Below are 55,366 nucleotides of genomic sequence, written 5' to 3'. Positions count from 1 at the left end.
TACGGCTTGACCCCTTTCTATGACGTCCTCTCTGCGCAAGGCGCTTTCGATCTCAAACAAATCCCGAACAACAAGTATAAACTCGCCATGTCGGCAGGCGCGAGCCGCAAATACCGGATCCTCGAAATCGTCGGTCGCCATTTCATCGAGACCGCCCAAGAGGCGGGACTCGGCGCGACGACGATAAGGGCGGTCCTCACGGAAATATTAGAGGTAGCACCCAAAGCCGCGGCGACCGCACTGTCCGAAATGCCCGCTGACTTTCATCCAGCGATCCACGACAGCATCGCAAAAGCGATCGACGCGCGGCTACCACGGCTGGAAACCGCGCTCGCGTCGATCCGATAGAGACCGGGCGCCGAAAAAGGGGACTGTCAGCCGGCGCTCGTCTGAGCGGCCGGCATATAAATGCGTACAATTGACCCGAGCAGCATGTCGCCCGGGCATCCGTTTATATAGGGGACTTGAGGAACGGCATAACGACGCACCCCGCGGATCACTTTGGATTTCAGGGAAATACGTCCAACGACATGTCGGTCTCCCTCCAGGGGAACGATCGACGGCGAAGACCCCGCCTGCTCCGGAACTTGAGATGAGCTCGCCCGTCATCGTTGGCACGCACGGAGAAGCGAGCCGTGCCTCTCTTGCGGCAGGCCCCGCCCAACCTCTTTCTTTCGGCGATCGACCTCACCCACAAAGTCGCTTCGCCGATCCCTGCTAACTGGGGTCCGGTTGGCAGGGTGGCGCGAGCAGGCTCTCTGCGACGCCTGCGCTATGCGCTAGGCCAACGAGATGCCGCTCCCATGCAGCGAACCCCTCGGCGCGCAATTCGAGTTCCTGGTTCCTGTTATAGATACCTTCAATGCCCTTGCGCTTGTGATTGAGCATCAGTTCGGCGTTTTCATTGTCGATACCGACCCGCCGTGCGTGCGATCGGAAGGTGCGCCTTAGATCATGAAAGTGCCACCGTGAGATGATGCGGCCGGCGAAGGCTTCCATCCGCGCATGAATCCGATCGCGCACCTTGAACCATCCCGCGCGCTGCGGACCGTCGATGCACGGCGATGGAAACAGCCATTCATGGTTGGTTTGGGCAAGCCGACGCCCCCATGGCCCGAGCGCCACGACATTCTCCTCATTGTTCTTCGATCGCTCGGGGGGCAGCGTCCAGATACCGGCAACAACCTCCGCCGCAGGAGCCTCAAACAGTTCGCTGCGCCGCGCGGCGGTAAGCAAGAAGAGAATAAAGCCGCGCCGGTAGGTCAGCTCTTCATTCGCGAGAGCGCGAAAAAGCCACTCGATTTCGTCGTCTGAAAGGAAGCGCGTGTTCGCTTTCGGTCCGGTATCGAACCAGTTCGAGTTGAGCGTGGTTGCGGGATGTTCCTTCAGCATAATGCCCGCCATCCGGCCTTCGCGGCCGGCGCACCATTTCAAGAAGCAGCTGAGCTCGCCCGCCATCTTGTTGGCGCGATGCTTCGATGCGTTCGCCTTGTCATAGACCGCGTCCCAGCAGTCGTCTTCCGTAAGCTCGGCCAGAACTCTGCTCCCGAGCCGCGGCGCAATGTCGCGCGTATAGATCGCATCCTTGTCGGCAATTGTTCGCGGCTTCAGCGTCTTGCGGTCGCCGCGGCGCATCGCTTCCATATAAATCGCATGCGCTGCCGCGACCGACATCGCCAGCGCCCGCTCCATCCGTTGGATCTTGCGCGGATCCTCGCCGCGCGCCACTGCCTTGCTGAGCGGCGCTGCCCATTCGCGGGCTTCGTCGATCGAATGGTCGGGAAAACTCCCCAGAATCAGTTCGACGATTGTCCTGGTACCCGCGATGACACGCTTGAAGCGCCACCGCTTTCGATCGGGCGCGGATACGACAATCGACAGTCCCGGCACTTCACGGTCGGGCAGCGCGCCGCCTTTGAGCCGATCGATGTGGGCGGGGGTGAGAATCACACTCTTGGTCATGGTTACCTCGGACTGATCGAGGCCATGAAACACTCGCTAAAATTCTCGCAAAAGTTGTGTCTAGACTGGTCCAAAACTGACGTGTTCTGTCCAGATAGATCACAATAATCCTCGCTAAATTTCGCATGCCTTGGGCCTCGATGAGCGGCAGTAAACTGCCAAAAATGCGAGGTTTTGAAGGGGTTTGCGACTGGTAGCGGAGGAGGGACTCGAACCCCCGACACGCGGATTATGATTCCGCTGCTCTAACCTGCTGAGCTACTCCGCCCCGAAAGGCCGCCCGTGGGCGAGCGGCGCCTATAGGATGCGCCATGCGTCCGGTCAATATCATGTGCGCGGCCCGCGAAAATTCCTCGCAAAGGCGGCCTCCCACGGGCCTCCGCGGTAGTGATGGGCCGCGATTCCGGTGATTTCGACCGGCCGCGGACGAAAGTCGCGTGCGAGCTCGGCGAGCAAGGCGCGCGCCTCGGGCGGCGCAACCTTGTTCTGCACCGTGACATGCAGGCGCGGCGCCGCCTGATCTTGCGGCGTCAACAGTCCCGCAAAACGATCGGCAATGCGCGCCCGGATCGCGATCAGGTCCGGGCTGTCGATCCGAAACGCAACCCCGCGCCCGAGCGAATAGACAGCCGACACGGCCGCGCGCGGCGGCGGCGTATCGGCGGCGATGGCGCGGAACAGAGCCGCAAGCTCCTCAAGCAGCGACGGCGGCAGATGATGGAACAGCGTGATATGCGCCGAGAGGTAATTGCGCTCGGGCGGGAAATGCGCGCGGCGCAGCGCATCGAAGTAGCGCTGATCGGCCGCGCCCATCGTTCCAGTGATGACGATGGGCGCGGCGCCAGCGACGCGAGCGGGAGGGGGGGTGTCCGCGCCGCCGCTTGCGAGATGGGATGGACGGAGAGCTCGGGAGGGGAGTTCGCTGTCGTCCATGGGACGCCCTTTCTCGCTGCCGCAGCCTCTGCGCCCAAGCGCGTCCGGCATCCAATCGATTAATTGGTTCAGAATGATCGCCCGAAACGATCAGGAAAAATCGCGTGCGCTTACAGGCTGTTCCAGAAAGCGTGAAGCGCCGCCGCAACCGCGTGCGGCCGCTGGGCGATCGCCCAATGTCCCGCATCCCCGATGATCGTCAGCGGCATCGCCCGATTCGCCGCGAACCGCTGCGCCACCGAAAGCTCGACATAGGGGTCGCCCGCCCCCCAGACGAGCATCCCCGCGCTCGGCAAGCGGTCGAGGTCGAGCGCCCAGTCGTGCGCGAAGCTGAGCCCGTGCGCCGACCGATAGAGTTTCAGGATTGCGCGCCTTTTGTCCTTGAGCGCCCATTGCGCTGCTTCTTCCTGCGCAATGTCGGCCGGAACGCCCTGGTCGATCAGTCCGCGGGCAAGCGCGCCGGGACGGCTGATCGCCATGAAGGCTTCGCCCAGCAGCGGCGTGTTCCAGATGCGCGCGACCCGGTGACCGCGATAGTCGGGATCGATCACCGCATTGGAAACCGCCCAGCTCCGGATCAGGTCGGGGCGCAGCATCGCGACGCGCTGCGCAATCAGCGCGCCCCAGTCGTGACCGACGATATCGACGGGACCATGCTGCGCCGCCAGCGCCGCGGCCTCGCCGGTCGCCCAATCGGCATAGGCCTCCTTCGTTGCAGCGAAACCGGCGGGAAGCGGCCCGGTGAAGCCGGGAAGCGCAGGAACGGCAATCGGCGTATCACCCAGCGCCAGAGCATCCAGCAGCGGACTCCAGATCGCCGGACTGTCGGGAACGCCGTGCAGGAAAAGCTTTGCGGTCATTCCCCCGGTCATCGCTACATCTCCCCCCTGTCGCGGCGCAGTTCATACCATTTCTGCACATTGGCATTATGCTCGGACAAGGTGCGCGCAAAGACGTGGCCACCGTCGCCTTTCGCAACGAAATAGAGATACTCATTGGGCTCGGGGTCAAGCACTGCGGCGATCGACGCCTTGCCGGGATTGGCGATCGGCCCCTTGGGAAGCCCGGCCATGGCGTAGGTATTATAACCGTTCACCGCCTGGATTTCGGAGCGCAGGATGCGACGGCCGAGCGGCTTGCCCTTGGTGATCGGATAGATGATCGTCGGATCGGCCTGCAGCCGCATCCCGATGGCGAGCCGATTGGTATAGACGCCGGCGACCGTGCGGCGCTCCGCCGCAACGCCGGTTTCCTTTTCGACGATCGACGCCAGCGTGATCGCCTCGTTGCGGTCCTTTGCCGCAGTGCGCGGGCTCCGCTTGGCCCAGAGCGCGTCGAAGGTCCTGGTCATCGCTGCCTGCATCCGCGCGACCACGGCTGCACGGCTCTCGCCGGTGGTAAAGGCATAGGTGTCGGGCAGCACGCTGCCCTCGGCGGGTACGGCGACCGTCCCCGTCAGGCGCGGCTCGGCCATCAGCCGCTCCCACACCATGATCGACGGCATGCCTTCGGGGACGGTCACGAAACGCTGGACGGTTCGGCCCTCCTGCATCATCCGCAGGATGTCGCCGGCGCCCATGCCCTTCTTCACCTCATATTCGCCGGGCTTGATCGGAGCGTCGGAGCCGAAGAGGCGCGCGCGGTTGCGAAAACCGGTGGCCGAGGTTGCGCCCGCCTTTTCCAATATTTCGCCCGCTTTGGCGATGCTGGCACCGGGCGGAATAACGACCACGGTATCGCGCGGCGCGCCGCCGGAGCAGGCCGCAAGCAGTAGCGCGAGAAAGATGGTCAGAAGGGTACGCACCAAAATCCCACCTCGTTCATGCGTCAGCCGGCCTGCTCGGAGAGCAGGCCGGCGCGACAGAGAGATTTAATCGAGTGCCTTGACGATCACGCTCGCATTGGTCCCGCCGAAACCGAAGCTATTGTTGAGCGCGGCCTTCACCGCGCGCTTCTTCGCCTTGTGCGGCACCAGGTCGACGCCCTCTGTCCCCTCGTCGGGATTGTCGAGGTTCAGCGTGGGCGGCACGATCTGGTCGCGGATCGCGAGGATGCAGAAGATCGTCTCGACCGCGCCGGCACCGCCGAGCAGATGGCCGATCGCCGATTTTGTCGAGCTCATCGACACATCGCCGATCGCGTCGCCGAACAGGCGCTTCACCGCGCCGAGTTCGATCGTGTCGGCCATCGTCGACGTGCCATGGGCATTGATATAATCGATGTCGGCGGGCGTCATTCCCGCCTTCTTCAGCGCCATTTCCATCGACCGATAGGCGCCGAAGCCCTCGGGGTGCGGCGCGGTGACATGATAGGCGTCGCCCGAAAGGCCATAGCCAACGACTTCGGCGTAGATCTTGGCACCGCGCGCCTTGGCATGCTCATATTCCTCGAGCACGACGACGCCGGCGCCTTCGCCCATGACGAAGCCGTCGCGATCCTTGTCATAGGGGCGGCTCGCCTGTTCGGGGCGGTCGTTGTAGCTCATGTTGAGCGCGCGCGCCTGTGCAAAGCCTGCAATGCCGATCGGACAGATGGTCGATTCCGATCCGCCGGCGAGCATGATGTCGGCATCGCCATCCTTGATCATCCGCGCCGCGTCGCCGATCGAATGGGCGCCGGTCGAGCAGGCGGTGACGACCGCATGGTTCGGCCCCATCAGGCCGTATTTGATGCTGACCTGACCCGAAATCAGGTTGATGAGGCGGCCGTGGACGAAGTGCGGGCTGACGCGGCCCGGCCCCTTTTCGGCGAGCAGCAGGCTTTCGCTCTCGATCCCCGGCAGGCCGCCGATGCCCGACCCGATCGAGCAGCCGGCGCGCAGCTTTGTCTCGTCGTCCATCTCGGTCAGCCCGGCGTCTTCGAGCGCCTGTCCGGCGGCGTCGATGCCATAGATGATGAAGGGATCGACCTGCCGTTGCACCTTGTGGTCGACGCGCTTGTTGGCGTCGAAGCCATATTCATGGTCGGCCGGCTTGACCTCGCACGCAATCGTGCATTTCTGGTCGGAGGCGTCGAAGCGGGTGATCGTTCCCGCACCCGACTTCCCGGCAAGCAGATTGGCCCAACTGGTTTCGACGTCTCCGCCCAGCGGCGTCACCAATCCCAAACCCGTCACCACAACCCGGCGCATAGACTTTCCTTTCGTCGGTTCCGGCCCTTGCGGAACCCGGCATCATTCTTGTCGGGGCATGCCCATAAAAAAAGCTTCCCGGCCACTGCGCGCGAGCGCTCGGGACCGGGAAGCCGGAAACGCGTGGGCAGCGTCGCCGCCGCGTCCGGCTGTGCCGGACCGGACCGCTTTAGCCCTTGTTCGCTTCGATGTAGTCGATCGCGTCCTTGACGGTGGCGATCTTTTCCGCCGCGTCATCGGGAATTTCGACACCGAATTCTTCTTCGAACGCCATCACCAGTTCGACGATGTCCAGGCTGTCGGCGCCCAGATCGTCGATGAAGCTCGCTTCTTCGGTGACCTTGTCGGCTTCGACGCCCAGATGTTCGACGACGATCTTTTTAACCTTTTCGGCCGAATCGCTCATGCACAGTTCCTTTTTTCTGACTGTCTCGTGAATGTTGGGATTTGCCCTAGTGTCCGTCGGCGGGGCTGGCAAGAGGGCTGGCGCGTTGTGGGCGCCGAAGCTCGCATCAACCCGCCCTTTCCTGCCGCGCGGCGGGTCCAGACGCCTCCCCCTTTCGTCCCCTGGGCAACCACCGCATAAATAGGAAACGGCACCGCGGCCTTCAAGCGCCAGGCGCACCGTTCATCGCGCGACCGGCTGCGGTGCCACCACCCCCGATTCCCGCAGCGCCTTTGACGCGCGGCCGATGACCGCGGGATTTATCATGAACTGGCGCAGCACCTTTTCGGGTGGCGCATCCTGCGGCTGGCGCGTGTAATCGAGCAAATGCCGCCACAGGCCGCGCGCTTCGTCGACCTTGCCCTGCCGCGCAAAAACGATGGCCCGCACCATCGTATATTGCGGCTCCATGGTGCTGGGCGATGGCATATGATCGAGGACAGCCAGCGCGTCGTCCTGCCGCCCCTGCTGCGAATAGACGAAGGCGAGCGTGACCGCCGGGACGCCTGGCGCCGACGCGTCGAGCGCCAACGACCGTTCGAGCAGCGCGATACCTTCTATAGGCTGGTCGCAGGCAATCTTGAACATCCCTTGGAAGCCGGCCGTGTCGGCATCATAGGGGTTGAGCCGTACCGCGGCATCGCCAATGCCAACGCCGCCGCGGCAATTGCCGGCATAATATTGTGCGCGCGCCATCGCGAATGTCGCCGCCGCAGTTTCGGCGCCGCTGTCATAAGCGCGCTGGGCGAGCGAGACGGCTTCGGCATAGGCCTTGTCGCCCGCCGGTGTGCCGCGCAGCGGCTGCCAATCCCCGAAACGCACGAGCGAGAGCGCGGCAAGCGCCGCCGCGTCGCGTGGATTGCGAAAGATCGTCGCGCGCAGGCAGGCATCGACCTTCTTCGCGGTGTCCTTGTCGCGCAGTTGTCGCAACCGGTTGAACTGCGCCAGGCACGGATAGCCGGGCGCAAAATTCTCCGGCTGCCGCGCCAGCTGATCGCGAACGATCACGCCATAATCGCCGGCAATCTGCGCGATCGCCGGATCGATCGCTTCGAATCCGGGCATCTGATCGCGCGCCAGGTGAAATTGCTGCGACCAGATGGTGCGCTGATCGGAAACGCGGTTGAGGACCAGGGTGATATCGGCCGGCCCCGCGAGCGTGCGGACGATCGAAACGTCGAGGCGATAGTCGGCGTGCTGCGTTGTATCGGGTTTGCCCGCCGAGACTGCGCTGCGCAGGTCGACGAGGTCGAAACGGCGCAAGCCGTCGCGCAGTCGCGCATCGAGCGCGCGGGCCAGCGCGCGCGAAACCGGCGTGCTTCCCGATTGCGGAATCGCAACCTCGAGCAGCGGCGGCGGCACGGCCGAAGGCGCGAACATCCGCTGCCAATTGCCGGCAAGCCACCAGCCGCCCGCAAGCATGGCAACCGCGACGATGACCAGCACCGTCCACCAGCGCGCCCGCGACGATGGCGCTCCAACGCCGGGATGACGCGTTGACGTCACACCGGCCCCGCCCGCCTCCGCAGCCACCGCCTCTTCGCCGACGCCGGGGGTTACAGCGGCGCTACGTGCCGGCGGTGCGGTGCGGTGCTGCACCACGATCTCGTAGCTGCCCTGTGGGACGCGCAGGCGATGGACCCACGGCGTTTCGGCATAATAGCGGTCGAGAAGATTGCGCAGGCGGCCCACCATCACGCGTGGATAGCTGTCGACCGCGGGATCGAAATCGGCGTTACGCCCCAGCGCCTCGGTCGCGATCGCATAGGCCTTGGGAGCGCTGCGGCCGCCGCGAAGCCGGTGTTCGACGAGATATTGGAGCAGGCGCGACAAGACCGGCGAGCGCAGGAACAACTGGGACTCGCGGAGCCTCTCGAACTCCTCGGCGATGATCTGGTCGGTTTCGCCGGCCTCGAGTGTCTTGTTCGCTTTCGCGCGGTCCATGCAACCCTCTTATACCCTCTGGCGGGGTGTGTCCGCTAGATACGCAAATCGACGAATGCGGCCAGCCATATTTGTTTCAATGTAACGGTAACAGCCCGGATTGGCCATATTTCACCGGGTTTAACCCCTCTCGGAAGGGTGAAAGAACAGGACGAAAAGATTAAGGAAATCCTAATTTTGGGCGACATGCCGCAACGTGACCCCATGTTACTGTCATCTTCCCCGACGCCATGAGATCGTTCGATTGTCGTGATGCGCGCTTGCGCGGTCACGGCCCGGTTCGGGCTTTGCCTGCCGGGCAATTGAGGTTTCGGGATCGAAGCGCGCGAGCTGGTCCCTGGCGCACTCCGGTATATCCCGAGGCCTCATGAACAAGTGACTTCGCCGGGCGGGATTGTAGCCCCACCTGCACCTCGCCCGGCAAGTCCGCACTTACCCTATTCCGACAGCATGGTCGCTCTCAAGCGTCACGCCAATCCGATCCAGATGGAGCCGTCGGCCGGGGTCTGCGCTCGTCGCGTCAGACGTCGCCGGCCTTGCAGGCGCCGGTACGCTTGGCCGACATCTGCATCTTCATCGACATGCCCGCAGGCCCTTCGCCCTGCCCCGTGCTCGCCATTTCCATCTGGTAGCTGTCGCCGCTGTAGGTGCCCTTCATCGTCATCGTCCGCGGACCGGCTTCGCTGGTGCAGCTCATCTTCGCGTCAATCACGCCATGCGCCATCTCGAAATGATCATAGGTGCATTTGCCGCCCGAGTTTTCCGCCATTCGCGCCTTCGGGTCGCGCGCGTCTTCCGGGGTCAGGCAGTTTTCGAAACTATGCCCCTGTGCCAGCCGCGCCTTCATCTGCTCCTGCATCTGCGGCGGCAGTTTTTCCATGCCCGGCATCGTCATGTCGGTGATCTTCACCGTGCCCGCCCATTGGCCGGGCTTCATGAACTCGCCCGAAGCGACGGCATCGGCGACCTTGTTCTGCACCGATTCGACCGATTCATTCTTGGCCGATACGCCCTTGCCGCTGTCGCATGCAGACAGCGCGAGCAGCGCGCCCGTCACCAACAGAATATTGCGCTTGAACATCATCCGGACTCCCGCCGTTGCCGATGTGCGGCATCCTCACCATATTGGCAGCGATGGCAATTCAGATTCGCACCTCGCTCGACGAAATCGACACGGCGCAGGACTATGTACCGCACCGTCCCGCCCGCCCCGACAAGGTGGAGGGCGGCAAGCGGTTCGAACTGGTCAGCGACTATTCCCCGGCGGGCGATCAGCCGACCGCGATCCGCGAGCTGGTCGATACCGCCAGGGAGGGCGAGCGCGACCAGGTGCTGCTGGGCGTCACGGGATCGGGCAAGACCTTCACCATGGCGAAGGTGATCGAGGAGTTGCAGCGCCCGGCGCTGATCCTCGCGCCCAACAAGATTCTCGCGGCGCAGCTCTACGGCGAGTTCAAGAGCTTCTTTCCGAACAATGCGGTCGAATATTTCGTCAGCTATTACGACTATTACCAGCCCGAGGCCTATGTGCCGCGGTCCGACACCTATATCGAGAAGGAAAGCAGCGTAAACGAGGCGATCGACCGCATGCGCCATTCGGCGACGCGCGCCCTTCTCGAACGCGACGACGTCATCATCGTCGCCTCGGTATCGTGCCTTTACGGCATCGGATCGGTCGAGACCTATTCGGCGATGATCTTCGATTTGAAGAAGGGTCAGGTCGTCGACAGCGGAGAGATCATCCGCAAGCTCGTCGCCCTGCAATACAAGCGCAACGACCAGGCCTTCGCGCGCGGCAATTTCCGCGTCCGCGGCGACAGCCTCGAAATTTTCCCGTCGCACTATGAGGATATGGCGTGGCGTGTCAGCTTCTTCGGTGACGAGATCGAGGAGATCACCGAATTCGACCCGCTGACCGGCAAGAAGATCGCCAGCCTCAACTATGTGCGCGTCTATGCCAACAGCCACTATGTCACGCCCGGCCCGACGCTGAAGCAGGCGACCGAAGCGATCCGCCACGAACTCGCCGAGCGCCTGAAGGAACTCGAAACCGAAGGCCGGCTGCTCGAAGCGCAGCGGCTCGAACAGCGGACCAATTTCGACCTCGAAATGATCGCCGCCACCGGAAGCTGCGCGGGAATCGAGAATTACAGCCGCTTCCTGACCGGCCGCCTGCCGGGCGAGCCGCCGCCGACCTTGTTCGAATATCTCCCCGACAATGCCTTGCTGTTCGTCGATGAAAGCCATCAGACGATCCCGCAGATCGGCGCGATGTCGAAGGGCGACCATCGCCGCAAGATCACCCTCGCCGAATATGGCTTTCGCCTGCCCTCCTGCATCGACAACCGGCCGTTGCGTTTCGCCGAATGGGACATGATGCGCCCCCAGACGGTCAGCGTGTCGGCAACCCCGGGGCCGTGGGAAATGGACCGCACCCAGGGCGTTTTCGCCGAGCAGGTCATCCGCCCGACCGGGCTGATCGACCCGCCGGTCGAGATCAAGCCGGTCGAGGAGCAGGTCGACGATCTGATCGCCGAGGCGAAGAAGACCGCCGCGGCGGGTTATCGCACCCTCGTCACCACGCTCACCAAGCGCATGGCCGAGGATCTGACCGAGTTCCTGCACGAAGCGGGGCTCAAGGTCCGTTACATGCACAGCGACGTCGAAACGCTCGAGCGCATCGAGATCATTCGCGACCTCAGGCTCGGCGTGTTCGACGTGCTCGTCGGTATCAACCTGCTGCGCGAGGGCCTCGACATTCCCGAATGCGGGCTCGTCGCGATCCTCGACGCCGACAAGGAAGGCTTTCTGCGCAGCGAAACCAGCCTCGTCCAGACGATCGGCCGTGCCGCGCGCAACGTCGATGGCCGCGTCATCCTCTACGCCGACCGCATCACCGGCAGCATGGAACGCGCGCTGCGCGAAACCGACCGCCGCCGCGCCAAGCAACAAGCGTATAACGAAGAACATGGCATCACGCCGACGACGATCAAGCGCAACATCGGCGACATCATCGCGCATGTCGCGTCGAAGGATCAGGTCACCATCGACCTCGGCGACGATAAGCCCGACCATATGGTCGGCCACAATCTGCGCGCCTATATCGCCGACCTCGAAAAGCGGATGCGCGACGCCGCCGCCGACCTGGAATTCGAGGAAGCCGGCCGCCTGCGCGACGAAATCCGCCGCCTCGAAGCCGACGAACTCGGCCTGCCCGCAGACGAACAGGTCGCCCCGCGCGTCGGCCGCTCGAACGAAGGCAAGCCGGGTACGCGCAAGGGCCGCTTCGGGAAGCAGAGCAAGACGAAGTGGGGGCGGTAACGCCCCCTTCGACCAAAGCCCGATTGTAACCGACAAGTAGCCTTGTCTCCCCTTTACGCGCGGCCTAGCGTCCGCGCCACAAACGGGGAGAATATCTATGAAAACGGGTCTGTCGCTGATCGCGCTGGCGCTTGCCGCTGCGGTTCCTGCCACGCTTGCCGCGCAGGACGCGCCGGCCGAAAAAGCCAAGCCGGAAAAAGCCGAGGACGTCGTGCCGCAGGTGCGCACGACGCGCCTTTCGGGGACGTTTGGCGGGCAGAAGATCGGCTATGCCGCGACGATCGGCGAGACGATCCTGAAGAACAAGGATGGCGTGCCCGAAGCGGCGATCGTCACCACCTCCTATATCAAGGAGCCGCGCGATCCGGGCCGCCCGGTGACTTTTCTGTTCAACGGCGGGCCCGGGTCGGGCACCGTCTGGTTGATGATGGGTGCGTTCGGGCCGAAGCGCGTCGCGATCCCCAGTGATGCCAAGGATGACGGCGCCCCGCCTTACCCCATCGTCGACAACCCCGATTCGCTGCTCGACGTGACCGACATCGTCTTCATCGACCCGCCCGGCACCGGCTTCTCGCACCTGATCGGCAAGGCCGACCCCAAGGATTATTATGGCGTGACGCAGGACGCGAAAGCCGTCGCCGAAGTCATCCGCCGCTGGCTCAACGACAATGGCCGCTGGAACAGCCCCAAATTCCTGGGCGGGGAAAGCTATGGCACCACGCGCTCGGCGGCGGTCGCGAACCAGTTGATGAATGTCACCTTCAACGATGTCGGCCTCAACGGCATCATCCTCATCTCGACGGTGCTCGATTTCGCGGCCGGGTCCGATACACCGGGCAACGAGCTCAGCTATATCACCAACCTCCCTTCGATGGCGACGACCGCCCTCTATCACGGCAAGGCAAGCGCGCCGTCGGTCGAACAATTCGCCGAAGAGGCGCGCCAGTGGGCGATCGGGCCCTATGCCGCGGCGCTGCTCAAGGGGCAGAAGCTGCAGGGCGAGGAACGCGCCGCGATCCGCCGCGAGCTTGCCCGCTTCACCGGCCTGTCCGAAACCTATCTCGAACAGGCGGATCTGCGCGTCACGCCCGGCCGCTTCTACAAGGAATTGCTGCGCGACCGCGGCCTGACCGTCGGCCGGCTCGACAGCCGCTACACGGGCAAGGACTATGACAATGCCGGCGAAGAGCCCGACAATGATCCCAGCTTCTATGGCATCGACGCGGGCTACACCGCCGCGATCAACAGCTGGGCGCGCGATACGCTGGGGTTCAAGACCGACCGCGAATATCAATCGATCAGCGGCATCGGCGGCCAGTGGGACTGGCGCATCGGAGGCCGCGACACCAACGCCTATCTCAACGTCGCGCCCTATATCGGGCAGGCGCTGCGCGAAAACAGCGGACTGCGCGTCTTTGTCGGTCAGGGCTATTATGATTTCGCGACGCCCTTTTTCGCCGCCGAATATTCGCTGTCGCGCACCGGCATCCCGCAGGATCGGATCGAGTATAAATATTATGACGCCGGCCACATGATGTATATCCGCGACGAGGATCGCCACAAATTGTCCGAGGACGTTCGGGCATTCATTCGCGCGCGGTAGGTGAAAAACCGTCGCCCCCGCGAAGGCGGGGGCCGCCGTCGGCTTACGCAGCGCCCAAGGAAAAGGCCGATAGCGGCCCCCGCCTTCGCGGGGGCGACGGTTCTCAGCTTATCCGCACTACCTAACGCAGCACCCCGGCCGCGGCCTGTTTGCGTGCGTAGACGAACAGCGCGATCAGGATGACCCAGATGACCGCGGTGAAGACCATCGGGAAGGTTCCGAACATCCGCATCAGGTCGCCATAATGCATACCGAACTGGTAGATACAGCTGACGGCCAGCCCGACGAGCGATACCAGGAACGCTGTGACCGCATGGCGGCTGCGGACGAGCAGCAGAAGCGATCCGAGCACCGATCCCCAAACGCCGAGCGCCCATCCCGCGTTCGCCCAGACCGGAAAGCCCGTAAACCACGCCTGCTGCTCGGGCGTGAAAGCGGCCAGATAATCGGGATTCTGGATCTTGGTCATCACATAGTCCATCGCGCCGAAGGCGTTCCAGACGAGCGATACGGCCCCGACGACCCACAGGTGCCACGGCGTTTTGACGGCTACATTCATGTTGATCTCCCCCTCCAGAAAGATGGGGGCAGACTATCATCCATTCGCGCGCTGGACAATTGGTGATGTAGGCGCGCAACACACCGTAAACGCTTGGCAAATCCGCCGCGCTCTCCGATAGGCAGCGCATGTGTGTCGTCGCCCTTGCTCGCCGCGTCCATCCCGACTGGCCGCTGATCCTGATCGGCAACCGTGACGAGTTTCACGCGCGGCCTGCGGCGGCGCTCGCCGAATGGGACGATGACAGCGGCATCGTAGCCGGGCGCGACCTGCAAGCCGGCGGGACATGGCTTGGCGTGCATCGACCGAGCGGACGCGTCGTCGTGGTGACCAATGTCCGCGGCGCGATGCCCGATCCGGCGAAGGAATCGCGCGGCGCGCTCGTCGTCGACATGCTGCGCGGCGACGGGCGTTTCGGCGATCCGTCCGAAGCCGATCTCGACCGGTTCAATGCCTTCAATCTGTTCGCCGCCGATGGAAATGCCCGCCTGCTCACCAACCGGCCCCAGCCGCTGATCGCGGCGCTGGCGGACGGCGTTCATGCCCTTGCCAACGAACCCGCCGACCGCCCCTGCCCGCGCGCCGAACGGCTGCGCGCTGCGCTGGCCGCCACGGTCGAGGCCGGCGCCGACCCCGAAGGGCTGCTCGATACGCTGACCGCCGAAGGAGACCCGGCACTGTTCCTGCGCGGCGAGGTCTATGGCACGCGCGCCTCGACGCTGGTCATGATCGGCGCGAGCGGCCATGTCCGCATGGTCGAACGCCGATACGAAGCGGGCGGCCGCTCCGCCGGAACGACCGCCCTCGATTTTCGTATCGGCTGAGCCGCAAATCCTATTTGGGTGCGAGCACCATCAGCATCTGCCGCCCTTCGGTGCGCGGATGCGCCTCGACCTTGGCGATCTCTGCCGTCATCTCCGCCACGCGCTGCAGCACGTTGAGGCCGAGCTGCGTATGGCTCATTTCGCGGCCGCGGAAGCGCATGGTCATCTTGACCTTGTCACCTTCCTCGAGGAAGTCGAAGACCTTCTTCATCTTCACTTCGAAATCATGATCGTCGATGTTCGGACGCATCTTGATCTCTTTGATTTCCTGGGTCTTCTGCGTCTTGCGGGCCGCATTGGCTTTTTTCTGGGCTTCGTATTTATACTTGCCCACATCCAGGAACTTGCACACCGGCGGATCGGCGTTGGGGGATACTTCGACCAGATCGAGGCCGACTTCGGCCGCCTGTTCGATCGCTTCAGCAGTCAGCATTACGCCCAGATTTTCGCCTTCCTCGTCGATCACACGGACCTTGGGCGAGGCGATGAATTCATTGTATCGCGGGCCGTTCTTCGGCGGCATTGGCGCCAGCGGGCGGCGGGTCATGGGCGGGCGTATAGCTGTATCTCCTGTGTCGTTTCAGTTCATATGCGCAGCGGGCGCGCAAACGCGCGCGCGGTGCACATATAATGAACATTGGCGCGGCGTAAAGGTTGCCGTGCGCAATTTACCGGCGGTTTTCGTCCGACTGTGGCGGCTATGCCACGCCCGCCGCCCCTAGGATCCGGACCCTACCATTTGGCGGGCGCGGGGTCGATCACGCGGAAGCCGCCCGCCCCCACCTCGCTGACCTCCAGCGCGCGGATCGCGATGCCGCGGTCGTTGAAGCGGAAGATGCCGTCGATGCCGCCGAACCCGTCCGCCGCCATCAGGCGCCCGGCAGGAAAGTTGGTCCCCGGCTTCCAGTCACGCGCAATGCGCACCGTCAGCAGCACCGAATCATAGCCGAGGCTGGCCAGGCGATAGGGCGCCTTGCCGAACCGGGTGCGATATTTGGTGGCGAGCTGGCCGTAGAGGCCGTCCGAAACGCTGGCGAACCATGCACCGCGCATCGCCGGATTGCCGCCCAGCGTCGCATCGGTGTTCCACAATTCGGTGCCGAGGATCTGGCGCTGTCCCGCGCCCTTGATGATCGGAACCGCGCGCACCGCATTGCCGCCGACATCGGCGATCAGCACCGCGTCCATCGCACCCGCACTCGCCAGACGGCGCGCCGCGCCCGTCAGCGCTGCGGCGCTGCGGTCATAGGTTTCGGTCGCGACGAGCGTTCCGCCCGCATTGGCGACCGCCGCCTTGAACGCCGCCATCGACCGCTCGCCATAAAGATTCTTGGGGATCAGCGCGCCGAAGCGCTGCTGCCCCTTGGCGCGGGCAAAGCTCACGACCCGCTCGACCGACTGGCCGGGAACGAAGCCCATGATGAAGACGCCGTTGCCCGCGACGCTGCTGTCGTTCGAAAAGCTGATGACGGGCACCTTCGCCGCCCGCGCGATCGGCGCCACCGCGGTGACATCCTCGCTGAGCAGCGGGCCGAGGATCAGCTTGTTGCCGTCGGCCACCGCCTGCTTCGCAGCCGCGGCGGCGCCCAGCGCGGTGTCATACGTCGTGATGCGGACCTTGTCGGCCTTGGTATCGAGCAGCGCCATCGTCGTCGCATTGGCGATCGCCATGCCGACATCGGCGTTGGTTCCCGTCTGCGGAACGAGCAGCGCGACGCGGTGGCGGTCGGTATCGGTCGGCAGGCCGGGGCCGACATTGTCGGTGGGCTTGTCGGGCGGCGGTGGGGTGGCCGGACCGTTGGTCTTTGGCACCACCTGGCATGCGGCGAGCAGCCCGCCAAGCGCCAGCGTCGCGATACCGCGCAGCAATTGCCGCCGCGGCGACGCATTCCCTTGGCGCTCGCGCGTCGTTTCTGCCATCTCTGCCGCCATGCCGGATTCGACCATCTCTATATCTCCCTTGCCCGGTCTCTATATCGTCGCGACGCCCATCGGCAACCTTGGCGACATCACCCCGCGCGCCGCGGCGGTGCTTGCGCGCGCCGACGTGATCGCGGCGGAGGATACGCGCGTCACGGCAAAGCTGCTCGCACATCTGGGCTTGCGTGTTCCGATGACCCCCTATCACGATCATAGCGACGAACGCGCCCGTGCGGCGCTGGTTGCCCGGATGGCGGACGAAGTCGTCGTGCTGGTGTCCGACGCCGGAACCCCGCTGATTTCGGACCCCGGCTACAAGCTGGTGCGCGATGCGCGCGCGGCGGGACGGGCGATCACCACCCTGCCCGGCCCCTGCGCCGCGATCGCCGCCATCACCCTCTCGGGCCTGCCAAGCGATCGCTTTCTTTTTGCGGGCTTCCTGCCGAACAAGGCCAAGGCACGCGCCGACGCCATCGCCGAATTCGCCGCTCTGCGCGCCACACTCGTCTTCTATGAAAGCGGGCCGCGCCTCGTCGCGACCCTGGCCGCGCTCGCCGCCGGCCTCGGCAATCGCGAGGCTGCGGTCGCGCGCGAAATCAGCAAATTATACGAAGAATGCGTCACCGGCCCCCTCGAAGCGCTCGCCGCCCGCTACGCCGACGCGCCGCCCAAGGGCGAGATCGTCGTGATGGTCGGCCCACCCCAGGAGCAGGCGGTCGAAGCCGCGGACGACGACGCGATCGAAGCGGCGCTGCGCGAGGCGCTGGACGAGCAGCCGGTGGCCAAAGCCGCCAAGGCCGTCGCCAAACGCTTCGGGCTCGACCGTCACGCCGTTTATGCGCGCGCACTCGCGCTTAAGGATCGCGCTTGAACCGCGCCGCCGCCGAAGCGCGCGGACGCCGGGCCGAACGGCGCGCCGCCTGGTGGCTGCGCCTGCATGGCTGGCGTATCCTGGGCGAACGGCTGCGCGTTCCCGCGGGCGAAGTCGATCTGGTGGCGCGGCGCGGCCGCACACTCGCTTTCGTCGAAGTGAAATGGCGCGATCGCGCCGTCGATCTCGATATGGCGATCGACGAATTTCGCCTGCGCCGCGTCGCTGCAGCCGCAGAAATGCTCAGCGTGCGCTTTGCGCGACCTGATGATGATATTCGCATCGACGTGATGCTCCTTGCGCCGGGGCGCTTGCCTCGCCATCTGGTCCACGTCTGGCAGCCCTGAAGGAAGACGGAATGACCCTGTGCGCGGCGGTTCAAATGGACCCGATGGATGGCATCAACATCGGCGGCGACAGCAGTTTCGCGTTAATGCTGAAAGCGCTCGAACGCGGCTACACCCTCTATCACTACGATGTGCGCGGGCTGACCTGGGAGGCCGGACGGCTGACGACACGGGCGCACCCCGTTCTCGACGTCAAGCGCGAGTCCGGCGCGCATTACCGCTTCGGCGATCCCGTAACGATCGACCTCGGCCGCGATGTCGATGTCGTGCTGATGCGGCAGGATCCGCCCTTCGACCTCGGCTATCTTACCGGTACCTGGCTGCTCGAACGCATTCGGGGCGAGACGCTGGTGGTCAATGATCCCGTTTCGGTGCGCAACGCGCCCGAAAAGGTTTTCGTGCTCGATTTTCCGCAATTCATGCCGCCGACGATGGTCACGCGCGATCTCGACGCGGTGAAGGATTTTCAGGCGCGCTACGGCGCCGTCGTCGTCAAGCCGCTGCACGGCAACGGCGGCAAGGCGGTGTTCCGCATCGACGCCGACGGCAGCAATCTGGGCGCACTGGTCGAACTGTTCGGTCAGGTCTGGCCCGAACCCTTCATGGTCCAGCAATTCCTGCCCAGCGTGTCCAAAGGCGACAAGCGGATCGTGCTGGTCGACGGCGACGTGGCGGGCGCGATCAACCGCAAACCCGGCGAAGGCGAATTCCGGTCGAACCTTGCCGTCGGCGGCTATGCCGAAGCGGCCGAATTGACGCCGCGCGAGCAGGAAATCTGCGCCGCGCTCGGCCCACAGCTCAAGGAACGCGGCCTGATCTTCGTCGGTATCGACGTGATCGGCGGCGAATGGCTCACCGAAATCAACGTCACCTCGCCGACCGGCATCGTTGCGATCGACCGCTTCAACAACAGCGATACGGCCGGCATGATCTGGGATGCGATAGAACGCCGGATCGCTTGAGCTCCCACCGCGTTTGCCTTCCATGACCGAATTCATCCTCGATCTGATTCAGGCGTGGGGATATTGGGGCATTGCCGTCCTGATGTTCCTCGAAAACGTCTTCCCGCCCGTCCCGTCCGAAGTCATCATGGGGCTGGGCGGCATCGCGGTCGCGCAAGGACGCTTCGACTTCTGGACGCTCGTCGCGGTCGCGGTCGCCGGCACCACGGCGGGCAATTGGGTGTGGTATGCGATCGGGCGCTGGATCGGCTACAAGCGGCTGAAGCCCTTTATCGACCGCCACGGCCGCTGGCTGACGCTCGACTGGCACGAGGTCGAGCGGCTGCACGCGGGCTTCGTCCGATATGGTCCGGGCATCGTCTTCGTCGCGCGATTCATGCCCGTCGCGCGGACGATGGTGTCGCTGCCTGCGGGCATGGTCCATATGAATCAGGCGAAATTCCTGCTGTGGACCGCCGCCGGATCGACGATCTGGATCGCCGCGCTCGCTGGCGCAGGCAACTGGTTCGGCAAACAGTTCGCCGATATCGAACAGTTCGTCGGCCCGCTCGCGCTCGTCGCGATCGGCTCGCTGGTCCTTCTCTATTTCTGGCGCGTCTTCACCTGGAAACCCAAGCACCGCCGCGACTAGCCGGCGCGCGGGTGGGCGCTGCGATAGACGTCGAGCAGATGCGCGGCATCGACGGCGGTGTAGATCTGCGTCGACGCCAGACTCGCATGGCCCAAGAGTTCCTGCAGGCTGCGCAAATCGGCCCCGCCCGCGAGCAGATGCGTTGCGAAGCTGTGGCGCAGCGCGTGCGGCGTCGTGCGCTCGGGCAGGCCGAGCGCGCGGCGCGCCTGCCGGACGCTGGCCCGCACGACGCCCGGTTGCAGCGGCCCGCCGCGCGCGCCGACGAACAGCGGCGCATCCTTGCCCATCGGCCAGGGGCAGGCCGCGGCATAGCGTGCGACCGCCGCCGCGACCGCGGGCAGGATCGGCACGATCCGCGTCTTGCCGCGCTTGCCGGTCACGCGCAGCGTTTCGCCGAGCGGCAGCGCCGCGCCGGTCAGCGATAGCGCCTCGCCGATGCGCAGACCCGCACCATAGAGCAGCAGCAGCAAGGCAAAATCGCGCGCGCCGACCCAGGCTTCGCGGGCATTGTCCTCGACATCCTGTGCAAGCTGCATCGCCTCGGCGGGCGCGACCGGGCGCGGCAGCCCCTTTTTGACGCGCGGTCCGCGCATCTGCGGCACGCTGGCGTTCGATCCGCCGACAAAGCGCAGGAAGCTGCGCAGCGCCGACAATTCGCGCGCCGCCGAGGCATTGCCCAGCCCGTCCGCGCGGCGATCGGCAAGATAGGAGCGCAGATCGTTCGGGGTCAGACCTTTGAGCATGCGCGCATCGACCGCGCCGCCGCGATAATGCGCCAGAAAGCCGCAAAAGCGCTCGGCGGTCGCGATATAGGCGCGCCGCGTATGGTCCGACCGGCGCTTTTCATGCGCCAGATGGGCGTCCCAGTCGCGGATCAGGACGTCAAACAAAACCCACTCCGTTCGGGCTGAGCTTGTCGAAGCCCCGTCCTTTCTTTCAGCCTCCAAAAGGGAAGAACGGCCCTTCGACAAGCTCAGGGCGAAAGGGCTTTGCAGTGGTCTAGCCTGTTCGCACCACCTCGGAAAGGATGCTGTCGAGCAGCAATATGCCGTCGTCGGTCACGCCCAGCCGGTCGCCGGTCTGCTGCATCAGCCCCTGCCCGGCCAGCCGCGCCACCGCATCGGCATCGACGAACGCGTCGCGCGCCAAGCCGCTCCGCACCTCGATCCGCGCCAGATCGATGCCCTCGGTCAGCCGCAGGCCCATCAGCATCGCCTCGGTCGCGCGTTCGTGCGGCGGCAGGTCGGTCTCGACCTTCAGGCCGTGGCCGTTGCGTTCGACCGCCGTGATGAAATTCTCAGGCTTCTTGTGGCGCTCGGTCGCCTGCGCCAGCCGCCGCCCATGCGCGCCGGGCCCGACCCCCGCGTAATCGCCGTAGCGCCAATAGGTCAGATTATGGCGGCTTTCCTCGCCCGGCCTTGCATGGTTCGACACTTCGTAGCGCGGCAGCCCCGCCGCGCGCGTCATCGCCTGCGTCGCGTCGAACAGGTCCGCAGCCGCATCGCCGTCGGGCAGGACAAGCTCGCCCTTGGCGGCGAGCGTCGCGAAGCGTGTGCCGGGTTCGATGGTCAGTTGATAGAGCGAAAGATGCCCGGTGCCGAACCCCAGTGCATCGGCAAGTTCGCGCTCCCAGTCGGCAAGCCCTTGGCCCGGCCGCGCGTAGATAAGGTCGAAGCTGGCACGGCGGAAATGCGCCTGCGCCGCCGCAATCGCCCGCCGTGCCTCGTCCCCGCTGTGCGCGCGCCCCAGAAATTCAAGCACTTGCGGATCGAAGCTCTGCACGCCGATCGACACCCGATTGACCCCCGCGGCCGCCAGATCGGCGAAGGCGGCAACCTCGACCGAGTTGGGATTGGCCTCCAGCGTGATCTCGCAGTCGTCGGTCAGGCCCCACAGTGCCGCCGCCTCGGCGATCACCGCCGCCACCGTCGCGGGCGGCATCAGGCTGGGCGTGCCGCCCCCGAAGAAGATCGACGACACTCGGCGCCCCGGCAGCAGCGTCGCCTCGTGCCGCAGATCCGAAAGCAATGCTGCGCGCCAGACCGCCTGATCGACGCTCTCGCGGACATGGCTGTTGAAGTCGCAATAGGGGCATTTGCTGACGCAAAAGGGCCAATGGACATAGAGGGCGAGCGGTTCTGTCATGGGAGGCGACATATACTCAATAGAATGCAAAATCTCGTCGCCCCCGCGCAGGCGGGGGCCGCTATCGGTTTTCGCAGCGATGATCGAAACAAACCTCCAGCGGCCCCGCCTGCGCGGGGGCGACGAAGGATCTAGAACACCCCCGCCACCAGCTTCGCAAAGGCATCGGCCCGGTGGCTGATCGCATGTTTTTCGGCCGGATCGATCTCGGCATAAGTCAGGGACTTGCCGGTCGGTACGAAGACCGGATCATAACCGAACCCCAGCGTACCGCGCGGCGGCCAGGTCAGGCTGCCAGTCGCCCGGCCCTCGAAGATTTCGGCGTGGCCGTCAGGCCAGGCGAGCGCCAGCGTGCAAACGAAACAGGCGCTGCGGTCGACGCCCGGCCCCTGCTCGGCGAGCAAGCCTTCGACCTTTCCCATCGCCATATACCAGTCGCGCCCCTTTTCGCCCTCGAACCACTGCCGTTCGGCCCAGTCGGCCGTATAGACGCCGGGCCGCCCGCCCAGCGCCGCGACCTCCAGCCCGCTGTCGTCGGCAAGCGCGGGAAGACCCGCAGCCGACGCACTCGCATGTGCCTTGAGCAGCGCATTTTCGCAGAATGTCGTCCCGGTTTCGTCGGGTTCAGGAAGCCCCAGGTCGCCCGCCGACACCGGTTCGATGCCATAAGGCAACAGCAGTGCCCGAATCTCGCGCACCTTGCCCGCATTATGGCTCGCGATGACGAGTTTGCCTGGGGTGAGTTTGCGGTACGGCATCGGCTGATCCATTTTCCGTCGGTTAAATTGGTTCACGCGAAGACGCGAAGGCGCGAAGAAGAAGCTCCGGGCTGACAGGCCCCTTTAATATCGACGATGCGTCATGACGCGACGGGGATAAAGGAGGCCGCTTCGCGGCAAACGCTACATCTTCGCGCCTTCGCGTCTTCGCGTGAACTCAAATCAGACTCTATCGTCCCACCGCCTTGTCCTGCGCCGCGAAAATCTCGCCGCAGCCGATGCGCGCGAGGCGGAGGAGGCGCAGCAAGCCTTCCTCGTCATAGGTCGCGCCTTCGGCGCTCGCCTGCACTTCGACAATCTGGCCCTTGCCGGTCAGCACGAAATTGCCGTCGGCTTCGGCGTTCGAATCCTCGTCATAGTCGAGGTCGAGGACGGCGGTGCCCTGATACATGCCGCAGGAAATCGCCGCGACCTTGTCCTCGATCGGGTCTTCCGCAATCGCCTTGGCCGCGATCAGCTTGTCGACCGCAAGCCGCAGCGCGACCCACGCGCCCGAAATCGACGCGGTGCGCGTGCCGCCGTCGGCCTGGATCACGTCGCAATCGATCACGATCTGGCGCTCGCCGAGCTTCTTCATATCGACGACGGCGCGCAAGCTGCGCCCGATAAGCCGCTGAATTTCCTGCGTCCGTCCCGACTGCTTGCCCTTCGCCGCCTCGCGGCTGCCGCGCGTGTGCGTCGCGCGGGGCAGCATGCCATATTCGGCGGTCACCCAGCCCTGCCCCTTGCCGCGCAGGAAGGGCGGCACCTTCTCCTCGACGCTGGCGGTGACGAGCACCTTGGTGTTGCCGAAGCTTACCAGCACGCTGCCTTCGGCGTGGATGGTGAATTCGGTTTCGATGGCGATGGGGCGCATCTGGTCGGGCGCGCGGCCGGAGGGTCGCATGATATTCCTTTCATCGTTGAAGGCGCGGCTCTTAGGCGCGCGCCGTCATCCACTCAACCGCATCTTGAAGAAATCGAGGATTTCGTCCCGCGCCTGCACCGTCGGCTGGCCTGCCTCGTCGATCAGGTGGATGGTGACGACGCTGTGCGGGTTTTTCATCGGACTGTCGGGGTTCGCCGCCTCGTCGGGCAGGACGCGGCCGACGAAGCGGTCGCCCAGCGCGTCCGCATACGCCGCAAAGCGCGCCGCCTTGCAAAATTTGTCGCCCGCGAAGCGATAGGCGAGCACGGTCAGATCCTCGGCCTCCATCCGCGCCTTCACCGCCGCCAGCTCATCGGGCGCGATATGCATTCCCGCAGGATCGTTGAGCGGCAGCGAGGGCTGCGCGAGCACCGGCGCGAGCACCGCGGGCTCAAGCATCATCGACAGCGCAAAATTGCCGGTAAAGCACATGCCGATCGCGCCGACGCCGTTGCCGCCGCATTCTTCATGCGCCAGCGCCGCGAGCGCGCGCAGCCACTGCGTCGCCGGCGAGCTTTCGTTCGCCTGAAAAGCGCGGAACTGGCGGCTGATGCACCCGCCGATCATCGTGAACAATGCGCCCGGCATGCGCGGCACCGCGCCGTCCTTCCCGAAGATATGCGGCATATAGACGGTGAAGCCCGCATCGCGGACCCAGCGCGCGAACCGCGCGACATGCGGGCTGATCCCCGGCATCTCGGTCATCACGATCACCGCCGGGCCGCCGCCCGTCACATAGACGAGCCGGTCGGTGCCGAGCAGCCGGATCGTCCGCCGGTCGAAATCGTCGAGCGGATCGTCGCGATCGAGCGGACGTGTCGTCATGCTTTTCTCTCCCCGCGGCCCAGACCGCTCGAACCTTGACGAAGGCTAGGCATAAGATGCATCCGATGCACCTGTTTTCATCGCGCAGCTCGACCCGATTTCGGCAAAGCAGGGCGACAAAGCGGCATCGCGCCATTCGACTAGCGCCGCGAAGGGTGATAATCAGTCGCTTTGGTGGGAGATGCCTATGCTGCGCTGGTTGCGCGAACGCTATCTGCTCGTACTCGGGTCGATCTATATTTATAACGAACATCGCGGCTATACCGCGATCGACCGGGTTATCGAAGCGGTTCGCGCGCGGACGCCCGACGATCTAGCCTTGATCGCCGCGATCGAAAGCCACCGCGGCGACGAGCGCAAACATTATATGATGTTTCGTCGCTGGTTCGAACGGCGCGGCTCGATGCCGCTCGATGTCGATCGCACCTTCGGGCATATCGACCGCTTCGTCGAAATCGTCTTTCGCACGCCGATCGACAAGCTCGATACGCAGGCGGTCATCGATCGCGACGAGCTGTTCGAACGGCTCTGCCGCGTCATCGCGCTGACCGAACGGCGCGGCTACAAGCAGGTCGAAACCCTGCTGAAGAACCGCTTCGTGCTCGACGATCCGATCCTGACCCGGATTTTCCGGATCATCCACAAGGACGAACCGAGCCACTGGGCTCCTTATGAAGCCTGGCTGGTCGCCCACGGTCGCCGCCGCCCGCGCTGGTGGGAACGCGCTATCGATGCCTTCATCCATTCCGAATTGCTGTTCATCAAGCTGCCGTGGCTCTTCCTCAACCCGTGGGTCGGGCGCCGCACCGCCTGGCCCGATGCGCGCGATGATGAAGCCTATGGCGATCGCCCGCTCGCGGCCCACGCCGCTGCATGACCGACTATAGTGCAGGGGCGGAATTGCCCGCCAACGGACAGGCCCCGGCGGGCGAAGCCGGGCTGGCGTCGCGCCTGTTCAATCGCCGCGTCGGCGGCATGCTGCTCAAGAACACGGCGGTCAGCAGCGCCGTCTTTCTGGTCGGTCTCGCCGTGCTCTGGGGCCTGGTGCAATGGGGCAGGATGCAGGCGGTGCCCGCGGCGGCGATCGGCTTTCTGACCTCGAACAGCCTGCATTATGCGCTCGGCCGTTCGTGGATATTTCGCGGCACCGATCGCGCCATCGGGTCAGGCTATCTGATCTTTCTGGTCAACGCGGGGGTGGGCATGGCGATCACCATCCTGCTCTTTGTCGCCTTGCTGAAATGGACCGCCATCCACTATCTCGTCGCCCGCGTGATCGTGTCCGTCTTTGCCGGGCTCGCGATGTTCGTGCTCAACGCGGTGCTCAATTTTCGACAGGTGTAAGGTGCGGATCGCGTTATTTACGGGAAATTACAACTATGTGCGCGAAGGCGCGAACCAGGCGCTCAACCGCCTTGTCGCGCATCTCGAGCAGCATGCGGGCGCCGCGGTGCGGGTCTATTCTCCCGTCACCGACACGCCGGCGTTCGAACCGGCGGGCGACCTGGTTCCGGTGCCGTCGGTCGCGCTGCCGGTGCGCAGCGAATTTCGGCTCGCGCTCGGCCTGCCCCGTGCCACCCGCCGCGACCTGATGCGGTTCGCGCCCGACATCATCCATGTCGCGACCCCCGATATTCTCGGCACCCGCGCGCAGACCTTCGCCCTCGATCGCGGCACGCCGCTTGTCGTCAGCCTGCACACGCGGTTCGAAACCTATCTCGGCTATTACGGCCTCGACTGGCTGCGGCCCGTGGTCGACCGCCACATCCATCGTTTCTATCGCCGCGCCGATCATGTTCTCGCCCCGACTCCGGGTCTTATCGACGAGATGCGCTCGCTACGCGGCGACGACCGGGTCAGCCTGTGGAGTCGCGGCGTCGATCGCGACCTTTTCGCGCCGTCGCAGCGCAGCCTGGAATGGCGCCGCACGCGCGGAATCGCCGACGACCGGATCGTCATCCTCTTCTTCGGTCGCCTGGTGCTGGAAAAGGGCGTCGAGGAATATGTCGCGATATTGCGCGAATTGCTGTCCAGCCACCCAGTCACGCCGCTTGTGGTCGGCGCAGGACCGGCGACCGAGGCTTTTGCAGCGCTGCCGTCCGCCGTGCTTACCGGCCATCTCGACGGACAGGAACTCGCCCACGCGGTTGCCAGCGCCGACATCATGCTCAACCCGAGCACGACCGAAGCCTTTGGCAATGTCGTGCTCGAGGCGATGGCATCGGGCCTGCCCGTGGTCAGCGCCGATGCGCCGAGCGCGAGCGCGCTGATCGTGGAGGGCGAAACGGGTCATCTATGCACGCCCGGCGACCGCCGCGCCTATTCGGACGTGCTCGTTCGGCTCATTGAGGACGGCGACGCGCGGCGCGCAATGGGCGCCGCCGCACGCGCAAGAAGCGCCGCCTTTTCCTGGCACGCCGCATCCGAAAGCGTCGCGCGCCTCTATCGCGCGATCCTCGCGCCGCCTCGGCAGGCCCAGCCGGACGGAGCCGCGGGCAGCGCGATGCTTGCCCCCGCCCCTTCGCATCCCTAAATCCATACCATGACGACCCCGCCGATCACCGAATTGACGACGCGCGCGCGCGACGTGTTCCGGCTCGTCGTCGATGCCTATCTGGAAAATGGTCAACCGGTCGGATCGCGCACGCTGTCGAAGCTGGCGACGCTCAACCTGTCGCCCGCTTCGATCCGCAACGTCATGCAGGATCTCGAAGAGCTCGGCCTGCTCGCAAGCCCGCACACCAGCGCCGGACGCCTGCCGACCGAACAGGGGCTGCGCCTGTTCGTCGACGGGATGATGCAGGTCGCCGAACCCTCGGCCGAGGATCGCGCGCAGATCGAGGCAAGCCTTGCCGAAGGCGGCCCGATCGAAAGCGCACTGGCGCAGGCGACGGCCACGCTGTCGGGGCTTTCGGCCTGCGCCGGCCTTGTCCTCGTTCCCAAGCATGAACGCGTGCTCAAGCAGGTCGCCTTCGTTCCGATGGCCGACCGTCAGGCGCTCGTCGTCCTCGTCGCGGGCGATGGATCGGTCGAAAACCGCGTCATCGACCTGCCCGCCGGATTGGGTCCGTCGGCGCTGGTCGAGGCGGGCAATTATATCTCTGCGATGCTCGGCGGCCTGACGCTGGCCGAGGCAATGGCACGGGTGCGGCGCGAGATAGAGGACGAACGGATCGCGATCGACCGCGCCGCCGCCGATCTGGTTTCGCGCGGGCTGGCCATCTGGTCGGTCGACGGCGCCGACCGGCCGGTGCTGATCGTGCGCGGGCAGGCGAATCTGCTCGACGACAGCGCGGTCGGCGATCTCGACCGGGTGCGCCAGCTGCTCGACGAGCTCGAAACAAAGCAGGACATCGCCGGCCTGCTCGACAGCGCGCGCGAAGGCAGCGCGACGCGCATTTTCATCGGGTCGGAGAACAAGCTCTTTTCGCTGTCGGGTTCGTCGGTTATCGCCGCGCCCTATCGCGGATCGGATGGACGGGTGGTCGGCGTCGTCGGGGTTATCGGCCCGACCCGCTTGAACTATGCGCGCATCGTTCCCATGGTGGATTTTACAGCACAATCGCTCTCAAGACTGATACGATAGGGTTATGACGAACATCGAAAACGAAACGCCGGTCGAAGACGGCCAGGCCCCGGAAACCGAAGCCGCTGCGGCTGCCGAAGCCCCCGCTCAGGACGAAGCGGGCAAGCTCGCCGAACAACTTGCCGCGGTGCAGCAGGATCTGCTCTACGCGCGCGCCGAAACGCAGAATGTGCGCCGCCGCGCCGAAAAGGAAATTGCCGACGCGCACGCTTATGCCGCGACCAAATTCGCGCGCGATATCCTGTCGGTCGCCGACAATCTCGGCCGCGCGCTCGCTTCGCTCAGCGAAGATCAGCGCGCCGACGAGGCGATCAAGCCGTTGCTCACCGGGCTCGAGGCGACCGAGCGCGAACTGATGAGCGTGTTCGAACGCCACGGCATCACGCGCATCGCCGCGATCGGCCTGCCGCTCGACCCGAACCAGCATCAGGCGATGCTCGAAATCCCCAGCGACAAGGACGCCGGCACGATCGTACAGGAAATGCAGGCTGGCTATATGATGAAGGACCGCCTGCTGCGCCCCGCGATGGTGGGAGTCGCCAAGAAGGCGGATTGATTTTCCGCCCTACACCCATTGCGTGTGTCCCCGCGAAGGCGGGGACCCATCATCCGATGGCGGAAATCCGAAACGGCCGGTGATGAGCCCCCGCCTTCGCGGGGGAACAGGTCACAAAATTTCGGCTCAGGCTGCTTTCCGCAGCTTCGCGAGCTTCTTCAGCACCATCTCGCGCTTCAGCCGCGACAGATGGTCGATGAACAATATGCCTTCCAGATGGTCATGCTCGTGCTGGATGCACGTCGCCATCAGGCCGGTCATGCGCTCCTGGTGGTGCTTGCCGTCCACGTCCTGCCAATCGACCGTGACTTCGGCGGGGCGCGTTACATCGGCATATTGCTCGGGGACCGACAGGCAGCCTTCCTGATAGACGCTATGTTCCTCGCTCTCGTCCGAAAAGACGGGATTGATGAAGACGCGCGGCTCGCGGATTACCTTCTTGCCTTCCTCGTCCTCGGGATCGGGCTCCTGCAGATCGATGACGAGAATGCGCTTCGGCACCCCGACCTGGATCGCGGCAAGCCCGATGCCGGGGGCGTCGTACATCGTCTCGAACATGTCGGCGACCAGCTGCTTCAGCTCGGCGTCGAACGTCTCGACGGGCTTCGAAATGACGCGCAACCGCGGATCGGGGGTCTCTATGATGGGTAGGATGGCCATGCGTGCGAGGTATGGACTGACGGCGCTTCCGTCAAGAGACCGGACGCCGCGCCCGCAGCGCCTGCGCCAGCGTCCCCTCGTCGAGATAATCGAGCTCGCCCCCCACCGGCAGACCATGCGCAAGCTGCGTCAGCCGCACCGGATAGCCCTCCAGCCGCTCGGCGAGATAATGCGCCGTCGTTTGCCCCTCCAGCGTCGCGTTCATCGCCAGCACCACCTCGTCGATGCCGCCCGCCGCGACGCGCGCCACCAGCGCGTCGATGCTCAGATCCTGCGGCCGCACGCCTTCCAGCGCCGACAGGCGGCCGCCCAGCACATGATATTTGCCGGGAAACAGCCGCGACTTGTCGAGCGCCCAAAGGTCCGACACTTCCTCGACCACGCACAGGCTGCGTGGGTCGCGGCGCGGATCGGCGCAGATCGCGCAGGGGTCGCTGGTATCGACATTGCCGCAGATGCCGCACGTCACCAGCCGCTCGGACACCGTCTGGAGCGCCGCGAGCAAGGGCGCGAAACTGCTCTCGCGTTTTTTCATCAGATGCAGCACCGCGCGCCGCGCCGACCGCGGGCCAAGGCCGGGGAGCCGGGCGAGTTGCTGAACGAGGGCTTCGATTTCGGTAGACGCCATGCGGCGGTGGTAATGGGTGTGCAAGATATGCACAACATTCCCCGTGTTCCTGCGAAGGCAGGAACCCATCTCCGGACGGTGCAAGTTGGAACCGGCGGAGATAGGCCCCTGCCTTCGCAGGGGCACTGGAGCTTGATGGGCTTGAATGTCGCGCCTGCCTCCTCCAAAGGCGCTGCCCATGCGCATTGCCTTCATGGGAACGCCGCCCTTTGCGGTGCCGACGCTCGCCGCGCTCCACGCGGCGGGGCATGAGATCGTGGCGGTTTACACCCAGCCGCCGCGCCCGGCGCAGCGCGGCAAGAAGCTCCAGCAGAGCGCGGTCCACCTCTGGGCGGAGGCGCACGGCCTGCCCGTCCGCACGCCGAAGAGCCTGCGGACCGAAGAGGCGCAGGCCGAGTTCGCCGCGCTCGACCTCGATGTCGCGGTGGTCGCCGCCTATGGCCTCATTCTGCCGCAGGCGATCCTCGAGAGCCCACGCGAAGGCTGCCTCAACGTCCATGGCTCGATCCTGCCGCGCTGGCGCGGCGCGGCGCCCGTGCAGCGCGCGATTCTGGCGGGCGATACCGAAACGGGCGTCACCATCATGCAGATGGATGCCGGGCTCGACACCGGCGGTATGCGGCTGATCGGCCGCACGCCGGTCGCGGGCAAGACCGCGGGCGAATTGACCGACGAACTCGCCGCAATGGGCGCGGCGCTGATGGTCGAGGTGCTGGCCGACCTGTCCGCCTGTCCGCCCGTGCCGCAGCCGGATGACGGCGCCACCTATGCCGCCAAGATCGACAAGAGCGAGGCCCGGCTCGATTTTCTGGTCAGCGCGCCCCAGACCGAACGCCAGATTCGCGCGTTCAACCCGGTGCCCGGCGCCTTTTTCGAGCTGGAGGGCGAGCGATACAAGATCCTCGCGGCCGATGTCGTGCATCCCGCCGACACCGTCGCCGGCGCCGCGCCCGGCGTCACGCTCGACGATGCGCTGACCATCGCCTGCAACCCCGGCGCGATCCGCGCCACCCGGGTGCAGCGCGCGGGCAAGCCGGCGATGGACGCCGCCGAACTGCTGCGCGGTCGGCCCATAACTGCGGGGACGCGGCTGGCATGACCCGCTTCGCCCTCACCATCGAATATGACGGCCGCCCCTTCATGGGCTGGCAGCGCCAGTCGCATGGCCCCAGCGTCCAGCAAGCGATCGAGGAAGCCGTCACGCGCATCACCGCCGAAACGGCGCCCGTTCACGGCGCCGGGCGCACCGACGCCGGGGTGCATGCGATCGCGATGCGCGCGCATGTCGACATCGAAAAGGCGATCCAGCCCTTTCGCCTGATGGAAGCGCTGAACGCCCAGCTTCGCCCCGCGCCGGTGGCGATCCTTGCGTGCGAGACGGTCGCCGACGACTGGCACGCGCGCTTTTCGTGCGTCGGCCGCGCCTATGAATATCGCATCGTCAACCGCCGCGCGCCGCTGACCTGGGACAAGGGGCTCGCCTGGCAATTTGCGAAGCCGCTGGATGCCGAAGCGATGCACGGCGCGGCACAGGCGCTGGTGGGACGGCACGATTTCACCACCTTCCGCTCGGTGCATTGCCAGGCCGAAAGCGCGGTGAAGACGCTCGACCGCCTGTCGGTCAGCCGCCATGGCGACGAAATCGTCATCGAAGCCGCGGCGCGCAGCTTTCTGCATCATCAGGTTCGATCGATGGTCGGCTGCCTCACCCTCGTCGGCGAAGGCAAATGGTCGACGCGCGATTTGAAGGCCGCGCTCGATGCCGCCGACCGGCAGGCGCTCGGCCTCAACGCACCGCCCGACGGCCTCTATTTCATCGAAGCAAAATATCCCTGACCCACGAAAAAGGGCGGCCCTTGCGGACCGCCCTCTTCACGTCTCGGCAGAACGGCTCAGAGCGCCTTTTCGGCGTAATAGAGCGGCGCATGTTCGTTGAGGATCTGAAGGATCTTCGCCTGCGCGGTCTTTTCGTCGCTTTCTTCCATCGCGGCGAGTTCGCGCGCGAGGCGGCTCGACGCCGCTTCGAAGATCTGACGCTCCGAATAGCTCTGTTCGGGCTGATCGTCGGCGCGGAACAGGTCGCGGGTCACTTCGGCGATCGACACGAGGTCGCCCGAGTTGATCTTCGCTTCATATTCCTGGGCGCGGCGCGACCACATGGTGCGCTTTACCTTCGGCTTCGTGGTCAGGACCTGAAGCGCTTCCTTCAGCGTCTTGTCCGACGACAGCTTGCGCATCCCCACGCCCTCGGCCTTGTTGGTCGGGACGCGCAGGGTCATTTTTTCCTTTTCGAAGCGCAGGACATAAAGTTCGAGCTGCATGCCGGCGATTTCCGACTTTTGCAGTTCAATGACGCGCCCCACGCCATGTTTGGGATAAACGACATAGTCACCGACTTCAAAGACGAGCGTGTTTGCGGACATGCAGGTTCCTTTCATTTGCCCCGTCGGGACCGGAAAAGCGCGAAAAGGCCGGGTACGTCCGCCCTCGTCGGAGGGGGATCGAAGCAAGGCGGTCGGCGCTAGCCAGTCAAAGTGACAAGGGATATGGCTCCATCAGGACGCCGCAGGGTGCCTTTCCGGCGATGGAAAGAGGCAAGCTGTCGACGCGTTGATATTTATTATATCAGATTCGCAACAAAATTGCCACCCCCGCACGGAAATCCGCGGGTCGGCGGCTTGACGCCCCCCGAAACGCGTTTCACCTTGAGACGGAAACACAGATGGGGATGCCAAGATGAAAGATCAAATCTGGTGGGTTACAGGGGCTTCGTCGGGTATCGGCGCGGCGCTGGCGCGCGGCCTTGCGGCGCGCGGCGCGCGGCTGATTCTGTCGGGCCGCAACGTGGCTGCGCTCGAAGCGGTGGCAACGGATTGCGGCGCGGGCACGATGATCCTGCCCTTCGAGGCGACCGACTATGACGCGATTCCCGGGCTTGTCGAACGCGCCTGGGCCTGGGGCGGCCGCATCGACGGTCTCGTCAACAATGCCGGAATTTCGCAGCGCAGTCTGGCGGTCGAAACCGATTTTGCGGTCTATCAAAAGATCATCGCGGTCGACCTGCTTGCGCCGATTGCCCTCACCCAGGCGCTGCTTCCGCGCATGATCGCGGCCGGCGGCGGTCAGATCATCGCCATATCGAGCGTCGCGGGAGTCGCCGGCGTGCCGCTGCGCAGCGCCTATTCGGCGGCCAAGCACGGCATCATCGGCTATCATGACAGCGTCCGCGCCGAAAATGAGCATCTGGGGTTGAAGGTGCTGGTGGTCGAACCCGGATCGGTGCGCACCAACGTCAGCCGCAACGCGCTCAACGCCGACGGCAGCGTCCGCGGCGCGAGCGATGCGGCGATCGACAACGGCCTGTCGCCCGACGATGCTGCGGCACAGATGCTCGCTGCAGTCGATGCCGGAACGCGCGAACTGGTGGTCGCCGAAGGCGCCGAAGCCGCCATCGCCGCCCTGCGCCGCAGCGACCCGAACGCGCTGTTCGACCGGATGAGCGCCATGGTGCAGGCGGGCTATGCCAAGCAGATGGAGGCGCAGCGCTAAATCAGATACTTCGTCATTGCGAGCGAAGCGAAGCAATTACGAGGCAAAAGAAAAAGGCCCCGCCGGATCGCGCCGGCGGGGCCATTCTTTCACCCTGACGGCCGCGATGCTTACATCGCGTGTCCCGCCAGCGCCGCGAGCAGCAGCAGCGCGACGATGTTGGTGATCTTGATCATCGGGTTCACGGCCGGACCCGCGGTATCCTTGTAGGGATCGCCGACCGTATCGCCCGTCACGGCCGCCTTATGGGCTTCGCTGCCCTTGCCGCCGTGGTTGCCGTCCTCGATATATTTCTTGGCATTGTCCCACGCGCCGCCGCCCGAGGTCATCGAGAGGGCGACGAACAGGCCGCCGACGATCACGCCGAGCAGCAGGGCGCCGAGCGCGGCAAAGCCGTTCTCCTGACCCGCAACCGCCGAGATCACGAAATAGACGACGATCGGCGCCAGCACCGGCAGCAGCGAGGGGATGATCATCTCCTTGATCGCCGCCTTGGTGACGAGGTCGACCGTGCGCGCATAATTCGGCTTCGACGTGCCCGCCATGATGCCGGGATCGCCCGCGAACTGATCGCGCACATCCTTCACCACGTCACCCGCCGCGCGGCCGACGGCGGTCATGCCCATCGCACCGAAGAGGTACGGGAGCAGCGCACCGAGCAGCAGCCCGACGATGACATAGGGGTTTTCGAGGCTGAAATTGACCGTCAGGCTCGGGAAGAATTCCCGAAGGTCGGTCGTATAGGCCGCGAACAGCACCAGCGCGGCGAGGCCCGCCGAACCGATGGCGTAACCCTTGGTCACCGCCTTGGTGGTGTTGCCGACGGCGTCGAGCAGGTCAGTCTTTTCGCGCACGCTGTCGTCCAGCCCCGCCATTTCGGCGATGCCGCCCGCATTGTCCGTCACCGGGCCATAAGCGTCGAGCGCGACGACCATGCCGGCGAGCGCCAGCATCGCAGTCGCAGCATAGGCAATGCCGATCAGCCCCGCGAGTTGATAGGCGATGATGATGCCCGCAACGATGACCAGCGTCGGCAGCGCGGTGGCTTCGAGGCTGATCGCGAGGCCCTGGATCACGTTCGTGCCATGGCCCGTTTCCGAGGCCTTGGCGATCGACCGCACCGGACGGAAGCCCGTGCCGGTATAATATTCGGTGATCCAGATGATCAGGCCGGTGATGACCAGACCGAGCAGCGAGCAATAGAAAAGATCGCGCCCGGTAAAGTCGGTGCCGGTGACCGCCGTTTCCATCCCGCCCAGCGCGTGGCTGGTCGCGAACCAGATCGCCGGGACCGCGAGGATCGCCGAAACCAGGAAGCCTTTGTACATCGCGCCCATGACATTGTTCGACCCGCCGAGGCGGACGAAATAGGTGCCGATGATCGAGGTGATGATGCACACCCCGCCGATCAGCAGCGGCAGCGACATCAGGCCGGGCAGCAGATCGCCAGCCCCTTTCAGCAGCAGCGCGGTCAACACCATGGTGGCGCCGACGGTGACGACGTAGGTTTCGAAAAGGTCGGCCGCCATGCCCGCGCAGTCGCCGACATTGTCACCGACGTTATCGGCGATGACCGCGGGGTTGCGCGGATCATCCTCGGGGATGCCCGCTTCGACCTTGCCGACCAGGTCGGCGCCGACGTCGGCGGCCTTGGTAAAGATGCCGCCGCCAAGACGCGCGAAGATCGAAATCAGCGAGGCGCCGAAGGCCAGCGCGACGAGCCCGTCGACGACCGTGCGGTCGTCGCCGCCCACCGTCTTGCCCATCTGGACCGTCAGCACCCAATAAAATACCGCAATCGCAAGCAGCGCGAGCCCGGCGACGAGAAGGCCGGTGATGGCACCAGCGCGAAAGGCGAGCGTCAGCCCGGCCTGCAGCCCCTTTTGCGCAGCGGCCGCGGTGCGGACGTTCGCGCGTACCGAAATATTCATGCCGATGAATCCGGCGACACCGGACAGGACGGCGCCGATGACGAAACCCGTCCCCGAGACGGGTCCGAGTGCCCCCGCGACGATCACCGCCACGACGACGCCGACGATGGCGATGGTGCTGTATTGCCGTTTCAGATAAGCCTGCGCGCCTTCCTGGATGGCGGCGGCGATTTCCTGCATCTTGTCATTCCCCGCCGAGGCGCCGAGCACCTGCCGCGAGGTAATGAACCCATAGAGCACGGCCAATAGGCCGCACGCTATCGCGATCAAAACCGGATTCATGCGTGTCTGTTCCTTCCCCAATGAAGGGGGCGGACACAGGATAGCTGTCGAACGTCCGACTTATTGATGCCGGTTCGCTCTCTCCCCTGATGCGACCGCCCCAAATTCTGGACGCCGCGTTATGGGAAGAAACCTCGCCCTTTGGCAAGCCCGGTTTTTTCGCCCTTTTCCGCGCCTAGTGCGCGAAACCGAGACGCTCCGGCAGCGCGACGCGCTGCGCCCGGTGCGTCAGCAGCAATCCGGCGCCGACGGCGGCATGGCCGATCGCCGTGACGGCGACGCCTTCGGCGGCCGCATGCGCCCGGATTGCATCGGCTTGCCCCGGGTCTGCCGCGAAGAGCAATTGATAATCGTCGCCTGCCGTTGCCGCAGCGAGCCGCGTGTCGAGAACGTCGGGACGCACCGCAAGCAGCGCCGCCGACAGCGGCACCGCCTCCAGAATCAGCGCGATCTGGCAATCGCTTGCCGCCGCCATTCGCTCGGTGTCGATCAGCAGGCCGTCGGAAACATCCATCATCGCATGGACATGCGGCGCGAGCGCAGCGCCCAGCGCCAGTTGCGGCAAGGGCCGTGCATAGGCGGCCATGCAGGTTGCGCCCGGTTCGATCTCGCCGAGCCGCATCGCCAGGCCGACGCCCGCGTTGCCGATCGTCCCCGTCACCCAGATCTGATCGCCCGGCCTTACTCCGCTGCGCGCCGGCGCTCCCGTCGCGGGCGCTCGGCCGATCGCGGTCAGGCCGAAACTGCGCGGCGCCCCGGCGGGTGGGCGCACCGTGTCGCCGCCGAGCAACGGCACGTCGAACCGGCGCAGCACATCGTCCATCCCCGCGACAAAGGCGGCGTCCCACGCCGCATCGCCCGACAGGCTATAGCCGAGCAGCACACCGAGCGGCGCCGCGCCCTTCGCCGCGAGATCCGACAGATTCACCGCAACCAGTTTCCATGCAATGTCCTGCGGCGTGTCATCGGGCAGGAAATGGACGCCCTCGACGATCATGTCGTGCGTCAACACAAGATCGCCGAGCAGCGCCGTATCATCGGCCAGCCCGCGCGCCGCAGGATCGGTCGCGATCGTGCGCAGACGCGCGATGAAATCGGCTTCGCTCAACGCAATTCCTCTTCCGTTCGCCCTGAGCTTGTCGAAGGGCCGTTCTTCCTCGACCTATACCAGAAAAATGCGGTCCTTCGACAAGCTCAGGACAAGCGGCTCTCTGGAAGCGTCAATCGGAAGAACGCACATCCTTGCCGATCGCATCGAGCAGGCCGTTGGCAAAGCCCGCCTCGCGGCCGTCGAAAAAGGCTTTGGCGACATCGACATATTCGCTCACCACCGCGCCCACCGGCACATCGCCGCGCGCGATCAGTTCATAGGCGCCGGCACGCAATATCGCCTTCATCGTGCGGTCGAGCCGGTCCATCGTCCACCCGCTTGCCAACCGCGCCGTGATCGCCGCGTCGACCTCTTCCGCCCGCGCCAGCGCGCCCTTCACGATATCGTCGAAGAAGGGAACGTCGGCTTCGGCATATTCGGCGTCCTCGATGATCGCGCCGATGCGGTGCTGGTGGAATTCGTGGATCAGCTGCGCCACCGGGGTGCCTTCCATCTCGTGCTGATAGAGCGCCTGGACGGCGGCAAGGCGGGCGGCGGAGCGGGATTGGGCGCGTTTGTTCATGGCTTTTCGTTTCAGTTGAGGCGCTGGCTGACCGACAGCGCATGCGCGGGAAGTCCCTCGGCACCGGCAAGCGCGACCGCTGCGGGTCCGATGGCCGCGAGGCTCGCTTCGTCGAGCGCCAGGAAGCTGGTGCGTTTCATGAAGTCCGTGACCGAAAGCCCGCTCGAAAAACGGGCGCGGCGGCCGGTCGGGAGGACGTGGTTGGGCCCGGCGACATAGTCGCCGATCGCCTCGGGCGTCTGACGGCCAAGGAAGACCGAACCCGCATGGCGCACGCGCGCGAACAGCGCGTCGGCCTCGGCGGGATCGACCGCGAGTTCCAGATGTTCGGGCGCCAGCCGGTCGCAGAGCGCGATCGCGTCGGTCAGGTTCGGCACGACGATGATCGCGCCATTGTCGGCCCAGCTCGCCTGCATCGTCGCCGCGGTGCTCAGCGTCGGGATGATCGCGGCGACCGCGTCGGCGACCGCATCGGCAAAGGCGCTATCGTCGGTGAACAGGATCGACTGGCTCGTCGGGTCATGTTCGGCCTGGCTCAAAAGGTCGGCGGCGATGACGTGCGGCGCGTTGCGGTTGTCGGCGACGACGACGATCTCGCTCGGCCCCGCGACCATGTCGATCCCTACGACGCCGTAAAGCTGGCGCTTCGCCTCGGCCACCCAGGCGTTGCCGGGGCCGGTGACGACATCGACCGGCGCGATCCGGCCGGTGCCATGGGCGAGCGCCGCGATCGCCTGCGCGCCGCCGACCCGCCAGATTTCGTCTACTCCGCCGATATGCGCCGCCGCCATCACGACGGGATTGGTTTCGCCACCCGGCGTCGGCGTGACCATCACGATCCGCTCGACCCCCGCGACCTTGGCGGGCAGGATGTTCATCAGCACCGACGACGGATAGGCCGCGCGGCCGCCGGGGACATAGACGCCCGCGGCATCGACCGCACGCCAGCGCGCGCCGAGCCGGGCGCCGGCGGCATCGCGATAATCGCGGTCCTCGGGCAATTGCGCGGCGTGATAGGCCCGGATGCGCGTCGCCGCGAGATCGAGCGCGCTCCGCAATTCGGGTGCCAGCGCGGCATAGGCCGCGGCACAATCCTCGGCGGTGATGCGCCATCCGCTGCTGTCGAGGTCGAAGCGATCGAAGCGCGCGGTATAATCGGTCAGCGCCGCGTCGCCTTCGGCCTTTACGCGCGCGATGATCGCCGCGACATCGGCCGACACGTCCGACGCACTCTCGCGCCGGTCGTCGACCAGCGCATCGAACGCGGCGGCAAAGCCGGGGTCGGAGGCGTCAAGCCGCCGCATCGCCGACGGCCTCGCGGAATTTCTCGACCAGCGCCGGCACCTCGGCCGAGCGCAGCTTGAACGCCGCGCGATTGACGATGAGCCGCGCCGAAACCTCGCTGATGATCGTCTGTTCGGCGAGCGCGTTTTCGACCAGCGTCCGCCCCGTCGACACAAGGTCGACAATGTGCGACGCCAGCCCCAGCTTCGGCGCAATCTCCATCGCACCGTTCAGCTTGATGCACTCGGCCTGGATCCCCTGCCCTTCGAACCAGCGGCGCGTCGTCGCGGGATATTTGGTAGCGACGCGGATATGGCTCTCGCCCAGCCCCGGCGGCGCGCTGCCCTCCGGCCCGGCGAGCGACAGGCGGCAATGACCGATGCCGAGGTCGACCGGCGCATAGAGCTCCGAATAGTCGAACTCGTCGACGACGTCCGACCCCACGATGCCGAGCTGCGCCGCACCGTGCGCCACGAAGGTCGCGACATCGAAGGCGCGCACGCGGATCAGCGAGATATGCGGCTGGTTCGTCCCGAACACGAGCGCGCGGCTCTTCTTGTCGAAGAAGTCGGCGGCCGGCTCAATGCCCACGCGAGCGAGCAGCGGCAGCGCCTCGTCGAGGATGCGTCCCTTGGGGATGGCAAAGATGATCGGTTCGGGCATAAGCGAGGGCGCACATAAGCGCCAGCGGGAGAAAGGGCAATGAGCGAGCGGTACAAGTTCGTCGACATGAACGAAACCGGACCCGGCGCCGTCCGCACCGCTTTTGCCAATCAGGTCGCCTATTGCCGCGCGGCCGAAGCGCCGATCACGGCGCGCATCGTCGCCGCCGTCGCGACGCTCCTCGACCGGCCCGAAACCGGCTTCGCACGCCGCATCGCGGACTGGCCCGGCGCACCGCTTGCCGACGCGCTGCCGCTGCGCGCCGCCGGCGGCCTCCACGCGCTGCACCTCTCGGGCGTCGCCGACGATCTCGCGCCGATCTATGCCGACGCCGAGGACATCAACGATGCCGCCATCGTGGCGAGCGTGGTGCGACGGCACGAGGCGGCGCTGCTGCCATGGCTCGACGGCCCGCCGCAGACCAACGAGGCGGGCCGGTCGGCCAATTTCATCGCCGCAATGCTGTGGCTCGCCGATCAGGGCCTTCCTGCGCGTTTCGAATGCCTGGAAATCGGGTCGAGCGCGGGGATCAACCTGATGCTCGACCGCTATCTTTACGACCTCGGCGGCGTTCAGGTCGGCCCCCAGCCCGGCGTCATGGCCTTCACCCCCGACTGGCAGGGCCGCCATCCGCCGCAGCATGCGATCGAAATCGCATCGACAAAGGGATGCGATGTCGCCCCGGTCGATCTGACCGATCCGGCGCAGGCGCTGCGCCTCAAAGCCTTCGTCTGGCCCGAACATGCCATTCGCTTCGCGCGAATCGAGGCGGCAATCGCTGCCGCCGAAGCGCGGCCGCCCGACCTTGTCCGCATGACCGCGGCCGATTTCGTCGAACAGGAATTGGCGAAACCGCAGGCCGCGGGGACGACGCGCCTGCTGATGCACTCGATCGTCTGGCAATATGTCCCCGCCGACGAACAGGCGCGCATCACCGCCGCGATGGAAGCGGCGCGCGCGCGCGCGACCGCCGACCGGCCGCTCGCCTGGGTCGCGCTCGAGGCGAATCGCACCGTTCACGGCCACGAACTTGTCGTGCGCCACTGGCCGGGCGGCGCGGCGCCGGTGATGCTGGCGCGCGCGCACCCGCATGGCGCGTGGATCGAGTGGTTGGTGTAACCCCGCACTTTCCGTAAACGTAAAGTGATTGCGCGCGCCGCCACGACGCGATAGGCATATGCTATGTTTTTCGGCTTCCTCGACGAGCTTCGCGCCGCGGGCATTCCCGCCAGCCTGAAAGAGCATCTGATGCTGCTGGAGGCGCTCGACCGCGAGGTGATCGATCGCAGTCCCGAACAATTTTATTATCTCAGCCGCGCCATCTATGTGAAGGACGAAGGGCTGCTCGACCGCTTCGATCAGGTCTTCAACAAGGTCTTCAAGGGGCTGCTCACCGATTACGGCCAGAACCCCGTCGACATCCCCGAGGAATGGCTGAAGGCCGTTGCCGAGAAATATCTGACGCCCGAGGAGATGGAGGCGATCAAGTCGCTCGGCGACTGGGACGAGATCATGGAGACGCTGAAGAAGCGGCTCGAAGAACAGCAGAAACGCCACCAGGGCGGCAACAAGTGGATCGGCACCGGCGGCACATCGCCCTTCGGCAATTCGGGCTATAATCCCGAAGGCGTGCGGATCGGCGGCGAAAGCAAGCACAAGCGCGCGCTGAAGGTTTGGGAAAAGCGCGAGTTCGCCAATCTCGACAACACCAAGGAACTCGGCACCCGCAACATCAAGATCGCGCTGCGCCGCCTGCGCAAATTCGCGCGCGAGGGGGCCGCCGACGAACTCGATATTCCCGGCACGATCGAAGGGACCGCGCGGCAGGGCTGGCTCGACATCCGCATGCGTCCCGAACGGCGCAATGCGGTCAAGCTGCTGCTTTTCCTCGACGTCGGCGGATCGATGGACCCGTTCATCAAGCTGTGCGAGGAATTGTTCAGCGCCGCGACGAGCGAATTCAAGAATCTCGAATTCTTCTATTTCCACAATTGCCCCTATGAAGGCGTGTGGAAGGACAACAAGCGCCGCTGGTCCGAACGCACGCCGATGTGGGATATCCTCCACAAATATGGCCATGATTATAAGCTGGTCTTCGTCGGCGATGCCTCGATGAGCGCCTATGAAATCACCCATCCGGGCGGCAGCGTCGAACATTTCAACGAAGAATCGGGCGCGGTGTGGATGCAGCGCATGACGCACGTCTATCCCGCCGCCGTGTGGCTGAACCCCGTTCCTTCGGCGCAATGGGGCTACACCCAGTCGGTGAAGCTGATCAAACAGTTGATGAACGACCGCATGTACCCGCTGACACTGGCGGGGCTCGACGACGCGATGCGCGAGTTGACGCGCAAGCATTGAGCCACGGTTTTCATTAATCGTCATTGCGAGGGCCGAAGGTCCGTGGCAATCCAGAGCCTGCGTGAACCGCCCTGGATTGCTTCGCTCTGCTCGCAATGACGAGAAACTAGGCCACGAATGATCGACCTCCCCCTCGTCACCATCCTTCTGCTCACCGGCTTCATCAACCTGATCGGTGCGCTGGCCTATGCCGCGCGCATTGCCGGCGTGCGGACGCGGCGGATCGCGATGTCGTTCGCGCTGTTCAACATCCTCGTGCTCTTTTCGCGCACCTCGAACAGCTTTCTGGGGCCGTTCCTCGCGAAGCGGATCGAAACGCGCATCCACGACGACAGCGGCGCCTCGCTGTTCATCGATATGCAATTGGTGCTGGCGGCGGCGAGCGTCGCGACGCTGATCGGCATCCTGCTCGTCCCCACCGGCCAGCGCATGTTCGCCGCGGCGATCGGCTGGTACCAGAACAACCGCTCGACGACGCGGCTCGCGATGAAGGCGGTCAGCCCGGGCGGCCTGCGCACGATGCGCCAGTCGCTCCGCCTGCCCAGCCTTGGCCACCTCAAGGTCTGGCGCATGCCCAAGGGGATCGGCTGGGGCGTCCTGATCGCCAACTGCCTTGCGCAATCGCTGCTCGCGGTCGGCGTCGTCGCGTCGCTTTACGCGGGCTATCTCGCCCCCGAATTTCGCGTCACCGCATCGCAGCTTTCGGCGCTCATCAACGGCTTCGCGACGATCCTGCTCTTCGCCTTCATCGACCCGCAGCTGTCGGTGATGACCGACGACGCGGTCGAGGGCAAAGTCGACGAGGGCGATTTCCGCCGCGCGATCACCTTCATCTCGCTGAGCCGGCTCGCCGGCACGATCCTAGCGCAGGCGCTGTTGCTACCCGCTGCGACGCTCATCGCCTACGTCTCCGTGCATGTCTGACGCACCGATGCGGCACAGCCGCTTTCACGCCGTCCGCACGCGGCTCGAGGCGATGGCGGTCGAGCCCGGGCCGCGCGGCTGGTTTCTCGAATTTCTGGTGTTCGGCTTCAAACAGGGTTGGGCGTGCCTGTTCGGCGCGCTGATGCTCGCGCTTTTGCTCGGCACCCATCTATTCTGGCCCGACAGCGCGCCGATCCACCGCTATGACGCGATCACCATCGGCGCGGTGCTGATCCAGCTCGGCATGCTCGCGTTCCGGCTGGAAACGCCGAAGGAAGCGATCGTCATCCTGATCTTCCACATCGTCGGCACCGTCATGGAGCTGTTCAAGACCGCCGCGGGGTCATGGCAATATCCGGAAGGCAGCCTCCTCCACATCGGTGCGGTGCCGCTGTTTTCAGGCTTCATGTACGCCGCGGTCGGCAGCTATATCGCGCGTGTGTGGCGTATCTTCGACTTCCGCTACACCTTCTATCCGCCGATGTGGACGAGTTACGCGCTGGCTGCGGCGATCTATGTCAATTTCTTCGCGCACCACTGGCTGCCCGACATTCGCTGGCTTCTGTTCGGCGTCACCGCGCTTCTCTTCCGGCGTTGTCAGGTGTGGTTCCGCCCGCTCCACATCCACCGCCGCATGCCGCTGCTGCTCGGCTGGGGGCTCGTCGCGCTGTTCATCTGGTTCGCGGAGAATATCGGCACCTTCGCGCGCGCCTGGACCTATCCCAGCCAAGCCGATGGCTGGCACATGGTGGGGTTCGAGAAGCTAGGCAGCTGGTATCTGCTGATGATCATATCGTTCGTGCTGGTGAGCCTGGTCCAGCGGCCGAAGGCGCCCGATCACTCATAACGCGGCCGCCTGACTCTCCCCTCCCTGCAAGGGAGGGGCTGGGGGTGGGTACCGCCGAGGCACTCGGCGGCTTCTTCCAAAATCAGCCGTGCGACGCCTTCCGGATTCGCGAGCACATCATTGTTCCACACACGCAAAACGCGCCAGCCTTCAGATTCGAGAAATGCCGTTCGGCGGTCGTCATAGCTTTGCCGTTCAAGATGCTGGCTGCCGTCGAACTCGATTCCGAACCTCGCTTCGCGGCATGCCAGATCGATAATATAATTTCCGATGACGAGTTGCCGCGTGAAGGCAGGTCGATAACTCGAAAGAAGCCGCCAAATGATCCGCTCCGCAGGTGTCGCCTCATTCCGTAACTGGCGGGCTCGATCAGTCATCTCTGGCGGAATGCGGCGCATGATCGACAGATAGAGCGGCGAGCTACGCTCGCCAACCCACCCCCTACCCCCTCCCTGACAGGGAGGGGATTTAACCGAACGGCTGATCGATCGAGGGCGGCGGCTCGCTGAACCATTTCGGGCCGCTCTCGGTCATGTAGAAACAATCTTCCAGCCGGATACCGAACTCGCCGGGGATATAGATGCCGGGTTCGTTCGAAAAGCACATGCCTGCCGCCAGCTTCGTGGTTTCGCCGCGCACCAGATTGACCGGCTCATGCCCGTCGAGGCCGATCCCGTGGCCCGTGCGATGCGACGTGCCCGGCAGGCGATAGCCCGGTCCCCAGCCGAGCTTCTGGTAATAGGTGCGCACCGCATCGTCGACCGTTCCCGCCGCCGCACCGATCCGCGCCGCGGCGAAGGCGACGTCCTGCCCCTTGCGCATTTCGTCCCACACCTGCCGCTGGCGCGGGCTCGCCTTGCCGTAGACGAAGCTGCGCGAGATGTCGGATTGATAGCCGTGCACGGTCGCACCGCAGTCCATCAGCACCACCTCGCCCGCCTTCACCGCCTGCGGCTTGCCCGATCCGTGCGGATAGGCGCTCGCTTCGCCGAGCAGGATCAGCTCGAATTCGCTGTTGCCGCCCAGCGCACGCGTCGCGGCGCGCATGATCGCGCCGATGTCGGCCGGGGTCATTCCCGCCTCGATCCGCGGCGCGGTGTGGCGATAGGCGGCGATGGTGATGTCGCTCGCGACCTGCATCAGCGCGAGTTCGGCCGCCGACTTGATCATCCGGCAACCGCGCACGACCGGCGCACCATTGACGACGCGCGCCTCCGGCATTGCCTTTTGCAGCCCGTCGACCGCGAAATAGCGCACCGTCTCCTCGACGCCGATCCTGCCCTTGGCAAGCCCGCGCTTCGCCAGCCAGTCGGAAACGAAGCGGAGCGGATTTTCATCCTCGTTCCAGGTCAGCACATCGGCCGGAACGCCCAGGCTTTCGCGCACCGACGGTTCCTCGAAGAAGGGCGTGACGATCGCCACTTCGCCCTCGCGCGTCAGCACCGCGGCCGTCAGCCGCTCGCTCCGCCACCATTCGACCCCGGTGAAATAGATGAGGCTCGACCCCGGCTCGATCAGCAGCGCGCCGATATCGTTCGCGCGCAGCAGCGCCGCCGCCTTCGCAATCCGCGCCTTGCGCTCGTCGGCGCCGATCGGGACGGCCTTGGCAGCGAGGTTGGGCAGGCCCGCCGTGTCGGCGGCAAGAACCGATGCTGGCAGGCTCGCCGCCAATCCGGTCAGCGCCGCCGTACCCAGAAATTGCCGCCGCTGCATCGCCATCCCCTTATCCTTAGTAAATCAGCAAATCCGCAGTCTCGTCACGCCACGCCGCCTCGGCGGGCAGCGCCAGCGCGTCGAGGTCGCCCGGCGCTGCCGCCGCATCATCGACCCACAGGCGCAAGTCCGGCCCGCCGTTGATCACGTCGATCGCGAGCACATCGTCGGTATATTCATATTTGAAATCCTTGCCGCGCCAGATCGGATAATCGGGATAGAGCGCGCGGATCGCCTTGAAGCCCAGCGCCTGCACGCGCCACGGGCGGAAGGCCGCATGGTCGTACCAGGGGCCGTCGGCGTGGATATGGATGCCGCTGTTAAGCTGTCCCTTATGCTTGTGAAAGGTCGGCTCGAACCAGATGTCGCGCAGTTTGCAGCCCGTCAGCCATTCGGGGGCGAGCCGGTGCATCTCGGCGATCACCGCCCGCGCATCGATGTCGGGCGCGCCGAAGAGTTCGAGCGGGCGCGTCGTCCCCCGCCCCTCGCTGAGCGTCGCGCCCTCGACCATCACCGTCCCGGCATAGGCGCGCGCCATATTGACGTTCGGCGCATTGGGACTGGGGTTGATCCACGCGCGGTCGGTGGGCCAGCCGAAGCCCGGACCATCGGGCCGCCACCCCTCCATCGCGATGACGCGATAATCGACGTCGAGGCCGAAGTGGCGAAGGAACCAGCGCCCCATTTCGCCCAGCGTCAACCCGTGGCGCATCGCCATCGGCCCCGCACCGACGAAGCTTTCCCACCCGGCGCGCAGCAGCGTGCCTTCGACCGGGCGCCCCGCGGGATTGGGCCGATCGAGCACCCACACCGCCTTGCCGTGCGCCGCCGCGGCCTCGAGGATGTAGAGCAAGGTGGTGACATAGGTGTAGATGCGGCAACCCAGATCCTGAAGATCGACGAGCATCACGTCGAACGTGTGCATCGATTGTCCTGTCGGACGCCGCACTTCGCCGTAGAGGCTGAACACCGGCATGCCATAGGTCGGGTCGGTGAAGTCGGGCGACTCCATCATATTGTCCTGCAGGTCACCGCGCACGCCATGCTGCGGCCCGAACACCGCGGTCACATTCACCCCCGCCGCGACCAGCGCGTCGATGCTGTGCGTCAGGTCGGCCGTCACCGACGCGGGATGCGCGAGCAGCGCGACGCGGCGCCCCTCGAGCGGTTTGCGAAGCGCCGGATCGGCGAGCAGGCGGTCAATGCCAAATGTCACGGTCATGCTGCGCCGGGTGCCCCAAGCGTCAGTTGAAAGCAATCGGGATGATGGAAGTCGGGCTTGCCGGGCGGGTGCCGCAGCGCCCAATAGCTTTTGGTGCCGTCCAGCTCCTCGATCACCGCGGACAGCGCGAGCCTGCTGCCGCGGTCGGGATAGATGCCCGGTTCGATACGCAGGATATAGAGCGCGGCGCCGCGCTCGCACGTCATGTCCCACGGCGCCAGATCGTCGCTTTTCAAGAGCGAGCGATAGTCGTCGAATTGATAACAGGCCCAACGGCCATCGGGCGCATAGTTGAACTCGGTATAGTCGGGCTGTCCCTCTTCGGTCAGAAACGCCTCGAAGCAGCTGCTCTGCCACAGTCCGTCGGTCGCCGTGTCGGCGATGACGAGCTGGCCTTCGCAGGGCGGCAGCACCAAGGCGCCGATATCGCCCTCGACCCCGAAGCGCAGCGAAAAACCGTCTTCGAACGACAGCGCCACCTCCGCCCACACCGCCCGCACCGCCTTCGCGGGCGTCCCGGGGTGACAGATCAAGTGACGCCGTTCACCGGACTGCACCGCCATTCAGTCCTCTCCCGTTCGTCCTGAGCTTGTCGAAGGACCGTTCTTTCCTCTCGCCAACCGCGAAATTTGCAGCCAGTCGCCACGAATGAGTGCCATTTTCTTCGCTCTGCTCCACCCTTTTATGCGACGCTCGGCCTCCAACGCCTCCATCCGTGTCGAGAAGTCCTGGCTCCACACGAGCGCAACCGGCAATTTGTCGGAAGTAAATCCAGCTACCGCGCCCGATGCATGCTGCGCCATCCTCCGTTCCAGATCATCCGTGTGGCCGGTATAGAAAGCGCCGCCTCGACAGTGCAACATATAGGTCCAAAAGCGCATTGCCCGATGTAGAAGGAAGGGCGGCCCTTCGACAAGCTCAGGGCGAACGGGTTTGGGTTGTTTTCATCGGATAGGACGCATGCTATGCGCCCGCCCGCCATGACGAACTATAAATCCGACCTGCTGCGCCTGCTCGACGAGCGAGGCTATATCCATCAGATGACCGACGCGGAAGGGCTCGATGCGCTTGCCGCCAAACAGGTCGTCCCGGGATATATCGGCTTCGACGCGACCGCGCCCAGCCTGCATGTCGGCAGCCTCGTCCAGATCATGATGCTGCGCCGCCTGCAACAGACGGGGCACAAGCCGATCGTGCTGATGGGTGGCGGGACGACGCGGATCGGCGATCCCACGGGCCGCGACGAGAGCCGCAAGATGCTATCGGACGAAACGATCGCTGCGAACATCGCGTCGATCCGTACGATCTTCGAACCCTTTCTGATCTTCGGCGACGGGCCGACCGACGCGGTGATGGTCGACAATCAGGACTGGCTGGGCAAGCTCGGCTATATCGAACTGCTTCAGGAAGTCGGCACCCACTTCACGATCAACCGCATGCTGACCTTCGATTCGGTCAAGCTGCGGCTCGAACGCGAACAGCCGATGACCTTCCTCGAATTCAACTACATGATCCTTCAGGGTTACGACTTCCGCCATCTGTCGAAGGCGATGGACGTGCGGCTCCAGATGGGCGGATCGGACCAGTGGGGCAATATCGTCAACGGCATGGAGCTCGGTCGCCGCATGGACGGCGCCGAACTCTTCGGGCTGACGACTCCGCTGCTGACGACCGCTGCGGGGGCCAAAATGGGCAAAACTGCCGCCGGCGCCGTCTGGTTAAATGCCGATCAACTGTCCCATTTTGACTATTGGCAATATTGGCGCAACTGCGACGACCGTGACGTCGGCCGCTTCCTGAAGCTGTTCACCGACCTTCCGCTTGCCGAGATCGCGCGGCTCGAAGCGCTCGAAGGCGCCGAGATCAACGAAGCGAAAAAGATCCTCGCCAATGAAGCGACCGCGCTGTGCCGCGGCGCCGATGCCGCGAAGGCGGCGGCGGAAACCGCGACGCAAACCTTTGAAAAAGGCCACATCGGCGGTGACCTGCCACGCGTCGCGGCGCCGGCCGAGGGTATCGGCATCCTGAACGCGCTGCGCGAAATGGGCTTTGCGGCGTCGAACAAGGAGGCGCGCCGCAAGCTCGACGAGGGGGCGGTAAAGGTCGATGGCACGGTGATCCGCGACCCCCACTATCTGGTCGTGCCCGGCGAAAACGATGTGCCGGTCAGCCTGGGGGCAAAGAAGCACGGGCTCGTCACGCGCTGAATCCGCAAAAAAGCGTTTACGGATTCTTCAGCAATCGCGATGATCTTCTCCGGCAAACCACAAAGGTCCGGGACGTATGCGTAAGATTGACACGAGCAAAGCCCACTATGTCGGGCTCGACCAGCGAATTGCTCCGCGCAGCGACGTTTATTGTCGCCTGCCCTTCGTGCTGCCCGACGGGCGGCAGGAAATGTGCACCTGCGTCAACATCAGCGCCGACGGCTTGCTGATGCGCTACGAGCGCGGGCTGGAGCCAGGCGATCTGGTCGTGTTCCGCATGCCCATCATCGGCCGCACGGCGGCAAAGGTCGTCTGGTCCCTCGGCGGCAAGACCGGTGTGCAGTTCGAAAAATCGATCACCGCCGAAGATTATCTGCCGATGATCCGCGCCATGGGCGCCCGCGGCGACGTAAACTAATCAAGCATTCAAGGCTCGCGCTGATGCCCCCTCCCGCTTGCGGGAGGGGCAGCGAGGCTTGCGAACTTGTTCGCTAGCCGCAGCGGGGTGGGATACCGCGCCGTGGCGACCCACCCCCGGCCCCTCCCGCAAGCGGGAGGGGAAAAATCACCCACTCCGCAGCAGCGGCACCGCCGCATCGCGCTCGAACAGATACAGGCAAAGCCGCACCGCTTCGCCGCGCGCGCCTTCCATCCCGCCGTCGCGTTCGACGAACAGCCGCGCATCGTCATGCGCCACCGGCAACAGGCGGACGAGCTGCTCGGGCGTCGCCAGCCGATAGTCGGCGTCGCCCGACTGCTTGAGCCCCAGCAATTCGCCGCCGCCGCGCAGTTCCAGATCCTTTTCGGCGATCACGAAGCCATCGTTCGTGTCGCGCATCAACGCGAGCCGCTCGCGCGCCGTTTCGGACAGAGTCTGCGATCGCAGCAGCAGGCACACCGACTTCGCCGTGCCGCGTCCGACGCGGCCGCGGAGCTGGTGGAGCTGGGCCAGCCCGAAGCGGTCGGCATGCTCGACGATCATCAGGCTGGCGGCGGGGACATTGACCCCGACCTCGATCACCGTCGTCGCGACGAGGACGCCGATCTCGCCCGCTTCGAACCGCGCCATGACGTCATCCTTGTCCGGCCCTTTCATGCGGCCATGGACCAGCCCGACGCGCGCCTCGCCGAAACGGGCGCGGAGCAGCGCGGCGCGATCTTCGGCCGCGGCCAGTTCGCTCGCCTCGCTCTCGGCCACCAGCGGGCACACCCAATAGGCCTGCGCGCCGCTCGCCAGATGCCGGGCCAGGCCGTCGATCACTTCGTCGAGCCGGTCGACCGACACGACGCGCGTATCGACGGGCGTCCGCCCGGGCGGCATTTCGTCGAGCCGCGACACGTCCATCTCGCCATGGTTGGCGAGCAGCAGCGTGCGAGGGATCGGCGTGGCGGTCATCACCAGCAGATGCGGCGGGCGCGCCGCCTTGTTCGTCAGCATCAGCCGCTGGGCCACGCCGAAACGATGCTGTTCGTCGACCACGACGAGCGAGAGGTCGCGGTAGCTTACCGCGTCTTGAAAGATCGCATGCGTTCCGACCAATATGTCGATGCTGCCGTCGGCAAGCCCCATCAGCGTCGATTCGCGCGCCCGTCCCTTGTCGCGGCCGGTCAGGATGGCGAGATTGACGGGGAGCCCGGCGAGCATCGATTGCAAGGTCGCATAATGCTGGCGGGCCAGAATCTCGGTCGGCGCGAGCAGCGCCGCCTGCGTTCCCGCTTCCACCGCCGCCAGCATCGCGCGCAGCGCGACAAGCGTCTTGCCCGATCCGACATCGCCCTGCAGCATGCGCAGCATCGGCGTGTCCTGCGCCATGTCGCCGGCAATCTCGCGCCCGACGCGCTCCTGCGCGCCGGTCAGGCCAAACGGCAGCCGCAGCGCATCGACCAGCCGCCCGTCTCCGCGCACCGCCCTCCCCCGCCGATTGCGCAATCCCTGCCGGATCAGCATCAGCGCGACCTGACTGGCGAATATCTCGTCGTAGGCGAGCCGGTCGCGTGCCGCTTCGTCGCGCGGGCTGGCGTGGGCGCGCTCCATCGCATCGCGCCACGCCGGCCAGTTGCGGCTCGCCAGCAGCGGCGCGTCGATCCATTCGGCAAGATCGGGTCGCCGCTCGAGCGCCACCGCCGCCAGCTGCGACAGCCGCGCATTGGTCAGCCCTTCGGTCAGCGGATAGACCGGCTCATGTTCCGCAATCCCGGCCTCGTCTCCCGGTTCGGCGACATGGTCGGGGTGCACGATCTGGCGCATATCGCCATAAAGATCGAGCCGCCCCGACACCCGGCGCGTCTCCCCCAGGGGGAACAGCTTGCGCGCCAGACCCGACGTGCGCCCGAAATAGACCAGCCGCACATGGTCGCCCGCCGCGTCGAACGCCTCGACCCCGAAGGGCGCGCGCGGCGATCGGCCGGGGCGGTAATCCTGCGCGGTAAGGTCGACGATGATCGTCTGCCCCGCCTGCGCCTGATCGAGCCGGTCGACGGGCACGCGCGAGATGAGCCCGGTCGGGAGATGGAACAGCACATCGACGACGCGCTCCAGCCCCAGGCGCGCCAGCGGCTTGGCAAGCTGCGGACCGACACCCTTGAGGTCGGTCAGCGCAGCAAAGAGCGGGTTGAGGATTTCGGGTCGCATGGCTAGGGCGTGTCTAGCCTCGAACCCTTCGTTTTGCCCAGCCCTTCATCTCCGTTCGCATCGAGCGAAGTCGAGATGCCCGTCGGTGCAGCGCAAGGCCGAAGGGTGTCTCGACTTCGCTCGACACGAACGGAACGGGACGATGTTCATACCCGCTCAAAAAGGCCCGCCATGCAAGACCGCCTCAAACGCCTGAAATTCCGCGCCTGGCACCGCGGCACGCGTGAGGCCGATTATATGATCGGCGGTTTCTTCGATCGCTATGCGGCGGCGTGGGGCGAAGAGGAAATCGCGTGGTTCGAAGCCGTGGTCGAAGAGGATGACGTCGACATCATGGCGTGGGCGCTCGGCACCGGGCACCCGCCCGCGCATCTCGACCGGCCTGCGATGATCGCTGCAATGCGTCGGCTGGACTATATTCCGCTGCCATGACCCGTCCCTCCGCCGACATTTTCGCCGCCATCGCGTCGGCGTCGGCACCGCTGACGCTCGCACGCACCGCGGACGGCTTCCTGCCGCTGCTGCTCGCCGATCTGGCGCGCGCCAGCGACAAGCGGCTCATCTATGTCGCGACCGACGATACCGCGATGCAGGCGGTCGCCGATGCCGCGCCTTTCTTTGCGCCCGACCTTGTCATCCATCGCTTTCCCGCCTGGGACTGCCTGCCCTATGACCGCGCCGGGCCGTCGATGCGCGTCAGCGCCGACCGGCTCGCCACGCTGTCGGCGCTGCAGGCGCCGCCGAAGCGCGGCGAACTGATCCTGACCACCGTCGCCGCGATCACCCAGCGCACCCTCACGCCCTTTCGCATCCGCCAGCTCGCGACCACGCTCGCACCGGGGCAGCGGATCGATCGCGACGCGCTTGCCGAACTGCTCGTCGCCAACGGGTTCAACCGCGTCGATACCGTCGCCGATCAGGGCGAATTCGCGGTGCGCGGCAGCCTCGTCGACCTTTTCCCCGCCGGCGAGGACGCGGGGCTGCGCGTCGACTTCTTCGGCGACGAGATCGAGAGCATTCGCCGCTTCGATCCCGCCGACCAGCGCAGTCTTGGCCCCGCCAAGTCGCTGCAATTGCTTCCAGCGGCCGAAACGCTGCTCGATCAGGACACGATCAAGCGCTTCCGGTCGAGCTACCGCGAGATGTTCGGCGCGCAGGCAACCGGCGATCCGCTCTATCAGGCGGTCAGCGAGGGCCGGCGGCAGGCGGGGATGGACCATTGGCTGCCGCTGTTCGAGGAACGGCTGGCGACGCTGTTCGACCATATCGACCCCGCAACCCCGGTGCTGCGCGGCCACCGCACCGACGCGACGGCGGAGACGCGCTTCGATGCCATCATCGACTATCATGCGAACCGCGTCGCCGCCGAGCGCGAGCAGGCGGGCAGCTATCGCCCGCTCGCCCCCGACACGCTCTATCTGACCTCGAGCGAGTGGGCGGCTGCCGAGCGCGACCGGCCGGTGCATGTCGTCTCCCCCTTCGATGTCCCGCCCGCGCCGAGCGTCATCGATCTCGAAAGCTTTGCCGCCCGCGATTTCACGCCCGAGCGCGCGGCCGACCTCAACGTCTATGACAAGGTCGCCGACCATCTGTCGGACGAACGCCGCAAGGGCCGCCGGACGATTATCGCCAGCTATTCGGCGGGCGCGCGCGACCGCTTGTCGGGGCTGCTCAGGGACCATGGCGTCAGCGCGCTTGCCTCCGCCGACAGCTGGCAGGAAGCACTCGGCACCGCTTCGGCCGATGCCGGCGGCGCGACCGCAATGGTCGTCCTTCCGCTCGACCACGGCTTCGCGAGCGACGCGATCAGCCTGCTCACCGAACAGGATATTCTCGGCGAAAGGCTGGTACGTCGTCAAAAGCGCCGCAAAAGCGCCGACGCCTTCCTCGCCGAACTCGCGACGCTCAGCGTCGGCGATCTCGTCGTCCACCTCGATCATGGCATCGGCCGCTACGAAGGGCTGACGTCGATCCCGGTCGGGAAAAGCCCGCACGATTGCGTCGCGCTCACTTATGCGGGCGGCGACAAGCTCTACGTCCCCGTTGAAAATCTGGACGTCCTCTCGCGCTACGGCGGCGAGAGCGACGGGGTTGCGCTCGACAAGCTCGGCGGCGAGGCATGGCAGCGCCGCAAGGCGCGGATGAAAGAGCGCATCCGCGAAATCGCTGGCAAACTGCTCGCGACCGCGGCGCAGCGCGCGCTCCGCCCCGGCGAAGTGCTGGCGCAGGACGCCGCTTATCCCGCTTTCGCCGACCGTTTCCCCTACCAGGAAACCGACGATCAAGACCGCGCGATCGGCGACGTGCTGGAGGATATGGCATCGGGCCGCCCGATGGACCGGCTCGTCTGCGGCGACGTCGGTTTCGGCAAGACCGAGGTTGCGCTCCGCGCCGCCTTCGTCGCGGCGATGGCGGGGGTGCAGGTCGCGGTGGTCGTGCCGACGACCTTGCTCGCGCGCCAGCATTACACGAACTTCGTCGAGCGTTTCAAAGGCTTCCCGGTCAACATCGGCCGCCTGTCGCGTCTCGTGCCCGCGGGCGAAGCGCAGAAAACGCGCGACGGCCTCGCCAGCGGGCAAATCGATATCGTAGTAGGCACCCACGCGGTGATCGCTAAATCGGTGGAATTCCGAAATCTCGGCCTCGTCATCGTCGACGAAGAACAGCGTTTCGGCGTCGTCCACAAGGAACGGCTGAAGCAGCTCAAGGCCGACGTCCATGTGCTGACGCTGACGGCGACGCCGATCCCGCGTACCTTGCAGATGGCGATGTCGGGGCTGCGCGAACTCAGCGTCATCCAGACGCCCCCGGTCGACCGTCTGGCGGTGCGCACCTATGTGGCGCCGTGGGATCCGGTGGTGATCCGCGAAGCGCTGCTGCGCGAGCATGACCGCGGCGGCCAAAGCTTCTTCGTCACCCCGCGCATCAAGGATCTGCCCGACATCGAGGAGTTCCTGCGCACCCGCGTCCCCGAAATCAAATATGTCGTCGCACACGGCCAGATGGCACCCGGCGAAGTCGAAGAGCGCATGAGCGCCTTCTACGATCGCAAATATGACGTGCTCGTATCGACCACGATCGTCGAAAGCGGCCTCGACATTCCGAGCGCCAACACCTTGATCGTGCACCGCGCCGACCGTTTCGGCCTTGCCCAGCTTTACCAGCTCCGCGGCCGCGTCGGCCGGTCAAAGACGCGCGCCTACGCGTACCTCACGACGCCCGAGGGCGGCGCGATCACCGACACCGCCGAAAAGCGGCTCAAGCTGCTCGGCGATCTCGACACCTTGGGGGCCGGCTTCCAGCTTGCGAGTCACGACCTCGACATTCGCGGCGCCGGCAATCTCGTTGGCGACGAACAGTCGGGACATATTCGCGAGGTCGGCTTCGAACTCTATCAATCGATGCTCGAAGAGGCGATCCTCGTCGCCAAGGCCGAAGGTGCCGGCGTCGCGCCGCCGCGCGAGGCCTTGTCGCCCGTTATCACGGTCGATGCGCCGATCCTTATCCCTGAAGATTATGTGCCCGATCTGCCGCTACGCATGGCGCTCTATCGTCGCCTCAACGAGGCCGAGGACCGTACCGGGCTCGACGGTTTCGCGGCCGAGATGATCGACCGCTTCGGCCCGCTGCCGCCCGAAACCGCGAACCTCATCCAGCTCATGGAGATCAAGGCGAACGCGAGGGCGGCTGGCATCGCCAAGCTCGACGTCGGCACCAAGGGCGCCCTCGTCAGCTTCCACGGCGACCAGTTCGCCAATGTCCCCGGCCTGATCGCCTATGTCGAGCGGCTGAAGGGCCGCGCGCGCATCCGCCCCGACAACAAGCTGTCGGTGAGCGGCGACTGGGTCAGCGCAGGCGCGCGGCTCAACGGCGCACTGCAACTGTCGAAAGGTTTGGGGAAACTCGCACGGCAGGCGGGCTAGAACGGCCGCTATTGCGGACTTATTCCATCAGCCCCGGCAGTTCGCTTCCCGGCACCGGCCCCGATTTCAGGAAGCCCTGCCACGTCGCAACGCCCAGTTCGCGCAGCCGCTCGAGCTGGCGCTCATTCTCGACCCCTTCGGCGACGACGAGCAATCCAAGCGCCCGCGCGAGGTCGACGATCGCGCGTACCACGATGCGGTCGCGGTCGCTGCCGTCGATCGTGCGCGTAAAGCCGTTGTCGATCTTCAGATAGTCGATCGGCAGCCGGGCGAGCAGCGACAGGCTGGAATAGCCCGTTCCGAAATCGTCGATCGCGATCGCGCAGCCGAGCGCCCGGATTTGAGCAAGCTGTGCCGCTGCGCTGGCCGGATCGCTGAGCATCGCCTGTTCGGTGAGTTCGAGCGTCAGCCGGTCGGGATCGACACCAGTGGCCTTCACCATCGCCGCGAAACGGTCGGCGAAATCGGGATCGCCGAGGTCGGCGGCGGTGATGTTGAGCGACACGCGAAGCTTGCTGAGCGCGCGCGGCCAGCCGGCGATCTCGGTCAGCGCGACGCGATGCGCATGTTCGGTAAGCTCGCGTTCCATGCGCGCCGCGCGCGCCGCGGTAACCAGC

Annotated in this window: 56 protein-coding genes and 1 tRNA gene (2 of these 57 running past the window's edge); 25 read left to right on the top strand and 32 right to left on the bottom strand. The window is 65.4% G+C overall.

What is annotated here, in order from left to right; all coding sequences use genetic code 11:
* Positions 1-348, top strand: partial view of a HipA domain-containing protein gene (locus STE01S_RS09505; RefSeq protein ID WP_255265922.1) — the end only. 579 nt of this gene lie to the left of the window's left edge; the window shows 348 of its 927 coding nt (coding positions 580-927); its start codon lies off the left edge, out of view; the stop codon is at positions 346-348.
* Between the two features lie 369 nt (positions 349-717).
* Here STE01S_RS09505 and STE01S_RS09500 read toward each other — a convergent pair whose 3' ends face one another.
* From STE01S_RS09500 to STE01S_RS09460, 9 genes are all read right to left on the bottom strand, one after another.
* Positions 718-1,962: a tyrosine-type recombinase/integrase gene (locus STE01S_RS09500; RefSeq protein ID WP_162928247.1), complete on the bottom strand. Its 1,245-nt coding sequence runs from the start codon at positions 1,960-1,962 to the stop codon at positions 718-720.
* Positions 1,963-2,153: 191 nt separating this feature from the next.
* Positions 2,154-2,230: transfer RNA gene (locus STE01S_RS09495), tRNA-Met, on the bottom strand.
* 59 nt (positions 2,231-2,289) lie between these two features.
* Complete coding sequence (locus STE01S_RS09490) at positions 2,290-2,775, bottom strand: 2'-5' RNA ligase family protein (protein WP_062767278.1); 486 nt, start codon at positions 2,773-2,775, stop codon at positions 2,290-2,292.
* Between the two features lie 230 nt (positions 2,776-3,005).
* Positions 3,006-3,767, bottom strand: a complete 762-nt coding sequence (locus tag STE01S_RS09485; RefSeq protein ID WP_082813286.1) for an alpha/beta fold hydrolase — start codon at positions 3,765-3,767, stop codon at positions 3,006-3,008.
* Positions 3,768-3,769: 2 nt separating this feature from the next.
* A complete protein-coding gene (mltG, locus tag STE01S_RS09480) occupies positions 3,770-4,702 on the bottom strand; it encodes an endolytic transglycosylase MltG (RefSeq protein ID WP_058811979.1) in 933 nt (310 codons plus the stop codon).
* A gap of 63 nt (positions 4,703-4,765) precedes the next feature.
* On the bottom strand, positions 4,766-6,025 hold the full coding sequence (fabF, locus tag STE01S_RS09475; protein WP_003039414.1) for a beta-ketoacyl-ACP synthase II: 1,260 nt from the start codon (positions 6,023-6,025) through the stop codon (positions 4,766-4,768).
* Positions 6,026-6,194: 169 nt separating this feature from the next.
* Positions 6,195-6,431 (bottom strand): acyl carrier protein, encoded by a 237-nt coding sequence (locus STE01S_RS09470; RefSeq protein WP_003039428.1) that lies wholly within the window; start codon positions 6,429-6,431, stop codon positions 6,195-6,197.
* Positions 6,432-6,653: 222 nt separating this feature from the next.
* Positions 6,654-8,414 carry a tetratricopeptide repeat protein gene (locus STE01S_RS09465; protein ID WP_062767276.1) on the bottom strand — a complete coding sequence of 587 codons (1,761 nt, stop codon included), beginning with the start codon at positions 8,412-8,414 and terminating at the stop codon, positions 6,654-6,656.
* A 520-nt stretch (positions 8,415-8,934) separates the two neighbouring features.
* Positions 8,935-9,498, bottom strand: coding sequence for a DUF3617 domain-containing protein (locus STE01S_RS09460; protein WP_062767274.1), 564 nt, complete (start codon positions 9,496-9,498; stop codon positions 8,935-8,937).
* Positions 9,499-9,548: 50 nt separating this feature from the next.
* Here STE01S_RS09460 and uvrB point away from each other — a divergent pair, with 50 nt between their 5' ends.
* Genes uvrB through STE01S_RS09450 form a run of 3 tightly spaced genes read left to right on the top strand, consistent with a single transcriptional unit; the run spans position 9,549 to position 13,338 of the window.
* Positions 9,549-11,735, top strand: a complete 2,187-nt coding sequence (uvrB, locus tag STE01S_RS09455; RefSeq protein ID WP_040589269.1) for an excinuclease ABC subunit UvrB — start codon at positions 9,549-9,551, stop codon at positions 11,733-11,735.
* Between the two features lie 42 nt (positions 11,736-11,777).
* On the top strand, positions 11,778-12,203 hold the full coding sequence (locus tag STE01S_RS21010) for a DUF1924 domain-containing protein (protein WP_409371974.1): 426 nt from the start codon (positions 11,778-11,780) through the stop codon (positions 12,201-12,203).
* Entirely contained in the window at positions 12,112-13,338 is a 1,227-nt protein-coding gene (locus STE01S_RS09450) for a S10 family peptidase (protein ID WP_409371973.1), read from the top strand. The genes STE01S_RS21010 and STE01S_RS09450 overlap by 92 nt, the downstream gene beginning before the upstream one ends.
* 121 nt (positions 13,339-13,459) lie before the next feature.
* Here the strand turns inward: STE01S_RS09450 and STE01S_RS09445 are convergent, their stop codons facing one another.
* Positions 13,460-13,897 carry a hypothetical protein gene (locus tag STE01S_RS09445; protein WP_062767270.1) on the bottom strand — a complete coding sequence of 146 codons (438 nt, stop codon included), beginning with the start codon at positions 13,895-13,897 and terminating at the stop codon, positions 13,460-13,462.
* Positions 13,898-14,025: 128 nt separating this feature from the next.
* Here STE01S_RS09445 and STE01S_RS09440 point away from each other — a divergent pair, with 128 nt between their 5' ends.
* Positions 14,026-14,721, top strand: coding sequence for an NRDE family protein (locus STE01S_RS09440; RefSeq protein WP_062767268.1), 696 nt, complete (start codon positions 14,026-14,028; stop codon positions 14,719-14,721).
* Between the two features lie 10 nt (positions 14,722-14,731).
* Here STE01S_RS09440 and infC read toward each other — a convergent pair whose 3' ends face one another.
* Together infC and STE01S_RS09430 are read right to left on the bottom strand one after the other, a co-directional pair.
* The gene (gene infC / locus STE01S_RS09435; RefSeq protein WP_003039450.1) at positions 14,732-15,268 is read right to left on the bottom strand and encodes a translation initiation factor IF-3; all 537 of its coding nucleotides are present in this window, start codon (positions 15,266-15,268) and stop codon (positions 14,732-14,734) included.
* Positions 15,269-15,453: 185 nt separating this feature from the next.
* A complete protein-coding gene (locus STE01S_RS09430; protein WP_040589271.1) occupies positions 15,454-16,641 on the bottom strand; it encodes a penicillin-binding protein activator in 1,188 nt (395 codons plus the stop codon).
* Between the two features lie 10 nt (positions 16,642-16,651).
* Here STE01S_RS09430 and rsmI point away from each other — a divergent pair, with 10 nt between their 5' ends.
* From rsmI to STE01S_RS09410, 4 genes are read left to right on the top strand one after another with little or no spacing between them, the layout of a single operon-like run.
* The gene (gene rsmI / locus STE01S_RS09425; RefSeq protein ID WP_062767266.1) at positions 16,652-17,512 is read left to right on the top strand and encodes a 16S rRNA (cytidine(1402)-2'-O)-methyltransferase; all 861 of its coding nucleotides are present in this window, start codon (positions 16,652-16,654) and stop codon (positions 17,510-17,512) included.
* Positions 17,509-17,859, top strand: a complete 351-nt coding sequence (locus STE01S_RS09420; protein WP_062767264.1) for a YraN family protein — start codon at positions 17,509-17,511, stop codon at positions 17,857-17,859. The genes rsmI and STE01S_RS09420 overlap by 4 nt, the downstream gene beginning before the upstream one ends.
* A gap of 11 nt (positions 17,860-17,870) precedes the next feature.
* On the top strand, positions 17,871-18,821 hold the full coding sequence (gene gshB / locus STE01S_RS09415; RefSeq protein WP_062767262.1) for a glutathione synthase: 951 nt from the start codon (positions 17,871-17,873) through the stop codon (positions 18,819-18,821).
* 22 nt (positions 18,822-18,843) lie between these two features.
* Positions 18,844-19,452 (top strand): DedA family protein, encoded by a 609-nt coding sequence (locus STE01S_RS09410; RefSeq protein ID WP_003039464.1) that lies wholly within the window; start codon positions 18,844-18,846, stop codon positions 19,450-19,452.
* On the opposite strand, the gene STE01S_RS09405 is transcribed toward STE01S_RS09410, so the two are convergent.
* From STE01S_RS09405 to STE01S_RS09385, 5 genes are all read right to left on the bottom strand, one after another.
* Entirely contained in the window at positions 19,449-20,342 is an 894-nt protein-coding gene (locus STE01S_RS09405) for a tyrosine-type recombinase/integrase (RefSeq protein WP_062767260.1), read from the bottom strand. The genes STE01S_RS09410 and STE01S_RS09405 overlap by 4 nt on opposite strands.
* 109 nt (positions 20,343-20,451) lie before the next feature.
* Positions 20,452-21,597 (bottom strand): radical SAM family heme chaperone HemW, encoded by a 1,146-nt coding sequence (gene hemW, locus STE01S_RS09400; protein ID WP_062767258.1) that lies wholly within the window; start codon positions 21,595-21,597, stop codon positions 20,452-20,454.
* A 131-nt stretch (positions 21,598-21,728) separates the two neighbouring features.
* The gene (rdgB, locus tag STE01S_RS09395) at positions 21,729-22,355 is read right to left on the bottom strand and encodes an RdgB/HAM1 family non-canonical purine NTP pyrophosphatase (RefSeq protein WP_062767330.1); all 627 of its coding nucleotides are present in this window, start codon (positions 22,353-22,355) and stop codon (positions 21,729-21,731) included.
* Positions 22,356-22,545: 190 nt separating this feature from the next.
* Positions 22,546-23,262, bottom strand: a complete 717-nt coding sequence (gene rph / locus STE01S_RS09390; RefSeq protein ID WP_062767256.1) for a ribonuclease PH — start codon at positions 23,260-23,262, stop codon at positions 22,546-22,548.
* A gap of 45 nt (positions 23,263-23,307) precedes the next feature.
* Entirely contained in the window at positions 23,308-24,108 is an 801-nt protein-coding gene (locus tag STE01S_RS09385) for a dienelactone hydrolase family protein (protein WP_062767254.1), read from the bottom strand.
* A 187-nt stretch (positions 24,109-24,295) separates the two neighbouring features.
* Here STE01S_RS09385 and STE01S_RS09380 point away from each other — a divergent pair, with 187 nt between their 5' ends.
* Genes STE01S_RS09380 through grpE form a run of 5 tightly spaced genes read left to right on the top strand, consistent with a single transcriptional unit; the run spans position 24,296 to position 28,250 of the window.
* Positions 24,296-24,985 carry a ferritin-like domain-containing protein gene (locus STE01S_RS09380; protein WP_062767252.1) on the top strand — a complete coding sequence of 230 codons (690 nt, stop codon included), beginning with the start codon at positions 24,296-24,298 and terminating at the stop codon, positions 24,983-24,985.
* The gene (locus STE01S_RS09375; RefSeq protein ID WP_062767250.1) at positions 24,982-25,452 is read left to right on the top strand and encodes a GtrA family protein; all 471 of its coding nucleotides are present in this window, start codon (positions 24,982-24,984) and stop codon (positions 25,450-25,452) included. Before STE01S_RS09380 ends, STE01S_RS09375 begins: the two co-directional genes overlap by 4 nt.
* 1 nt (position 25,453) lies before the next feature.
* The gene (locus STE01S_RS09370) at positions 25,454-26,641 is read left to right on the top strand and encodes a glycosyltransferase family 4 protein (protein WP_255265921.1); all 1,188 of its coding nucleotides are present in this window, start codon (positions 25,454-25,456) and stop codon (positions 26,639-26,641) included.
* 9 nt (positions 26,642-26,650) lie between these two features.
* Positions 26,651-27,694, top strand: a complete 1,044-nt coding sequence (gene hrcA, locus STE01S_RS09365; protein ID WP_003039490.1) for a heat-inducible transcriptional repressor HrcA — start codon at positions 26,651-26,653, stop codon at positions 27,692-27,694.
* Between the two features lie 4 nt (positions 27,695-27,698).
* Positions 27,699-28,250, top strand: a complete 552-nt coding sequence (gene grpE / locus STE01S_RS09360; RefSeq protein WP_062767248.1) for a nucleotide exchange factor GrpE — start codon at positions 27,699-27,701, stop codon at positions 28,248-28,250.
* Between the two features lie 126 nt (positions 28,251-28,376).
* On the opposite strand, the gene def is transcribed toward grpE, so the two are convergent.
* Together def and recR are read right to left on the bottom strand one after the other, a co-directional pair.
* Entirely contained in the window at positions 28,377-28,910 is a 534-nt protein-coding gene (gene def, locus STE01S_RS09355) for a peptide deformylase (RefSeq protein ID WP_003039497.1), read from the bottom strand.
* A 31-nt stretch (positions 28,911-28,941) separates the two neighbouring features.
* Positions 28,942-29,538, bottom strand: coding sequence for a recombination mediator RecR (gene recR / locus STE01S_RS09350; protein WP_062767246.1), 597 nt, complete (start codon positions 29,536-29,538; stop codon positions 28,942-28,944).
* 178 nt (positions 29,539-29,716) lie between these two features.
* On the opposite strand from recR, the gene fmt reads away from it, so the two are divergent.
* Together fmt and truA are read left to right on the top strand one after the other, a co-directional pair.
* Positions 29,717-30,637 carry a methionyl-tRNA formyltransferase gene (fmt, locus tag STE01S_RS09345; protein WP_062767244.1) on the top strand — a complete coding sequence of 307 codons (921 nt, stop codon included), beginning with the start codon at positions 29,717-29,719 and terminating at the stop codon, positions 30,635-30,637.
* Positions 30,634-31,374: a tRNA pseudouridine(38-40) synthase TruA gene (truA, locus tag STE01S_RS09340; protein WP_062767242.1), complete on the top strand. Its 741-nt coding sequence runs from the start codon at positions 30,634-30,636 to the stop codon at positions 31,372-31,374. The genes fmt and truA overlap by 4 nt, the downstream gene beginning before the upstream one ends.
* A 56-nt stretch (positions 31,375-31,430) precedes the next feature.
* Here truA and STE01S_RS09335 read toward each other — a convergent pair whose 3' ends face one another.
* A complete protein-coding gene (locus STE01S_RS09335; protein WP_003039510.1) occupies positions 31,431-31,961 on the bottom strand; it encodes a CarD family transcriptional regulator in 531 nt (176 codons plus the stop codon).
* Positions 31,962-32,274: 313 nt separating this feature from the next.
* Here STE01S_RS09335 and STE01S_RS09330 point away from each other — a divergent pair, with 313 nt between their 5' ends.
* Positions 32,275-33,087, top strand: a complete 813-nt coding sequence (locus STE01S_RS09330; RefSeq protein ID WP_062767240.1) for an SDR family NAD(P)-dependent oxidoreductase — start codon at positions 32,275-32,277, stop codon at positions 33,085-33,087.
* A 110-nt stretch (positions 33,088-33,197) separates the two neighbouring features.
* Here the strand turns inward: STE01S_RS09330 and STE01S_RS09325 are convergent, their stop codons facing one another.
* From STE01S_RS09325 to hisG, 5 genes are all read right to left on the bottom strand, one after another.
* Positions 33,198-35,300, bottom strand: coding sequence for a sodium-translocating pyrophosphatase (locus tag STE01S_RS09325; RefSeq protein ID WP_003039517.1), 2,103 nt, complete (start codon positions 35,298-35,300; stop codon positions 33,198-33,200).
* Between the two features lie 175 nt (positions 35,301-35,475).
* A complete protein-coding gene (gene thiL / locus STE01S_RS09320) occupies positions 35,476-36,408 on the bottom strand; it encodes a thiamine-phosphate kinase (RefSeq protein ID WP_062767238.1) in 933 nt (310 codons plus the stop codon).
* A 112-nt stretch (positions 36,409-36,520) separates the two neighbouring features.
* Positions 36,521-36,973 carry a transcription antitermination factor NusB gene (gene nusB, locus STE01S_RS09315; RefSeq protein WP_003039523.1) on the bottom strand — a complete coding sequence of 151 codons (453 nt, stop codon included), beginning with the start codon at positions 36,971-36,973 and terminating at the stop codon, positions 36,521-36,523.
* A gap of 11 nt (positions 36,974-36,984) precedes the next feature.
* Positions 36,985-38,277: a histidinol dehydrogenase gene (hisD, locus tag STE01S_RS09310; RefSeq protein ID WP_062767236.1), complete on the bottom strand. Its 1,293-nt coding sequence runs from the start codon at positions 38,275-38,277 to the stop codon at positions 36,985-36,987.
* The gene (hisG, locus tag STE01S_RS09305; protein WP_062767234.1) at positions 38,264-38,920 is read right to left on the bottom strand and encodes an ATP phosphoribosyltransferase; all 657 of its coding nucleotides are present in this window, start codon (positions 38,918-38,920) and stop codon (positions 38,264-38,266) included. Before hisG ends, hisD begins: the two co-directional genes overlap by 14 nt.
* A gap of 39 nt (positions 38,921-38,959) precedes the next feature.
* On the opposite strand from hisG, the gene STE01S_RS09300 reads away from it, so the two are divergent.
* The 4 genes from STE01S_RS09300 to STE01S_RS09285 all read left to right on the top strand — a co-directional run bounded on the left by STE01S_RS09300 (position 38,960) and on the right by STE01S_RS09285 (position 43,052).
* A complete protein-coding gene (locus tag STE01S_RS09300; protein WP_062767232.1) occupies positions 38,960-40,039 on the top strand; it encodes a DUF2332 domain-containing protein in 1,080 nt (359 codons plus the stop codon).
* A gap of 63 nt (positions 40,040-40,102) precedes the next feature.
* Positions 40,103-41,281, top strand: a complete 1,179-nt coding sequence (locus STE01S_RS09295; protein ID WP_003039536.1) for a vWA domain-containing protein — start codon at positions 40,103-40,105, stop codon at positions 41,279-41,281.
* Positions 41,282-41,398: 117 nt separating this feature from the next.
* On the top strand, positions 41,399-42,205 hold the full coding sequence (locus STE01S_RS09290; protein WP_082813285.1) for a lipid II flippase Amj family protein: 807 nt from the start codon (positions 41,399-41,401) through the stop codon (positions 42,203-42,205).
* Complete coding sequence (locus STE01S_RS09285; RefSeq protein ID WP_062767230.1) at positions 42,198-43,052, top strand: DUF817 domain-containing protein; 855 nt, start codon at positions 42,198-42,200, stop codon at positions 43,050-43,052. The genes STE01S_RS09290 and STE01S_RS09285 overlap by 8 nt, the downstream gene beginning before the upstream one ends.
* Here STE01S_RS09285 and STE01S_RS19660 read toward each other — a convergent pair.
* From STE01S_RS19660 to STE01S_RS09260, 5 genes are all read right to left on the bottom strand, one after another.
* Complete coding sequence (locus tag STE01S_RS19660; protein ID WP_082813284.1) at positions 43,043-43,450, bottom strand: endonuclease domain-containing protein; 408 nt, start codon at positions 43,448-43,450, stop codon at positions 43,043-43,045. The genes STE01S_RS09285 and STE01S_RS19660 overlap by 10 nt on opposite strands.
* A gap of 70 nt (positions 43,451-43,520) precedes the next feature.
* Positions 43,521-44,771 (bottom strand): M24 family metallopeptidase, encoded by a 1,251-nt coding sequence (locus tag STE01S_RS09275; protein ID WP_062767226.1) that lies wholly within the window; start codon positions 44,769-44,771, stop codon positions 43,521-43,523.
* A gap of 10 nt (positions 44,772-44,781) precedes the next feature.
* Positions 44,782-45,981, bottom strand: coding sequence for an exo-beta-N-acetylmuramidase NamZ family protein (locus STE01S_RS09270; RefSeq protein WP_062767324.1), 1,200 nt, complete (start codon positions 45,979-45,981; stop codon positions 44,782-44,784).
* 2 nt (positions 45,982-45,983) lie between these two features.
* Positions 45,984-46,550, bottom strand: coding sequence for a DOMON-like domain-containing protein (locus STE01S_RS09265; protein WP_003039551.1), 567 nt, complete (start codon positions 46,548-46,550; stop codon positions 45,984-45,986).
* Positions 46,551-46,868, bottom strand: a complete 318-nt coding sequence (locus tag STE01S_RS09260; RefSeq protein WP_003039554.1) for a GIY-YIG nuclease family protein — start codon at positions 46,866-46,868, stop codon at positions 46,551-46,553.
* A gap of 99 nt (positions 46,869-46,967) precedes the next feature.
* Between STE01S_RS09260 and tyrS the strand changes: the two genes are divergently transcribed.
* Positions 46,968-48,194 carry a tyrosine--tRNA ligase gene (gene tyrS / locus STE01S_RS09255; RefSeq protein WP_062767322.1) on the top strand — a complete coding sequence of 409 codons (1,227 nt, stop codon included), beginning with the start codon at positions 46,968-46,970 and terminating at the stop codon, positions 48,192-48,194.
* Between the two features lie 76 nt (positions 48,195-48,270).
* Entirely contained in the window at positions 48,271-48,612 is a 342-nt protein-coding gene (locus STE01S_RS09250; RefSeq protein ID WP_003039557.1) for a PilZ domain-containing protein, read from the top strand.
* Between the two features lie 147 nt (positions 48,613-48,759).
* On the opposite strand, the gene recG is transcribed toward STE01S_RS09250, so the two are convergent.
* A complete protein-coding gene (recG, locus tag STE01S_RS09245) occupies positions 48,760-50,826 on the bottom strand; it encodes an ATP-dependent DNA helicase RecG (RefSeq protein ID WP_062767224.1) in 2,067 nt (688 codons plus the stop codon).
* Between the two features lie 171 nt (positions 50,827-50,997).
* Between recG and STE01S_RS09240 the strand changes: the two genes are divergently transcribed.
* Together STE01S_RS09240 and mfd are read left to right on the top strand one after the other, a co-directional pair.
* A complete protein-coding gene (locus STE01S_RS09240; protein ID WP_058811949.1) occupies positions 50,998-51,258 on the top strand; it encodes a succinate dehydrogenase assembly factor 2 in 261 nt (86 codons plus the stop codon).
* A complete protein-coding gene (gene mfd / locus STE01S_RS09235; protein WP_062767222.1) occupies positions 51,255-54,749 on the top strand; it encodes a transcription-repair coupling factor in 3,495 nt (1,164 codons plus the stop codon). Before STE01S_RS09240 ends, mfd begins: the two co-directional genes overlap by 4 nt.
* A gap of 19 nt (positions 54,750-54,768) precedes the next feature.
* Here the strand turns inward: mfd and STE01S_RS09230 are convergent, their stop codons facing one another.
* Positions 54,769-55,366, bottom strand: partial view of a GGDEF domain-containing phosphodiesterase gene (locus tag STE01S_RS09230; RefSeq protein WP_062767220.1) — the end only. It continues 599 nt past the right edge of the window; 598 of the gene's 1,197 nt are visible here — the last part of the coding sequence; the start codon falls outside the window, past its right edge; the stop codon is at positions 54,769-54,771.

The sequence above is a fragment of the Sphingopyxis terrae subsp. terrae NBRC 15098 genome, assembly GCF_001598815.1.
Taxonomy (GTDB): domain Bacteria; phylum Pseudomonadota; class Alphaproteobacteria; order Sphingomonadales; family Sphingomonadaceae; genus Sphingopyxis; species Sphingopyxis terrae.
The sequence above is the reverse complement of the archived record's forward strand: the minus strand, read 5'-3'. Positions and strand labels throughout refer to the sequence as shown.

Excerpts from the sequence above, each read along its gene's own strand:
- STE01S_RS09500 (WP_162928247.1), bottom strand. The coding sequence starts at position 1,962 with ATGACCAAGAGTGTGATTCTCACCCCCGCCCACATCGATCGGCTCAAA.
- STE01S_RS09490 (WP_062767278.1), bottom strand. The coding sequence starts at position 2,775 with ATGGGCGCGGCCGATCAGCGCTACTTCGATGCGCTGCGCCGCGCGCAT.
- STE01S_RS09485 (WP_082813286.1), bottom strand. The coding sequence starts at position 3,767 with ATGACCGGGGGAATGACCGCAAAGCTTTTCCTGCACGGCGTTCCCGAC.
- fabF (WP_003039414.1), bottom strand. The coding sequence starts at position 6,025 with ATGCGCCGGGTTGTGGTGACGGGTTTGGGATTGGTGACGCCGCTGGGC.
- STE01S_RS09470 (WP_003039428.1), bottom strand. The coding sequence starts at position 6,431 with ATGAGCGATTCGGCCGAAAAGGTTAAAAAGATCGTCGTCGAACATCTG.
- STE01S_RS09465 (WP_062767276.1), bottom strand. The coding sequence starts at position 8,414 with ATGGACCGCGCGAAAGCGAACAAGACACTCGAGGCCGGCGAAACCGAC.
- STE01S_RS09460 (WP_062767274.1), bottom strand. The coding sequence starts at position 9,498 with ATGATGTTCAAGCGCAATATTCTGTTGGTGACGGGCGCGCTGCTCGCG.
- uvrB (WP_040589269.1), top strand. The coding sequence starts at position 9,549 with ATGGCAATTCAGATTCGCACCTCGCTCGACGAAATCGACACGGCGCAG.
- STE01S_RS09445 (WP_062767270.1), bottom strand. The coding sequence starts at position 13,897 with ATGAATGTAGCCGTCAAAACGCCGTGGCACCTGTGGGTCGTCGGGGCC.
- STE01S_RS09440 (WP_062767268.1), top strand. The coding sequence starts at position 14,026 with ATGTGTGTCGTCGCCCTTGCTCGCCGCGTCCATCCCGACTGGCCGCTG.
- infC (WP_003039450.1), bottom strand. The coding sequence starts at position 15,268 with ATGACCCGCCGCCCGCTGGCGCCAATGCCGCCGAAGAACGGCCCGCGA.
- STE01S_RS09430 (WP_040589271.1), bottom strand. The coding sequence starts at position 16,641 with ATGGCAGAAACGACGCGCGAGCGCCAAGGGAATGCGTCGCCGCGGCGG.
- rsmI (WP_062767266.1), top strand. The coding sequence starts at position 16,652 with ATGCCGGATTCGACCATCTCTATATCTCCCTTGCCCGGTCTCTATATC.
- gshB (WP_062767262.1), top strand. The coding sequence starts at position 17,871 with ATGACCCTGTGCGCGGCGGTTCAAATGGACCCGATGGATGGCATCAAC.
- STE01S_RS09410 (WP_003039464.1), top strand. The coding sequence starts at position 18,844 with ATGACCGAATTCATCCTCGATCTGATTCAGGCGTGGGGATATTGGGGC.
- hemW (WP_062767258.1), bottom strand. The coding sequence starts at position 21,597 with ATGACAGAACCGCTCGCCCTCTATGTCCATTGGCCCTTTTGCGTCAGC.
- rdgB (WP_062767330.1), bottom strand. The coding sequence starts at position 22,355 with ATGCCGTACCGCAAACTCACCCCAGGCAAACTCGTCATCGCGAGCCAT.
- rph (WP_062767256.1), bottom strand. The coding sequence starts at position 23,262 with ATGCGACCCTCCGGCCGCGCGCCCGACCAGATGCGCCCCATCGCCATC.
- STE01S_RS09385 (WP_062767254.1), bottom strand. The coding sequence starts at position 24,108 with ATGACGACACGTCCGCTCGATCGCGACGATCCGCTCGACGATTTCGAC.
- STE01S_RS09380 (WP_062767252.1), top strand. The coding sequence starts at position 24,296 with ATGCTGCGCTGGTTGCGCGAACGCTATCTGCTCGTACTCGGGTCGATC.
- STE01S_RS09375 (WP_062767250.1), top strand. The coding sequence starts at position 24,982 with ATGACCGACTATAGTGCAGGGGCGGAATTGCCCGCCAACGGACAGGCC.
- hrcA (WP_003039490.1), top strand. The coding sequence starts at position 26,651 with ATGACGACCCCGCCGATCACCGAATTGACGACGCGCGCGCGCGACGTG.
- grpE (WP_062767248.1), top strand. The coding sequence starts at position 27,699 with ATGACGAACATCGAAAACGAAACGCCGGTCGAAGACGGCCAGGCCCCG.
- def (WP_003039497.1), bottom strand. The coding sequence starts at position 28,910 with ATGGCCATCCTACCCATCATAGAGACCCCCGATCCGCGGTTGCGCGTC.
- recR (WP_062767246.1), bottom strand. The coding sequence starts at position 29,538 with ATGGCGTCTACCGAAATCGAAGCCCTCGTTCAGCAACTCGCCCGGCTC.
- fmt (WP_062767244.1), top strand. The coding sequence starts at position 29,717 with ATGCGCATTGCCTTCATGGGAACGCCGCCCTTTGCGGTGCCGACGCTC.
- truA (WP_062767242.1), top strand. The coding sequence starts at position 30,634 with ATGACCCGCTTCGCCCTCACCATCGAATATGACGGCCGCCCCTTCATG.
- STE01S_RS09335 (WP_003039510.1), bottom strand. The coding sequence starts at position 31,961 with ATGTCCGCAAACACGCTCGTCTTTGAAGTCGGTGACTATGTCGTTTAT.
- STE01S_RS09330 (WP_062767240.1), top strand. The coding sequence starts at position 32,275 with ATGAAAGATCAAATCTGGTGGGTTACAGGGGCTTCGTCGGGTATCGGC.
- STE01S_RS09325 (WP_003039517.1), bottom strand. The coding sequence starts at position 35,300 with ATGAATCCGGTTTTGATCGCGATAGCGTGCGGCCTATTGGCCGTGCTC.
- nusB (WP_003039523.1), bottom strand. The coding sequence starts at position 36,973 with ATGAACAAACGCGCCCAATCCCGCTCCGCCGCCCGCCTTGCCGCCGTC.
- hisD (WP_062767236.1), bottom strand. The coding sequence starts at position 38,277 with ATGCGGCGGCTTGACGCCTCCGACCCCGGCTTTGCCGCCGCGTTCGAT.
- hisG (WP_062767234.1), bottom strand. The coding sequence starts at position 38,920 with ATGCCCGAACCGATCATCTTTGCCATCCCCAAGGGACGCATCCTCGAC.
- STE01S_RS09300 (WP_062767232.1), top strand. The coding sequence starts at position 38,960 with ATGAGCGAGCGGTACAAGTTCGTCGACATGAACGAAACCGGACCCGGC.
- STE01S_RS09295 (WP_003039536.1), top strand. The coding sequence starts at position 40,103 with ATGTTTTTCGGCTTCCTCGACGAGCTTCGCGCCGCGGGCATTCCCGCC.
- STE01S_RS09290 (WP_082813285.1), top strand. The coding sequence starts at position 41,399 with ATGATCGACCTCCCCCTCGTCACCATCCTTCTGCTCACCGGCTTCATC.
- STE01S_RS09285 (WP_062767230.1), top strand. The coding sequence starts at position 42,198 with ATGTCTGACGCACCGATGCGGCACAGCCGCTTTCACGCCGTCCGCACG.
- STE01S_RS19660 (WP_082813284.1), bottom strand. The coding sequence starts at position 43,450 with ATGCGCCGCATTCCGCCAGAGATGACTGATCGAGCCCGCCAGTTACGG.
- STE01S_RS09275 (WP_062767226.1), bottom strand. The coding sequence starts at position 44,771 with ATGGCGATGCAGCGGCGGCAATTTCTGGGTACGGCGGCGCTGACCGGA.
- STE01S_RS09265 (WP_003039551.1), bottom strand. The coding sequence starts at position 46,550 with ATGGCGGTGCAGTCCGGTGAACGGCGTCACTTGATCTGTCACCCCGGG.
- STE01S_RS09260 (WP_003039554.1), bottom strand. The coding sequence starts at position 46,868 with ATGCGCTTTTGGACCTATATGTTGCACTGTCGAGGCGGCGCTTTCTAT.
- tyrS (WP_062767322.1), top strand. The coding sequence starts at position 46,968 with ATGACGAACTATAAATCCGACCTGCTGCGCCTGCTCGACGAGCGAGGC.
- STE01S_RS09250 (WP_003039557.1), top strand. The coding sequence starts at position 48,271 with ATGCGTAAGATTGACACGAGCAAAGCCCACTATGTCGGGCTCGACCAG.
- recG (WP_062767224.1), bottom strand. The coding sequence starts at position 50,826 with ATGCGACCCGAAATCCTCAACCCGCTCTTTGCTGCGCTGACCGACCTC.
- STE01S_RS09240 (WP_058811949.1), top strand. The coding sequence starts at position 50,998 with ATGCAAGACCGCCTCAAACGCCTGAAATTCCGCGCCTGGCACCGCGGC.
- mfd (WP_062767222.1), top strand. The coding sequence starts at position 51,255 with ATGACCCGTCCCTCCGCCGACATTTTCGCCGCCATCGCGTCGGCGTCG.